The sequence below is a fragment of the Curtobacterium sp. Leaf183 genome (assembly GCF_001424385.1).
Lineage (GTDB): Bacteria > Actinomycetota > Actinomycetes > Actinomycetales > Microbacteriaceae > Curtobacterium.
The window spans coordinates 240,885-297,757 of record NZ_LMPO01000009.1 but is presented as its reverse complement, the minus strand read 5'-3'; the positions used below and the strand labels follow the sequence as shown (position 1 = coordinate 297,757).

Annotated in this window: 55 protein-coding genes (1 of these 55 only partly in view); 33 read left to right on the top strand and 22 right to left on the bottom strand. The window is 71.5% G+C overall.

Features of this window, described 5'->3' with window-relative positions; translation table 11 throughout:
- From ASG04_RS12230 to phoA, 4 genes are all read left to right on the top strand, one after another.
- On the top strand, window positions 1–160 hold part of the coding region annotated (locus tag ASG04_RS12230) for a CocE/NonD family hydrolase (RefSeq protein ID WP_235515531.1) (this coding region is incomplete at its 5' end). The annotated region extends 1,722 nt beyond the left edge of the window; 160 of 1,882 annotated nt are visible.
- Window positions 161–231: 71 nt separating this feature from the next.
- Window positions 232–822 (top strand): TetR/AcrR family transcriptional regulator, encoded by a 591-nt coding sequence (locus tag ASG04_RS12225; protein ID WP_056125762.1) that lies wholly within the window; start codon window positions 232–234, stop codon window positions 820–822.
- 10 nt (window positions 823–832) lie between these two features.
- Entirely contained in the window at window positions 833–1,255 is a 423-nt protein-coding gene (locus ASG04_RS12220; RefSeq protein ID WP_056124677.1) for an SIP domain-containing protein, read from the top strand.
- A 102-nt stretch (window positions 1,256–1,357) separates the two neighbouring features.
- Entirely contained in the window at window positions 1,358–3,046 is a 1,689-nt protein-coding gene (gene phoA / locus ASG04_RS12215) for an alkaline phosphatase (protein WP_082518095.1), read from the top strand.
- Between the two features lie 93 nt (window positions 3,047–3,139).
- Here phoA and rfaE2 read toward each other — a convergent pair whose 3' ends face one another.
- Together rfaE2 and ASG04_RS12205 are read right to left on the bottom strand one after the other, a co-directional pair.
- Window positions 3,140–4,621, bottom strand: a complete 1,482-nt coding sequence (rfaE2, locus tag ASG04_RS12210) for a D-glycero-beta-D-manno-heptose 1-phosphate adenylyltransferase (protein WP_056124674.1) — start codon at window positions 4,619–4,621, stop codon at window positions 3,140–3,142.
- Window positions 4,618–6,108 carry an aldehyde dehydrogenase family protein gene (locus tag ASG04_RS12205; RefSeq protein ID WP_056124672.1) on the bottom strand — a complete coding sequence of 497 codons (1,491 nt, stop codon included), beginning with the start codon at window positions 6,106–6,108 and terminating at the stop codon, window positions 4,618–4,620. The genes rfaE2 and ASG04_RS12205 overlap by 4 nt, the downstream gene beginning before the upstream one ends.
- 181 nt (window positions 6,109–6,289) lie before the next feature.
- On the opposite strand from ASG04_RS12205, the gene ASG04_RS12200 reads away from it, so the two are divergent.
- Complete coding sequence (locus ASG04_RS12200; protein ID WP_056124669.1) at window positions 6,290–7,390, top strand: glycosyltransferase family 9 protein; 1,101 nt, start codon at window positions 6,290–6,292, stop codon at window positions 7,388–7,390.
- Window positions 7,391–7,612: 222 nt separating this feature from the next.
- Here ASG04_RS12200 and ASG04_RS12195 read toward each other — a convergent pair whose 3' ends face one another.
- The 7 genes from ASG04_RS12195 to ASG04_RS12165 all read right to left on the bottom strand — a co-directional run bounded on the left by ASG04_RS12195 (window position 7,613) and on the right by ASG04_RS12165 (window position 14,428).
- Window positions 7,613–8,317, bottom strand: coding sequence for an SDR family oxidoreductase (locus ASG04_RS12195; protein WP_056124666.1), 705 nt, complete (start codon window positions 8,315–8,317; stop codon window positions 7,613–7,615).
- A 58-nt stretch (window positions 8,318–8,375) separates the two neighbouring features.
- A complete protein-coding gene (locus ASG04_RS12190) occupies window positions 8,376–9,749 on the bottom strand; it encodes a PfkB family carbohydrate kinase (RefSeq protein WP_056125760.1) in 1,374 nt (457 codons plus the stop codon).
- A gap of 17 nt (window positions 9,750–9,766) precedes the next feature.
- Window positions 9,767–10,390 carry an SIS domain-containing protein gene (locus ASG04_RS12185; protein ID WP_056124663.1) on the bottom strand — a complete coding sequence of 208 codons (624 nt, stop codon included), beginning with the start codon at window positions 10,388–10,390 and terminating at the stop codon, window positions 9,767–9,769.
- A complete protein-coding gene (locus tag ASG04_RS12180) occupies window positions 10,387–11,697 on the bottom strand; it encodes a glycosyltransferase (protein WP_056124660.1) in 1,311 nt (436 codons plus the stop codon). The genes ASG04_RS12185 and ASG04_RS12180 overlap by 4 nt, the downstream gene beginning before the upstream one ends.
- Window positions 11,694–12,692, bottom strand: a complete 999-nt coding sequence (locus ASG04_RS12175; RefSeq protein WP_056124657.1) for a glycosyltransferase — start codon at window positions 12,690–12,692, stop codon at window positions 11,694–11,696. Before ASG04_RS12175 ends, ASG04_RS12180 begins: the two co-directional genes overlap by 4 nt.
- Window positions 12,693–12,776: 84 nt before the next feature.
- Window positions 12,777–13,880, bottom strand: a complete 1,104-nt coding sequence (locus ASG04_RS12170) for a glycosyltransferase family 9 protein (protein ID WP_056124655.1) — start codon at window positions 13,878–13,880, stop codon at window positions 12,777–12,779.
- The gene (locus tag ASG04_RS12165) at window positions 13,877–14,428 is read right to left on the bottom strand and encodes an HAD-IIIA family hydrolase (protein ID WP_056124650.1); all 552 of its coding nucleotides are present in this window, start codon (window positions 14,426–14,428) and stop codon (window positions 13,877–13,879) included. Before ASG04_RS12165 ends, ASG04_RS12170 begins: the two co-directional genes overlap by 4 nt.
- A 98-nt stretch (window positions 14,429–14,526) precedes the next feature.
- On the opposite strand from ASG04_RS12165, the gene ASG04_RS12160 reads away from it, so the two are divergent.
- Genes ASG04_RS12160 through ASG04_RS12150 form a run of 3 tightly spaced genes read left to right on the top strand, consistent with a single transcriptional unit; the run spans window position 14,527 to window position 17,050 of the window.
- Complete coding sequence (locus ASG04_RS12160; RefSeq protein ID WP_056124647.1) at window positions 14,527–15,534, top strand: glycosyltransferase family 9 protein; 1,008 nt, start codon at window positions 14,527–14,529, stop codon at window positions 15,532–15,534.
- Between the two features lie 46 nt (window positions 15,535–15,580).
- On the top strand, window positions 15,581–15,937 hold the full coding sequence (locus tag ASG04_RS12155; RefSeq protein ID WP_056124644.1) for a PRC-barrel domain-containing protein: 357 nt from the start codon (window positions 15,581–15,583) through the stop codon (window positions 15,935–15,937).
- Window positions 15,938–15,994: 57 nt separating this feature from the next.
- Window positions 15,995–17,050, top strand: a complete 1,056-nt coding sequence (locus tag ASG04_RS12150; protein ID WP_056124642.1) for an SGNH/GDSL hydrolase family protein — start codon at window positions 15,995–15,997, stop codon at window positions 17,048–17,050.
- A gap of 72 nt (window positions 17,051–17,122) precedes the next feature.
- On the opposite strand, the gene ASG04_RS12145 is transcribed toward ASG04_RS12150, so the two are convergent.
- The gene (locus ASG04_RS12145; protein ID WP_056124639.1) at window positions 17,123–18,091 is read right to left on the bottom strand and encodes a universal stress protein; all 969 of its coding nucleotides are present in this window, start codon (window positions 18,089–18,091) and stop codon (window positions 17,123–17,125) included.
- Window positions 18,092–18,228: 137 nt separating this feature from the next.
- Here ASG04_RS12145 and ASG04_RS12140 point away from each other — a divergent pair, with 137 nt between their 5' ends.
- A complete protein-coding gene (locus tag ASG04_RS12140; RefSeq protein WP_056124637.1) occupies window positions 18,229–18,699 on the top strand; it encodes an NUDIX domain-containing protein in 471 nt (156 codons plus the stop codon).
- Between the two features lie 101 nt (window positions 18,700–18,800).
- Window positions 18,801–21,074: a collagen binding domain-containing protein gene (locus ASG04_RS12135; protein WP_056124635.1), complete on the top strand. Its 2,274-nt coding sequence runs from the start codon at window positions 18,801–18,803 to the stop codon at window positions 21,072–21,074.
- A 142-nt stretch (window positions 21,075–21,216) separates the two neighbouring features.
- Here ASG04_RS12135 and ASG04_RS12130 read toward each other — a convergent pair whose 3' ends face one another.
- Together ASG04_RS12130 and ASG04_RS12125 are read right to left on the bottom strand one after the other, a co-directional pair.
- On the bottom strand, window positions 21,217–22,590 hold the full coding sequence (locus ASG04_RS12130) for an MFS transporter (RefSeq protein ID WP_056124632.1): 1,374 nt from the start codon (window positions 22,588–22,590) through the stop codon (window positions 21,217–21,219).
- A gap of 190 nt (window positions 22,591–22,780) precedes the next feature.
- Window positions 22,781–23,734, bottom strand: coding sequence for a hypothetical protein (locus ASG04_RS12125; RefSeq protein ID WP_056124631.1), 954 nt, complete (start codon window positions 23,732–23,734; stop codon window positions 22,781–22,783).
- 114 nt (window positions 23,735–23,848) lie between these two features.
- Between ASG04_RS12125 and ASG04_RS12120 the strand changes: the two genes are divergently transcribed.
- Window positions 23,849–24,043 (top strand): hypothetical protein, encoded by a 195-nt coding sequence (locus ASG04_RS12120; RefSeq protein ID WP_056124628.1) that lies wholly within the window; start codon window positions 23,849–23,851, stop codon window positions 24,041–24,043.
- A gap of 5 nt (window positions 24,044–24,048) precedes the next feature.
- Here the strand turns inward: ASG04_RS12120 and yidC are convergent, their stop codons facing one another.
- Both yidC and ASG04_RS12110 read right to left on the bottom strand, forming a co-directional pair.
- Window positions 24,049–24,798, bottom strand: a complete 750-nt coding sequence (gene yidC / locus ASG04_RS12115; RefSeq protein WP_056124626.1) for a membrane protein insertase YidC — start codon at window positions 24,796–24,798, stop codon at window positions 24,049–24,051.
- 59 nt (window positions 24,799–24,857) lie between these two features.
- Window positions 24,858–25,142 (bottom strand): DUF6412 domain-containing protein, encoded by a 285-nt coding sequence (locus ASG04_RS12110; RefSeq protein ID WP_056124624.1) that lies wholly within the window; start codon window positions 25,140–25,142, stop codon window positions 24,858–24,860.
- A 66-nt stretch (window positions 25,143–25,208) separates the two neighbouring features.
- On the opposite strand from ASG04_RS12110, the gene ybaK reads away from it, so the two are divergent.
- The 17 genes from ybaK (at window position 25,209) to ASG04_RS12025 (ending at window position 43,536) form a co-directional block, all read left to right on the top strand.
- Window positions 25,209–25,694 (top strand): Cys-tRNA(Pro) deacylase, encoded by a 486-nt coding sequence (ybaK, locus tag ASG04_RS12105; protein ID WP_056124621.1) that lies wholly within the window; start codon window positions 25,209–25,211, stop codon window positions 25,692–25,694.
- A gap of 95 nt (window positions 25,695–25,789) precedes the next feature.
- Window positions 25,790–28,381 (top strand): ATP-dependent Clp protease ATP-binding subunit, encoded by a 2,592-nt coding sequence (locus ASG04_RS12100; protein WP_056124619.1) that lies wholly within the window; start codon window positions 25,790–25,792, stop codon window positions 28,379–28,381.
- Between the two features lie 678 nt (window positions 28,382–29,059).
- A complete protein-coding gene (locus tag ASG04_RS12095) occupies window positions 29,060–29,287 on the top strand; it encodes a hypothetical protein (protein WP_156463649.1) in 228 nt (75 codons plus the stop codon).
- A 185-nt stretch (window positions 29,288–29,472) separates the two neighbouring features.
- Complete coding sequence (locus ASG04_RS12090) at window positions 29,473–30,015, top strand: adenine phosphoribosyltransferase (RefSeq protein ID WP_056124612.1); 543 nt, start codon at window positions 29,473–29,475, stop codon at window positions 30,013–30,015.
- A gap of 110 nt (window positions 30,016–30,125) precedes the next feature.
- Entirely contained in the window at window positions 30,126–32,093 is a 1,968-nt protein-coding gene (gene thrS / locus ASG04_RS12085; RefSeq protein WP_056125758.1) for a threonine--tRNA ligase, read from the top strand.
- Entirely contained in the window at window positions 32,093–32,740 is a 648-nt protein-coding gene (locus ASG04_RS12080) for an HIT family protein (RefSeq protein WP_082518093.1), read from the top strand. The genes thrS and ASG04_RS12080 overlap by 1 nt, the downstream gene beginning before the upstream one ends.
- A 44-nt stretch (window positions 32,741–32,784) precedes the next feature.
- Window positions 32,785–33,711 carry a pyridoxal 5'-phosphate synthase lyase subunit PdxS gene (gene pdxS / locus ASG04_RS12075; protein ID WP_056125755.1) on the top strand — a complete coding sequence of 309 codons (927 nt, stop codon included), beginning with the start codon at window positions 32,785–32,787 and terminating at the stop codon, window positions 33,709–33,711.
- Entirely contained in the window at window positions 33,701–34,312 is a 612-nt protein-coding gene (pdxT, locus tag ASG04_RS12070; RefSeq protein ID WP_056124609.1) for a pyridoxal 5'-phosphate synthase glutaminase subunit PdxT, read from the top strand. Before pdxS ends, pdxT begins: the two co-directional genes overlap by 11 nt.
- A 97-nt stretch (window positions 34,313–34,409) precedes the next feature.
- The gene (locus ASG04_RS12065; RefSeq protein WP_056124606.1) at window positions 34,410–35,174 is read left to right on the top strand and encodes a YebC/PmpR family DNA-binding transcriptional regulator; all 765 of its coding nucleotides are present in this window, start codon (window positions 34,410–34,412) and stop codon (window positions 35,172–35,174) included.
- 6 nt (window positions 35,175–35,180) lie between these two features.
- Window positions 35,181–35,840: a crossover junction endodeoxyribonuclease RuvC gene (gene ruvC / locus ASG04_RS12060; protein ID WP_056124604.1), complete on the top strand. Its 660-nt coding sequence runs from the start codon at window positions 35,181–35,183 to the stop codon at window positions 35,838–35,840.
- Window positions 35,837–36,457, top strand: a complete 621-nt coding sequence (gene ruvA, locus ASG04_RS12055) for a Holliday junction branch migration protein RuvA (protein ID WP_056124600.1) — start codon at window positions 35,837–35,839, stop codon at window positions 36,455–36,457. Before ruvC ends, ruvA begins: the two co-directional genes overlap by 4 nt.
- Window positions 36,454–37,497 (top strand): Holliday junction branch migration DNA helicase RuvB, encoded by a 1,044-nt coding sequence (ruvB, locus tag ASG04_RS12050; RefSeq protein ID WP_056124597.1) that lies wholly within the window; start codon window positions 36,454–36,456, stop codon window positions 37,495–37,497. The genes ruvA and ruvB overlap by 4 nt, the downstream gene beginning before the upstream one ends.
- Window positions 37,498–37,569: 72 nt before the next feature.
- A complete protein-coding gene (locus ASG04_RS12045) occupies window positions 37,570–37,974 on the top strand; it encodes a preprotein translocase subunit YajC (protein ID WP_056124595.1) in 405 nt (134 codons plus the stop codon).
- A 95-nt stretch (window positions 37,975–38,069) separates the two neighbouring features.
- Window positions 38,070–39,806 carry a protein translocase subunit SecD gene (secD, locus tag ASG04_RS12040; protein WP_056124591.1) on the top strand — a complete coding sequence of 579 codons (1,737 nt, stop codon included), beginning with the start codon at window positions 38,070–38,072 and terminating at the stop codon, window positions 39,804–39,806.
- Window positions 39,806–40,804, top strand: a complete 999-nt coding sequence (gene secF / locus ASG04_RS12035) for a protein translocase subunit SecF (RefSeq protein ID WP_056124589.1) — start codon at window positions 39,806–39,808, stop codon at window positions 40,802–40,804. Before secD ends, secF begins: the two co-directional genes overlap by 1 nt.
- A gap of 5 nt (window positions 40,805–40,809) precedes the next feature.
- The gene (locus ASG04_RS12030) at window positions 40,810–41,157 is read left to right on the top strand and encodes a rhodanese-like domain-containing protein (protein WP_235515530.1); all 348 of its coding nucleotides are present in this window, start codon (window positions 40,810–40,812) and stop codon (window positions 41,155–41,157) included.
- Between the two features lie 45 nt (window positions 41,158–41,202).
- A complete protein-coding gene (locus ASG04_RS12025) occupies window positions 41,203–43,536 on the top strand; it encodes a RelA/SpoT family protein (RefSeq protein ID WP_235515529.1) in 2,334 nt (777 codons plus the stop codon).
- Between the two features lie 14 nt (window positions 43,537–43,550).
- Here ASG04_RS12025 and ASG04_RS12020 read toward each other — a convergent pair whose 3' ends face one another.
- The 3 genes from ASG04_RS12020 to deoC form a co-directional block, all read right to left on the bottom strand.
- The gene (locus ASG04_RS12020; protein ID WP_056124586.1) at window positions 43,551–44,096 is read right to left on the bottom strand and encodes a type IV toxin-antitoxin system AbiEi family antitoxin; all 546 of its coding nucleotides are present in this window, start codon (window positions 44,094–44,096) and stop codon (window positions 43,551–43,553) included.
- 65 nt (window positions 44,097–44,161) lie between these two features.
- Window positions 44,162–45,115 (bottom strand): ROK family protein, encoded by a 954-nt coding sequence (locus tag ASG04_RS12015; protein ID WP_056124583.1) that lies wholly within the window; start codon window positions 45,113–45,115, stop codon window positions 44,162–44,164.
- Between the two features lie 121 nt (window positions 45,116–45,236).
- The gene (deoC, locus tag ASG04_RS12010) at window positions 45,237–45,968 is read right to left on the bottom strand and encodes a deoxyribose-phosphate aldolase (protein ID WP_082518091.1); all 732 of its coding nucleotides are present in this window, start codon (window positions 45,966–45,968) and stop codon (window positions 45,237–45,239) included.
- Window positions 45,969–46,011: 43 nt separating this feature from the next.
- On the opposite strand from deoC, the gene ASG04_RS12005 reads away from it, so the two are divergent.
- From ASG04_RS12005 to ASG04_RS11990, 4 genes are read left to right on the top strand one after another with little or no spacing between them, the layout of a single operon-like run.
- The gene (locus ASG04_RS12005; protein WP_056124581.1) at window positions 46,012–47,544 is read left to right on the top strand and encodes an SDR family oxidoreductase; all 1,533 of its coding nucleotides are present in this window, start codon (window positions 46,012–46,014) and stop codon (window positions 47,542–47,544) included.
- Window positions 47,541–48,128, top strand: coding sequence for a GDSL-type esterase/lipase family protein (locus ASG04_RS12000; RefSeq protein WP_056124580.1), 588 nt, complete (start codon window positions 47,541–47,543; stop codon window positions 48,126–48,128). The genes ASG04_RS12005 and ASG04_RS12000 overlap by 4 nt, the downstream gene beginning before the upstream one ends.
- The gene (locus tag ASG04_RS17720) at window positions 48,128–48,634 is read left to right on the top strand and encodes a DUF6804 family protein (protein ID WP_200938498.1); all 507 of its coding nucleotides are present in this window, start codon (window positions 48,128–48,130) and stop codon (window positions 48,632–48,634) included. The genes ASG04_RS12000 and ASG04_RS17720 overlap by 1 nt, the downstream gene beginning before the upstream one ends.
- A 49-nt stretch (window positions 48,635–48,683) precedes the next feature.
- Entirely contained in the window at window positions 48,684–50,237 is a 1,554-nt protein-coding gene (locus tag ASG04_RS11990; protein WP_056124575.1) for a stealth conserved region 3 domain-containing protein, read from the top strand.
- A gap of 65 nt (window positions 50,238–50,302) precedes the next feature.
- On the opposite strand, the gene ASG04_RS11985 is transcribed toward ASG04_RS11990, so the two are convergent.
- The 5 genes from ASG04_RS11985 to ASG04_RS11965 all read right to left on the bottom strand — a co-directional run bounded on the left by ASG04_RS11985 (window position 50,303) and on the right by ASG04_RS11965 (window position 55,722).
- Window positions 50,303–51,262 carry a phosphodiesterase gene (locus tag ASG04_RS11985; RefSeq protein ID WP_056124572.1) on the bottom strand — a complete coding sequence of 320 codons (960 nt, stop codon included), beginning with the start codon at window positions 51,260–51,262 and terminating at the stop codon, window positions 50,303–50,305.
- 207 nt (window positions 51,263–51,469) lie between these two features.
- Window positions 51,470–53,158, bottom strand: coding sequence for a cytochrome b (locus ASG04_RS11980; protein WP_056124568.1), 1,689 nt, complete (start codon window positions 53,156–53,158; stop codon window positions 51,470–51,472).
- Entirely contained in the window at window positions 53,158–54,222 is a 1,065-nt protein-coding gene (locus ASG04_RS11975; protein ID WP_056124565.1) for a ubiquinol-cytochrome c reductase iron-sulfur subunit, read from the bottom strand. The genes ASG04_RS11980 and ASG04_RS11975 overlap by 1 nt, the downstream gene beginning before the upstream one ends.
- A gap of 33 nt (window positions 54,223–54,255) precedes the next feature.
- Window positions 54,256–55,062, bottom strand: a complete 807-nt coding sequence (locus tag ASG04_RS11970; protein WP_056124562.1) for a cytochrome c — start codon at window positions 55,060–55,062, stop codon at window positions 54,256–54,258.
- A 21-nt stretch (window positions 55,063–55,083) separates the two neighbouring features.
- Window positions 55,084–55,722: a heme-copper oxidase subunit III gene (locus ASG04_RS11965; RefSeq protein WP_056124560.1), complete on the bottom strand. Its 639-nt coding sequence runs from the start codon at window positions 55,720–55,722 to the stop codon at window positions 55,084–55,086.
- Between the two features lie 71 nt (window positions 55,723–55,793).
- Here ASG04_RS11965 and trpD point away from each other — a divergent pair, with 71 nt between their 5' ends.
- Window positions 55,794–56,864 carry an anthranilate phosphoribosyltransferase gene (gene trpD, locus ASG04_RS11960; RefSeq protein WP_056124554.1) on the top strand — a complete coding sequence of 357 codons (1,071 nt, stop codon included), beginning with the start codon at window positions 55,794–55,796 and terminating at the stop codon, window positions 56,862–56,864.
- Window positions 56,865–56,873 lie beyond the last annotated feature (9 nt).

The window sequence follows — 56,873 nt, the reverse complement described above, 5'->3', positions numbered from 1 at the left end:
GGCAGCTCGGCTCGAGACGTCGTCGTCGGTCACGGCGAGCGTCGACGCCTTCCACCTCGTGAACACCGTGCGCGCCTGGGCCCGCGACGGCGCCGACGCCCCGGAGGAACTGGTGGCGGAGCACACCTTCCACGACGATGTGCCGCGGACCTCGGCGTGAGCGGGGCAGGGGCGCCCGACGAGCGTCCGGTACCCCCTCGGGCTCGGCAGCGGCCGGCGGTGCGGCGTGCGATGATCGTCCGCGCAGCGCGTTCGGTGATCGTGCGCAACGGCCTCGGGGCGACCGGTCTGCGCGACATCGCAGCCGAGGCCGGGGTGTCCGTCGGCACGGTCACGTACCACTTCGCGAGCGTCGCCGAGATCCTCAACGAGGTCGTCGTGCTCGAGACCGAGCGGTTCTACGGAGTTATCGTCGCGGCCGTCGACGCCGAGCCCGACCCGGTGCAGGCCCTGCGGATGCTCGTCGCGCCGCTGTTCGACGACAGCGAGCAGGTCCGGCAGCACTGGCGGATCTGGTCCGACTACTGGACCGCCGTCGCACGTCGTCCCGAGGTCGCCGAGGAGTACGCCGAGCGCATCCGGGTCTGGGAGGCCTGTCTGGTCCGGGTCGTCCGCCGCGGGGTCGACGACGGCACGTTCGACCGCGGTCCGGACGGCATCGACCCGGCCACGGTGGCGCTGAAGACCGCGGCGTACAGCGACGGCGTCGCGACCCAGATCGCCCAGAACGCAGCGGGGCTGTCGAACGCGGTCGCGCTGACGTGGATGTGGGAGTTCCTGGCCCTCCAACTCGGGCTTGTCCCGGGGACCCTGCGGTCCTAGCGTTGGACGCATGCCGATGACGGACGGACAGCCGAGCGAGCGGGTGATGATCGCCGGCGCCGTCGAGGACCTGGCGGAGATCCACCGCCGGCTGGTCGTCCTGTCCGAAGGCGCCTACGGGCAGGTGTTCGTCGAGGTCGCCCTCGCCGAACAGGTCCGCATCCTGCCGGCCCCACCACGGGTCACCGTCACCTGGCTGGTCCGCACCGAGCGGCCGTCGGTCGTCCCGCCGCTCTGCTTCGCCGACCACGGTGAGGCCCTCGCCACCGCGGTCGTGGCCTGGGCGTCCGAGTGGTGCCGACCCGACAGTGAGCCCCGCACGAGCGTGTGGATCGGCTGCTCGGACAGCGTCTGGATCGAGCAGGCCCGCGCCGCGGTGCAGCTCGAGCTCTCCGACGCCGGCCAGCAGGTCCAGGTCGAGTTCGGCGAGTAGCCGCCCGTTCACGAACACGACGTCGTCGGTTCTCCTGGCTGTACCGCGGCACAGACATCCTCGGATGGCACCCGAACGGGGCGCACGACGAGGGGAACCGACATGGAACAGCACCACTCGAAGCGGCGTCGCACCGCGCTGACGCTGGGCGCCGTGCTCATCGCCGGCGCGATCGCGCTGCCCGGCACCGCCGAGGCCGTCGGCCAGCTGGCACTCAACCAGCACGGCGGAGCCCAGCGCGCCGCCGGCGACCAGACCCAGGCCGTGCGACAGGCCGTCAAGAACGCGAACGCGAAGAACGTCATCCTGCTCATCGGCGACGGGATGGGCGACTCCGAGATCACGGTCGCGCGCAACTACCAGTACGGTGCCGCAGGCCGGCTGCCCGGGCTCGACGCACTGCCGCTCACCGGTTCCTACACGACGTACTCGCTCGTCAAGGACGGCGCCGACAAGGGCAAGCCCGACTACGTCACCGACTCGGCGGCCTCGGGCAGTGCCTGGGCGACCGGGACGAAGACCTACGACGGTGCGATCTCGGTCGACATCGACGGCACCCCGCAGGACACCCTCGTCGAGCTCGCGAAGGCCAACGGGCTGCGCACCGGCAACGTCTCGACCGCCGAGATCCAGGACGCGACCCCGGCCGTGCAGGTCGCCCACGTCGGTGCCCGCAGCTGCTACGGCCCCGACAGCACGTCGTGCGGGACCGACGCGCTGGAGAACGGCGGCCTCGGTTCGATCAGCGAGCAGCTGCTCAACGCACGACCCGACCTGACCCTCGGCGGAGGCTCCACCAGCTTCACGCAGACCGCCAAGGCCGGGCAGTACCAGGGCGAGACCCTGTTCGACCAGGCCTCCGAGCGCGGCTACCAGGTCGTCGGCGACGCAGCCGGCCTGGCTGGCGTCCGCCGCGCCGACCAGCAGCGCCCGGTGCTCGGGCTCTTCACGCCGGGGAACTTCCCGACGCGCTACGCACCGACGACCGCCACCGTCGGCGGCGCGGACCAGCCCGCCGTTCGGTGCACCCCGAACCCGGCGCGGCTCGACACCGGGCTCTCGCTCGCATCGCTGACGAACGAGTCGATCGGCCTGCTCAACCGCCCGCAGGCCAACGGCAAGGGCTTCTTCCTGCAGGTCGAGGGCGCGAGCATCGACAAGCAGGACCACGCCGCCGACGCGTGCGGTCAGATCGGCGAGACGATCGACTTCGACGAGGCAGTGCAGGCAGCGCTGGCCTTCGCGCAGAAGGACGGCAACACCCTGGTGATCGCCACCGCCGACCACGCCCACTCGAGCCAGATCGTCGACAACACGCCGCCGACCTCGCTCTCGACGGCGCTCGTCACGGCTGACGGCACCACGATGAAGGTCTCGTACGGCACCGCCGGAGCGGGGTCGTCGCAGCAGCACACCGGCACGCAGGTGCGCATCGCCGCCTTCGGTCCCGGTGCCGCGAACGTGGTGGGACTGACCGACCAGACCGACACCTTCTTCACGATGTCGGACGCGCTGCGGCTGAACGGCGACCTGGCGGCACTGAGCCGTGGTGCCCGCATCGACCTGTCGGTCGGCGCGCCCCGTCCGGGACAGCGGGTCACGCTGACCGGCAGCCGGTTCGACGGCGACCGGCAGGTGCGGGTGCAGGTCGGTTCGACGGACCTCGGCACGGTCGACGTCATCGACGGCACCGCAGCGGTCCGGTGGAAGGCCGTTGCCGGCAAGGCCACGGTCACGTTCACCGGTGTGCAGTCCGGCAAGCAGGCGTCGACGCAGGTGCGCGTCCGGTAGCCGACACCAGGACGGACGGGAGGCCCGGTGCCAGCTGGCACCGGGCCTCCCGTCCGTCGTCCGCCCGCGACCGCGGGCCGCTGGTCGCGACGGTCAGGCGGGGTCGCCGCCGGACGTCTCGCGGATCCGTCGCACGACCGCGCTGGTGGAGTGCTCCGGGACGTAGTCGACCATGACGACCTCGCCGCCGTAGGCACGGACGACGGGGGTCTCGCGCAGCATCTCGGGGGAGTAGTCGCCGCCCTTGACGTAGACGTCGGGGCGGACGCGTTCGAGCAGCGGGATGGGGGTGTCGGTGGCGAACACGGTCACCAGGTCGACGCAGGCGAGTGCCGCGAGGACCCCCGCGCGGTCCTCAGCCGTGTTGATCGGACGCTCCGGTCCCTTGAGCCGCCGGACCGAGTCGTCGTCGTTGAGCGCGACGACGAGCAGGTCACCGAGCTCCTTCGCCTGACGGAGGTACGAGGTGTGGCCGCGGTGCACGACGTCGAAGCAGCCGTTCGTGAAGACCACCCGACGACCGTCGCGGTGGGCGGCCTCGACCGCGGCGGCCAGGTCGTCGTGGTCGACGACGGTCTCGGCGGGGGCCTCGACCGACCGCAGCAGCGAAGCGGTGTCACAGGTCGAGGTACCGGCCTCGCGCACGACCACGTCGGCCGCGGCCTGGGCGAACTGCACGGCCTCGCGCGCGCTCGACCCGACGGCCAGGGCGACGGACGCCGCGGCGCAGAACGTGTCACCGGCACCGGATGCCTGCTGCTCGGACGCCGGGGTGGCGCGCGTGCGGAACCCGCGCTCGTCGCCCGGTTCGAGCAGGACCGTGCCGTTGCGGTCGAGTGTGACGACCGCCGCACGGGCGCCCGTGGCCGCGAACACCGCCTCACGATGGGCCAGGACGGCGTCGGCACGCTCGGCGCCCAGGCCGAGGTCGGTGCCGAGCAGTGCGGTGGCCTCGCCCGCGTTCGGTGTCACCAGGTCGGGTCGCAGGTCGTGCCAGCCCCGGAGGTCGTGGGCGTCGACGACGACGACGTCGGGGCGGTCGCGGTCGATGACGGGCAGCACGGATTCCGGCGTGACGCCGAGCCCGTAGTCGCAGACCACGGCCGCGTCCGCGCCACGGAGCGCACGGGCGACCGCCGCTGCGAGCTGGTCGGTGTGTCCCGCGGTGGGGACGCCGGCCAGGTCGTCGACGCGCACGACGACGCGGTCGCCGCCGACGATGCGGGACTTCGTGGTCGTGGTGGCGCCGGGGACGGCGACCAGGAAGTCGGTCTCGACGCCGGCGGCGGCGAGACGGTCGCGGAGGACCGTGCCGGCCTCGTCGTCACCGATCAGTCCGACCATGCGGACGCGGGCACCGAGTGCTCGTGCGTTCACGGCCGTGTTGGCGGCGCCGCCGGGGACCGCGATGGTCTCGGTCACGCGGACCACCGGGGCAGGGGCCTCGCGCGATACGCGTTCGGCCTCGCCGATGGTCCAGCGGTCGAGGATCGGGTCGCCGATGACGACGACGAGCGGCTCGCGGTCGTCGATGCGGGCGACGACGTCGCGCACGAGACGGACGTCGGCGGTCATCGGTCGTACCCCTCGGCGGCGGCGGTGTCGGGCGCCGAGGGGATGTCGGCTGCGGCGGCGGTCCCGGGTGCGGTCGGGGCGGCGGCGCGCGCCGTCGCAGGCGCGGTCGCCGCCTCGAGGTGCACGACCGTGGTCGTCGTCATCTCATCGAGCAGGTGCGGGCCGTAGCCGAAGCCGGCCCCTGACGCGCCGCGCGGTTCGGCGCTGCCGCCGGGCGCACCGCCGAACACGGCGTTGACCTTGACGGTGCCGACCGGCAGTGTCGCCGCCGCACGCAGCGCAGCGCCGGTGTCGTTCGTCAGCACGGTGGCGGCCAACCCGTAGCGGTCGCCTGCGGCCAGGCGGAGTCCCTCGTCGAACGAGTCGACGACGCGGATGGGGGCGATCGGCCCGAAGGTCTCCTCGGTCAGGGCGAGGGCGTCGTCCGGCACGTCGGTCAGGACCGTCGCCGGGTAGAACGTGCCGGTGCCCTCGGGCACGCTGCCGCCGGTGCGGACCGACGCCCCGCGCGCCACGGCGTCGTCGACGTGCTGCTGGACGAGACCGCGCAGCCGCTCGTCGACGAGGGGGCCGTACTCGGCGGCCGGCAGCGCGGTGCGGCGCTCGGCCTCGGCGACGAGCGCCGCGACGAAGTCGTCGGCGATCACGCGGTGCACGTACACGCGTTCGACGCTCGTGCAGATCTGACCGGTGTTCGCGAACGCCCCGAGCGCCGCCTGGCCCGCCGCCCACGTCGGGTCGACGTCGGCGTCGATGACGATCGGGTCGTTGCCGCCGTTCTCGCGGATCACGTGTGCACGGGTGCCGGTCGCCACCTGTGCGAGTCGGTCACCGGTCGCCGTCGACCCCACGTGCGCGTACACCGCGATGCCGTCCTCGGCGAGGAGCGCTTCGCCCGTGGAGGCGTCGCCGTCGACCCCGACGAGCACGCCGTCGGGCAGGACCTCGGCCAGCAGCGCGTTGAGGCGGGCGATGGTCGCGGGGCACCGTTCGCTGCCCTTGTGCACGACGGTGTTGCCCGTGACCACAGCCGCGCCGAGGATGCCGAGCGCGACGGCGACCGGGTCGTTCCACGGCGTCAGGGCGAGCACGACGCCGCGGGGGTGCGGGATCGTCCAGTCGGCAGCACCGTGCTGGCCGCGCAGGGCCTCACCGCGGTGCAGGGGGCCGAGCTCGGCGTACTGCAGCAGCGTGCCGATGCCCGCCTCGACGCCGCCGATCGCGTCACCCGGGACCTTGCCGGTCTCGCGGGTGTTCAGCTCGGCGAGCTCGTCGGCGTGGGCGCGCAGGTGCTCGGCCGCCGTCCGCAGCAGGGCGCCGCGGTCGGCGGGTGCCGTCCTCGACCAGGTGTCGAAGGCCGCACGGGCACGGGACACCGCGTCGCGGACCTGCTCGGGCGTCGCCAAGGCCGTCGTCGACGCGACCGATCCCGTGACCGGGTCCAGGACGACGATCTCGGTGGTCGTGGTGGGGGCTTCGAGCGTCATGCGGGTCCTTCCAGGACGTCGGCGGAGGTCCGACGGTGCTCCTCCTTCCCTGGGGAGGGTCACGGGTCCGCGCTCCGCGGCTGACGGGCACGCTCCCGGGTGGTCGCCGGTAGACAGGACGACGTGCCGGGGACGCCGGCACGACACCCGGCGGGTCCGCCGGACGAGGGAGACGACGAGCGTGGAACGCATCGGGCAGGGCGGCGACCGGTTCGAGGGGGTCCGCGAGATCGCGGTGCTCCGGGGCGGCGGCCTCGGTGACCTGATGTTCGCGATGCCGGCGATCGAGGCCATCGCCGCCGCGTACCCGGACGCGCGGGTGACCCTGCTCGGGACGCCATCGGCCGAGGCGCTGCTTGACGGCAGGACCACGGCGGTCCACGCGTTCGAGGAGCTCCCCGTGCACCCGGGCGTGCGCGACTCCGGCGAGGGCGCCCCGGACCTCGAGGACTTCGAACGACGACTGCGAGGCCGCTTCGACCTCGCGGTGCAGCTGCACGGCGGCGGCCGGAACTCGAACCCGTTCCTGCTCCGCCTCGGTGCGCCCCATACCGTGGGCACCGCCACCGAGGACGCCGAGGTCCTCGAACGATGGGTGCGCTACGTCTACTACCAGCACGAGGTGCTGCGCGGACTCGAGGTCGCGGCGCTGGCGGGTGCCGAGCCGGTCACGCTCGACCCGCGTGTCACGGTCACGGATGCCGAGAGACGCGACGTCCGTGCCCGGTTCGGCGTCGAGCGGACCCTCGTCGCGATGCACCCGGGAGCGACCGACCCGCGCCGACGCTGGAGCCCGGACCGCTTCGCCGCGGTCGCCGTGGCACGCCTCGCGGCGGGGGACGACGTGGTGCTGGTCGGCGACGACTCCGACCGCCCGGCAGCGGACGCGATCGTCGACGCCGTCCGCGACACGGTGGACGCCGACGCTGCCGCGCGTCTGCACGACGTGGTCGGGACGTTGCCGCTGTCCGAGCTGCCGGCGGTCCTCGGCGCCGCCGACGTGATGGTCGGGGACGACTCCGGCCCGCGCCACCTCGCGGTCGCGGTCGGCACCCGCACCGTCGGGGTGTTCTGGTTCGGCAACGTCATCAACGCCGGCCCGCTCGACCGCGGCCGGCACCGGGTCCACATGTCGTTCGTCACGCGGTGCCCGGTCTGCGGCATCGACGTCACGCAGGTCGGCTGGACTGCCGAACGCTGCGAGCACGACCCGTCCTACGTCGACCAGGTGACGCCGGACCTGGTGCTGGCGGATGTCGAGGACCTGCTCCGCACGCGCTGAGCCCCGGTCCCGCGCGCCGATGGTTGCGCGCGTCCGCGGTCGCGCGCGTCGGCCGAAGTTCCACGACTCGCCGGCCGCACTTCGTCGCGGTCGCACGACGGGACCGTCCGCGGGCGCGAGATGCGCAAATTGTGGAACCGGGGGTGGGCGGTCGGTACCGCCGACCGACGGGAGGCCCGGTGGCAGCTGGCACCGGGCCTCCCGTCGGTCAGCGGGTCGCGATCACGGCCAGCTGGGCTCCGTGGCGGGCATGATCGACATCTCGCGGATCTCGCAACCGGCCGGCTGCGAGAGCGCGAACAGGATCGCGTTGGCGACGTAGGACGGCTCGATCAGGAGCGCGTCCGGGCCGGGCTTGTACTGCTCGGTGCGGTCCGCGAAGAAGTTCGTGCGCATGCCGGCCGGGATGACGTTCGTGACCCCGACCTTGCCGGCCGTCTCGGCCGCCAGCGCCTGCGAGAACCCACGAACGCCGAACTTCGACGCCGAGTACGCGGTGCCGTCGCCGACCCCGCGCAGCGCGAGCGACGAGGCGATCGTCACGACGCGGCCGCGGTTTTCCTCGAGCGTGGGGAGTGCCGCGCGCACGACGGCTGCCGTGCCGAGCAGGTTCACGCCGACGATCTGCTCCCAGTCGGTGGCGGACAGCGCGCCGATGGGTGCCGGCTTGTCGATCCCGGCGGCGGTGACGACCGCGTCCAGGCCCCCGTGGCGCTCGGCGGCGTCCCGGACGGCCTGCTCGGTCGCCGCGGTGTCCGTCACGTCGACCGCGACTGCGTCGACCCCGTCGGCGACGCCCTCGACGCGCAGGTCGAGGACGATCGGGGTGCCACCGGCCTCGAGGACGGCGTCGACGACGGCCGCTCCGAGTCCGCTGGCGCCGCCGGTGACGAGGACGCGGCCGATGGGGGTGGTGGGGACGGGCATGTGGTTCCTTCCGGGTGGATCAGGTTCGTGTGGTCGGTCGGGTTCGTGGTGGGCGCGCTCAGCCGACGGCCGCGAGCGCGGACGCCAGGCGTGTGGTGGAGCGTCCCGGGTGGAACGGCACGGTGACGACGCGCCCGCCCCACTCGGCCAGGGTGACGGCCTCGGGCAGCTCATCCGCGGTGTAGTCGCCGCCCTTCGCCCAGACGTCGGGACGGAAGCGACGCAGTGCCTCGTCCGGTGTTGTCTCGTCGAACACGACGACGGCGTCGACGCAGTCCAGCGCCAGCAGCAGCTCGGCGCGGTCGTCCTGGGTCATGATCGGGCGCTCGGGTCCCTTGAGCGTGCGGACGGAGTCGTCAGAGTTCAGGCAGACGACCAGGCAGTCCCCGAGTGCCCGGGCCGCGGACAGCGTCCGTGCGTGGCCGGCGTGGAGCAGGTCGAAGCACCCGCCGGTCGCGACGACCGTCCCGCCGCCGGCGCGCACCTCGTGCACGACCCGCAGGGCGTCCCGGTCGGCTCCTGGCACCGCGACCACGGCGGGGGCGTCGGCGAACAGTGCGGCGACCCCGCCGGCGGCGAGGTACGCCGACGCGTCGGCCACACCGGCGGCGACGGCGTCCGGGACGTCGGCGCCACCGGCGAGGGCGACAGCGACCCCGGCGGCCAGTCGGTCGCCGGCTCCGCACGGGTCGGCGGCGGTGACGGAGGGCGCCGGCACGAAGCGGGAGTCCATGCCACGCGCGGTCCGACGTCCGACCAGCGCGCCCCGGTCGCCCATGGTGACGGCGACGGCACCGACGTCCCACGCGTCGACCAGGGCCGCTGCCGCGTCGGTGGCGAAGGGCACGCCCTGGCCGGGCAGGTCGGTGAACCGTCGGGCTTCGGCGGCGTTCGGCGTCGCGACGGTGATCCCGGCCACGGGGGTCGCGCCCCTGGGGTGCGGGTCCCAGACGACGGGGGTGGTGGCGGCGGCAGCGGCGATCGCGTCGCGCAGTGCCGGAGCCGCGGCGACCCCACGACCGTAGTCGGCCACGACGACCGCGTCGACCTGGGTCAGCACCGCGGTCATCTCGGCCGTGACCGACGGCACCGGCGGGGTGTCGCAGCCCTCGTCGATCCGGACCAGGGCGTGCTCGCCGACGCGCACGCGGGTCTTCACGGGCGTCGCGACACCCGACGGACCCGCGACGACGCGGACGTCCGGGAGCAGGGCGCGGAGCTCGTCAGCCCGGTCGTCGTCGCTCAGGACGGTGACCAGCGTGACGTCGTGGCCGTCCTTCGCCAGCATCGTCGCGACGAGCCCGGCGCCGCCGGCACGTCGGTCGTCGGTGCGGACGTCGACGACGGGCACCGGAGCGTCCGGGCTCAGGCGTTCGCTGGTCCCGCTGACGTCGACGTCGAGCAGCGTGTCGCCCACGACGGCGATGCGCAGGCGGATCCCGCGGGCGCTCATCGACGGCCCCCGCGTCGGAGCGCCGGTTCCATGGCCTTGCAGAGGGCGTGCACGAGGACGAGTTGCGCCTCCTGCACGTTCGCGGACGGGCCCTCGATGCAGATCGCGTCGTCGACGGTGTCGGCGAGCGGGTTGGGTCGGGCCCCCGTCAGGGCGAGTGCCCGGGCACCCACCGCGCGAGCGGCCTCGGCCGCGCGCAGCAGGTTCGGGCTCCGGCCGCTGGTGCTCAGCAGGACGACGACGTCCCCGGCGCGGGCGTGGGCACGCACCTGGCGCGCGAAGACCTCCTCGAACCCGTAGTCGTTGCCGATCGCGGTGACCGCGGAGGACTCGGCGTGCAGGGAGATGGCGGAGTAGGCGGGCCGGTCCCCGTCGAACCGGCCGGTCAGCTCCGAGGTGAGGTGCTGTGCCTCGGCGGCGGACCCGCCGTTGCCCGCGGCCAGCAGGCGTCGACCGGCGACGAGCCGGGCGGCGATGTCGTCGGCCCACGCGGCGATCTGGTCGCGGTGGTCGACGAGCGAGGCCACGACCGGCACCGAGGCGGCGACGTGGTCGAGCACGGCGCGGGCGCTGTCGCTCAGCTGTTCGGTCGTGCCGATCCCGCTCTGTTCGATGGTCATCGTGCTGTCCTCTCGGTGGCGCGGTCGGGGAACGTGCCCCGACCCGTCGAAGTGGTCCTCGCGGGGAACGGGATGTCGCCAGCGACCCCAGCGACCAGACGCTCGTAGACCCGCTCCGTGTCTGCGGCGACGCGGCTCCAGGCGTAGCGGGACTCGACCCGCGCACGACCGGCGGCGCCGTAGCCCTCGGCACGGACGGGGTCGTCCAGCAACCCCGCGACGGCGGCAGCGACGGCGTCCTCGTCGCGCGGCGGGACGTGCAGCCCGGTGGCGTCCTCGACGACCGTGTCGATGAGTCCGCCGACCCGTGACGCGACCACTGGACGTGCGCACGCCATGGCCTCGAGCGGCACGATGCCGAACGGCTCGTACCAGGGGGCGCACACGACGACGTCGGCGCTGCGGTAGACGGCCGGCATGTCGTCCTGGCCGAGCTGCCCGCGGAAGGACACGTGGTCGCGGACACCGAGTGAGCGGGCCAGGGCGTCGAGGCGCTGGTACTCCGGGTCGTCCGGCAGGTCGGCACCGGCCGTGCCGGCACCGCCCACGACGACGAGTTCGACGTCGCGCCCGGCCTCGACCAGGCGGGCGAGCGCGGCGATCGTCGTGCCGACGCCCTTGCGGCGGACCAGGCGTGAGGCCGTCAGGACGCGGTGCGTCCGTCCGCGCACCTCGACGGGGCCGGTCGGCTGGAAGCGGTCGACGTCGACGCCGCACGGAACGACCGAGATCGCGTGCAGGGGGACCCCGAGCGCCTTGAGCTCGAAGGCCTCGTCGGAGCAGGTCGCGACCACCTGGTGGACCCCGCGGCCGACGGCCGGTTCGACCCACTCGCGCTCCTCGGGACTGGTGTCCGCGGAGCCCTGGTGTCGCCGCTTGACGATGCCGAGCGCGTGGAAGGTCTGCACGACCGGGATCCGGGTCCCACCGGTGCGGACCTGCACCTGCGACACGGCCTCGAGCGCCGCGTGCCCGGACATCCAGAAGTGGCCGTGGACGACGTCCGGTCGGTCGACGAACCACTCGGCGGCGAGGACCTGGGCGAACGTCGCCATGTAGGGGAAGAGCTCGTCCTTCGACACGGCACGGGCGGGTCCGGCGTCGACGTGCACGACCTCGACGCCCGGGCGGAGCATGACGCGGGCGGGCAGCTCGGCGTCTTCCCGGCGCGTGTACACGGTCACCTCGTGGCCGCGGTCGGCGAGTGCGCCGGACAGCGCGGCGACGTGCACGTTCTGCCCGCCGGCGTCGACCCCGCCCAGCACGGCCAGCGGACTGGCGTGTTCGGAGACCATCGCGATCCTCATCGGGTGCTCCCTTCCAGAGCGGGGCTCGGGCTGCGTCCCGCGCGCCTGTGGCGCGTCACGACGTCGTCGAGCAACCCGTCCCAGTCCCCGAGGAACCGGGCGAGCGAGTGTCGTGCGAGCGCGGCTTCCCGGGCGACGGCGCCACGTCGGCGCGCCTCGTCCGGGTCGTCGACCAACAGCCGGGAGGCCCGGGTCAGCTCCGCCACGTCCGTCGCGATCGCGCCGGCCTCGGCGGGCACGGTGCGCGCCGCGTCGGTCGTCGCGAGGACCAGGACCGGCATGGCCATGTGCATCGCCTCGATGAGCGACAGCCCCAGCGAGGTCCAGCGGTTCGGGTGCAGGTACGCCCGACGCTCGGCCAGGGCGGCGTGCATCGGGTCCGGCTTGACGTCGCCGAGCCCGACCAGGCGGTCACCGAGTCCGAGGTCGGCGAGGCGCTCCGTCCCCATCCCGAAGACGTCGACGGGGGCGACCGCGGCGAAGCGGGGGAGCAGGTCCGTGCCCACCACCCGGTTGCGCCGCACCGGCTCGTTGATCACCGCACCGAAGCGCTCCAGTCGTCCCGAGTACAGCGGCCCCGGGTCGACCACGCCGTGCTCTACGACCGTGGTCCGCGCGGAGCCGCAGTCCCACATCAGCGCGTTCCAGTGCGTCACGTGCGCGATCGTCATGTCGGCGTGGTCCCGGAAGGGGTGCAGGCTGTTGGGCACGTCGACACGGGGCGCGTTGTGCTCGACGAACACCGTCGGCACCGAGCGGCCGCGCAGCAGGGTCGCGGCGACCTCGGCCTCCTCGGTGCGCTGCAGCACGACCAGGTCGACACCGGCGTCCGCGACGTCCTCGGGCGCGATCTCCACGACGTTCGGCCAGTCGCGTCCCCCGGTGCCGAGTCCCCAGCCGTCGCGGGCGGCGGTGGTCGGGACGAGGTACTCGTGCGACCCGCGGACGAACGCGTCCATCCAGCCGCCGTGGACGTGCCAGACGAGGATCCGCATGCAGTCCCTTTCGGTCGCGCTCCGTGCGGATCGGGCGGGTTGCCGGACCGTCAACAGCAGGAGCAGGAGGAGCAGTGCCGCACGCTACGCACGCGCTTCTGGTGTCCTTCGCAGACTGCTCGGCTTCATCCGCAGAGCGCGCCCGACCAGGCGACCGTGTGCCGCGAGGACGTCCTCGGGGGTCACCGACGACAGGCACGGGTGTCCGGGGACGGGGCACTCGCGTGCGCGACTGAGCCGGCACGCGGCGCCCTGGTCACCGAGCAGTTCGACGTGCTCGGCGTACGGGGCCCACTTCATGGCGGGCACCACGGGGGAGAACAGGCTGACGATCCTCGCGCCGACCGCCGCGGCCAGGTGGGCCGGGCCGGTGTTGCCGACCACGACGACCTCGGCGCCGGCCAGCACCGCCGCGAGCTCCGCCGGGCTGGTCCGCCCGCCGAGGTCGAGCACGGTGGCGTCCTCCGGCGCACCCGCGGCGACGGACGCCGTCAGCGCCCGTTCCCCGGGCGAGCCGGTCACGACGACCGGGATGCCGAGGTCGCCGTAGGCGGCGACGAGCGCCCGGTGGTGCTCGGGCGGCCAGGACCGCGCGGGGACGCTCGCGCCCGGGTGGACCACGACGTAGCGGTCCAGCGCAGCCACCTCGGGTGGCGCCGCGGCGTCGTGCCGCACCACGAGCCTCCCGTCGTCGTCGGCCGGCAGGCCGAAGCCGGCCGCCTCGGCGATCCGCAGCGCGCGCCCCGGTTCGGGGAGGTCCTCGGGCAGGTCCTCGCCGGGCCGCAGGCGTACGTCGAGCAACGAACCGGGGTGGTCGACGGACGCACCGGACACCCGTGCGACGCCCGCCAGCCGCAGCAGCACGGCCAGCGGCAGCGGCGACTGGTGGAAGGACGTCAGCACGACGGCCTCGTCGATCCGCTCCTCGTCGACGAGCGCCCGGAACTCGTCGAGCAGGGCGTCGTCGAGCGGCCGCGCGGTCTCCGTGACCCACGGCGCGGCCCACACCCGCACCCGGTCGATCCCGGGCAGCAGCTCGGCGGCGGGGGCCCCCTGCGGGCCGCAGAGCATCGTGACGTGCGACGCACCGGCCGCCACCGCGCGCACGGCCGGACCAGTGACCAGCACGTCGCCGAACGAGTCGAGGCGGGCGACCAGGACCCGCGGGCCCCGTCGGTCGTCCGTCACGCTGACGCCGCCCGCACGTGCGCCAGCACGAGGGCGACGGCGTCCTCGATGGTCGCGGCGACGGTCGGGGCGGCAGCGACCTCCTCCGGACGCGTCCGCGGTGTCGGGACGAGGACCGACTGCGCGCCCGCGGCTGCGGCGGCGCCGACGTCCGCGCCGATGTCGCCGATGACGACGAGTTCCTCGACCGGCACGCCGAGTCGCTCCGCAGCCTGGAACACCAGACCCGGGCGGGGCTTGCGGCAGGCGCAGTCGTCCTCCGCACCGTGCGGGCAGACGCACCACACGTCGAAGGGACCGACCAGTTCGTCGACCCGCGCGTTCGTCGCGTCCACCTGCTCGCGGGTGGCACCACCGCGGGCGATCACCGACTGGTTCGTCACGACGCCGACCGGCAGCCCGGCGGCGCGGGCGCGCTCGACGGCACGACGTGCACCCGGGACGGGGACCACGCGGTGCGGGTCGGCGTTGTAGGGGACGTCGATGACGAGCGTGTCGTCACGGTCGAAGAGGAGACCGCCGACTGCGCGGTCCACGGAGAGAGCCATGCGTCCGACATACCGGAGACCGCCCGGACACGCCGCCAGGAAGGCCGCCGGACGCGACCGTCGTCCGCGCCCGGGGCCGCACCGCTAGCGTCGAGCGGGTGACCGCCCTCGATGCCCTCCCTCCGTCCGACGGCCGCCCCGAGCTCGTGGTGCTGCGTGCCATCAAGCTCGGCGACCTGCTCGTGGCGGTGCCCGCACTGCGCGCGCTGCGTCGGGCGTTCCCCGACCACCGCATCAGCCTGGCGACGACCGCGTGGCTCGCCCCGGTCGTCGAGCTCGTGCCCGCCGTCGACGTGCACCTGGCGCAGCAGGGCTTCGACCACCCGATCGGGGTGCCGGCCGGCGTCACCGACGTCGCGGTGAACCTGCACGGAGCCGGCCCCGAGTCCGAGGGGCTGGTCGCCGCACTGGGGGCGCGGCGGGTCATCGGGCACGGCGGCAGCGACGGCCCGCCCTGGAACGACGGGCCGGTCAACGAACGCGAACGCTGGGTCCGTCTGCTCGAGGCCCACGGCATCCCCGGCGACCCCGACGACGTCGGCATCGACCGGCCCACCGCGCCCGCGGTCGTCGCGGACGCCGCCGTCGTGCACGTCGGTGCGTTCCACGGCGCGCGGCACTGGCCGGTCGACCGGTTCGCCGAGGTGGTGCGCGGTCTGCGCGAGCGCGGACACCACGTGGTCCTGACGGGAGGCTCGGCGGACGTCGAGCGCGCCGCAGCCGTCGCCGAGTCCGCCGGGCTGCCGCCGGAGGCGGTCCTGGCCGGTGTGCTCGACCTGCAGCCGTTCGCGGCCGTGGTCGCGGAGGCCCGCGTGGTCGTCACGGTCGACACCGGCGCGGCGCACCTGGCCTCCGCCTACGGGATCCCGTCGGTCGTGCTCTTCGGACCGGCGCCGCCGGAGTCCTGGGGTCCGCCGGCGTCCGGCCCGCACGTGGTGCTCACGGATGCGTCCGTGCGGCGTGGCGACGTGTTCTCCGAGGAGCCCGACCCGGCGATCCTGGCCGTGCACCCCGCCGACGTGCTCGGCGCGGTCGACGGGCTCGGGGTCTCCGCGCCGGCTGCGGCAGCGGACGGCGTGCGGGCGGGGTCGGGGACCGACCGGTAGCGTCGGTTGGACGGACCCGGAACGCCCGGGCCGTGGAGGGAGCACCGTGTTCGAAGCGGCCAACATCCGGGACTGGATCGGCATGCCGGTCGTCGACGAGAGCGACGACAAGGTCGGGAACCTCGAGAGCATCTACTACGACACCGCGACGTCCGAGCCCGCGTTCGGATCGGTCGCGACCGGGATGGTCGGCTTCCAGAAGCTCGTGTTCGTCCCGCTCGTCGGTGCGACCGTCGCGCCGAAGCACCTGCGCGTGACCTTCCCGAAGAAGCTCATCAAGGACGCGCCCTCCATCGCGACCGACGGCGAGCTCGAAGCCGACACCGAGCCGGTGCTGTTCCAGCACTACGGGCTCGAGTACCGCACCGGCAGCGGCGGAGAGCGTCGACTCGGCCGACGCTGAGCGCCGAGACGGTAGCCTGACCGCTTCCGTCCGACGTCCCGTCCACCCGAAGGTCACGTGCTGTTCAGGTCCGCCCGCTCCCTGCTGCTCCTCGCAGTGGCGGCGTCGGTCGTGCTCGCGGCCGGGGTCCTGCCGACGTCCGGTGCCACGGCAGCGCCGCTCTGGCCGGTCCCGCAGCCCTACCGGGTGACCGCCGACCCGGTGGAGTCGCTCGCGGGACTGCCGCCGGGCAGCGAGTACGTCGCGCTCGGGGACTCGTACTCCGCCGGGTACGGCCTCGGTGACCCGACCGGGCTCCCCGTCTCCGCGTGCGGGCAGTCCGCCCAGGACTACCCCCACCGGGTCGCGGCCCGGTTCGGACTCGCGTTGCACGACGTCACCTGCGGTGGCGCGACGACCGCGGACATCCTCGGCGGGCACCAGTTCCGGGGCGTCCCGCCACAGATCGAGGCACTGTCCGCCGACACGCGGCTGGTCACCGTCACGATCGGCGGCAACGACGCGGACCTGTTCGGCACGGCCGCGGCGTGTCTGGCGCTGTCACCGGCGGGTCCGGTGTTCTCCGGCCGGGATGCCCCGTCGTGCCGCAGCACGCTGGTGCAGGACGGCGTCGACCAGCTCGGGGTGAAGATCCGGTCGCGGGTGGCGCTCGGCATCGCAACGGCGTTGGCCGCCATCCGGAACGCCGCCCCGAACGCCCAGGTCGTCTTCCTCGGCTACCCGGCCATCTTCCCGGACGCCGAGCACACCCCGGCCAAGGGGTGTTTCCGGTCCGCGCTCGACCTCGGCACGCTCACGGGCTCGTTCCCGGCGAACTCCTACCCGTTCACGAACACCGACGTGCGGTACCTGCACGGTGTCCAGCAGGACCTCGACGACGTGGCGCGGTCGGCTGCGGCCGCGGCCGGCGTCCGCTACCTCGACGTGTTCACGTCGACGCTGTCCCGGTCCGCCTGCGCCCGGCAGGGGGCGCTCGTGTCCGGGGTGACGCTCGACTCGACCAACGGGCTGCGACGGATCGACCTCGAGCCGGGGGCGCTGCACCCGAACCGGTCCGGGGTGGCGTACCTGGCGCGTCGGGTCGAGGCTGCGGTCCGCAGCGCCGCCGGCTGAGCGCACCGCGTCGAGGCGTGCGGCCGGGCGCACCGCGTCGAGGCGTGCGGCCGGGCGCACCGCGTCGAGGCGTCAGGCCGTGCCGACCGGGTCGGCCTCGGGTTCCGGTGACCGGGTCGACCGCGATCGACCCCGCGACCGCGTGGGTGTCTCGTGCGCGGTGGCCGGGACGACGCACACGGGTGCGACGGAACGGCGGAGGACGTCGCGCAGCACCGAACCGGACAGCACGTGCACGTGTCCCTGCCCGAGCACGACCAGCGATGCCGTGCGGGTGTGGGCGACGATCGCCGGACCCGGGTGACCCTCGACCAGCAACGACCGGACGCGGACCCCCGGGGCACGTGCGACCAGCCGGTCCGTCGCCCGCTGCAGCAGCGCCTGGCTCTCCCGGCGCCACCGGAGGGGGTCCTCGGCGAAGTCGGTCAGTCCGGTCCGGGTGACCAGCGGCATCTCCCACGCCCGCAGCAGTGTCAGTCGTCGGTGCCGCCGGGACGCCTCGGCGACCGCGATCGCGACGGCCCGCTCGTCTTCGGGTTCGTCGACGGCCAGGACGACGTCGCCGTCGATCGGGTCCGGGCCGTCGGGCAACACGACGGTCGGGACCGCGGCGCGCTCGGCGACCCGGGCCGGCGCGGAGCCGAGGGTCGAGCCACGCCGGCTCCGGAACGTGCCGACGACGAGCAGGTCGCCGCCGCCGGACTCGGCCACGAGCGCAGCGGCGAGCGGACCAGCGTGCCGGACGACGTCGACCTCGACGTCGGGCAGCGCCGCACGGGCCGCCTCCGCGACCTGCTCGGCCACCCGGCGACTGCCTGGGCCGACGCGTCCTTCCGGTGGCGGGTCGTCGCGTCCTTCCGGTGGCGGACCGCCGCGTCCGTCCGGTGGCGGACCGTCGCGTCCTTCCGGTGTCGGGTCGACGTCGACGACCCGGAGCCGCTCGAGGTCCGTCGCGGCGTGCGCGACGACCCAGCGCAGCGCTTCGTCGTGCGGCCGTGCGGCGTCCGCTGCCAGCGTGACGGTGGTCCAGTGCTCGTCCATCCCGATCGACCTCCCGTGGTGAGATCCGACGGGGCGTCTCGCGGCGCTCCTGCGGGCGAAGTTACTCCGCGCGGACCGACAGCACCACGCGGTGCGCTGGGGGTCGTCTGCGAGGACCGCGAGCGTACGTTCACGGCATGGTGCAGAGCGCGGGGGTGATGCTGTGGCGGACCGCTCCGTCCGGCGGCATCGAGGTGTTCATCGCCCACATGGGCGGGCCGTTCTGGCGGCGGCGTGAGCGGGCCTGGTCGATCCCGAAGGGCGAGCACGACGCCGTGGAGGACCCGCTCGACGCCGCCGTCCGCGAGTTCGGCGAGGAGATCGGGGTCGCGGTGCCCGACGTCCCGCTCGTGCTGCTCGGGACCTTCCGACAGGCCTCCGGCAAGCGCGTCACGGTCTTCGTCGGGCAGGCGCCGGACTTCGCGGTGGCCGCGGTGTGCAGCAACACCGTCCGACTCGAGCTGCCCCGGGGCTCGGGCCGGTCCGTCGAGGTGCCGGAGGTCGACGACGCGCAGTGGGTGCCGATCGAGCGGGCGCGCGGCCTCCTGGTGGCCGGGCAGGTCCCCGCGCTCGATGCGCTGGACGTGCTGGTGTCCTCGGCGGGGTGACGGCTTCGTCACGGAACGGTCGCGAACCGGACAGCCGTGCCGCGTGCTGGATAACCTGAGCGAGCGTCGAGGCAGGCCGTCGCGCGAACAGGGGAGAACACATGCGCCGGTGGCGGATGATCACAGCCGGGTTGATCGGGATCGTGCTCAGCGCAGGGCTGGCGCTCGGAGGCGCGACGAGTGCGTCGGCAGCCACCGCCGGGCACTGGGGTGCTTTCGAGGTCAGTGGGACCGCCCGTGCCTACACCGGCTCGGTCGCGCTGCCCGGGTTCCCGGAGACGACCTTCACGTCGAGCTCGCGACAGGCCCAGGTGATCAGCGGCGCCACGACGGGACAGGGACCGGCAACGCCGCCCGGCGCGGTCTACGGCAACAGCCGGTACAACACCTACCTGAACCAGCGGCCGGCATTCGATCGCCCTGACGCGCCGGCCGAGACGACCTACACCTTCGCTGGCGGCACACCGGGTGCCGGCGGGTGGTCCTTCGTGCTCGGCGACATCGACGCCGACCAGGCGACGATCTCGGCGACCCTGGCGAACGGGCAACCGGCGCCCATCGCCGATCTCGGCTACCAGGGTTCGTACAACTCGTGCTCGACGGTGTCGCCCGGTGGGTGGAGCTGCCCGCCGGACCCGGGCGGGGTCGCGCCCGGTCAGGACACGCCGACCTGGGACCCCACCACCGGCGTGCTCATCGGCAACACGGCGGCGAACGACACGGCAGGGGCATCGGCGTGGTTCACGCCGACTGTTTCGCTGGGGACCCTCACCATCACCTACCAGCAGCGCAGCGGCCTGCCGGTCTACCAGACCTGGTTCGCCAACAAGACCTCCTCGCTGTCGGGCGCCGCGCGGCTCGACGGCGCGCCGCTGCCGAACACCGTCGTGACCGTGACCGCGCCGAACGGCTCCGAGTACACCACCACGACTGACGACCAGGGCGCGTACTCCTTCGACGCGCTGACGCAGGCCGATGGCTACCAGGTCGCGATCGCGACCCCGGACAACGCCACCGTGCAGGCCGCACCCGGCATGGTCTCGCTGCGCGGTGACGTGACGAACGCCGACTTCGACTTCCTCACCCCGCCGGGAACCGTCGCCCTGACCGGCACGGTGGTCGACACCGCTGGCACGCCGGTCGCCGACGTGCCCGTGACGATCACGGACCCCGCAACGGGAGCAGTCCTCGCCGAGACGGTGACCGACGGCGACGGCTCCTACACCGCGTCCGGGCTGCCCGCGGACACCGCCGTCGTGGCCAGCACGACCGGGGCCACCGCGGTGCCGGTGACGACCGGCGCGGACGGAAAAGCCACCGTGGTCGCCCAGCCGCTCGTCATCCAGGCCGCACTGTCGACGATCAGCGGGCGGGTGACCCTCGACGGGACTGCCCCGAGCGACGCCGCGGTCGTGGAGCTGGTGCAGGGCGACCAGGTCGTCGCGACGACCGAAGCCGACGCCGACGGCACCTACGAGTTCCGGGTGCTCCCCGGTGACTACACCGTGCGGACCGCGGCTCCCGTGCCCGGTGCCGACGGTCCCACGGAGACCTCGGTGACCACGACCGCCGGGGGCACCTCGACGGCGGACTTCCCGTTCGTCACGCCCGTGCCCGTCACGGTCTCGCAGGCGGGATCGGTGACGTACACCGACGGCACTCCCGTCGGGGGCACCACCGTGACCGCGCGCCCGGTCGACGCGGGTTCCGGTGCGGTCATCGTCGTCACCACGAACGCCGACGGGTCCTACGACCTGACGGGTCTGACCCCCGGTACCGACTACCGGATCACCGTGGACGGGACCGACCCGCAGCTCGTCACGACCGTCGCCACCGGCGCCGCTCCGACGCCGGCGGACTTCGTCCTCCCGCTCCCGACCGTCGACCAGCCCGGCACCGTGAACGACGCCGACGGCGCCCCCGCGGCGGACGTCGAGGTCGTCGCCACCCCGACCGGCTCTGGCGAACCGGTGACCGCCACGACCGACGCCGACGGTGCGTTCGACCTCGTCGGCCTGCAGCCTGCGACGGAGTACTCGGTCGTCGCCGGCAGCGGTGCACAGGCGACCGACCCGCAGGTGGTAACGACGGTGGCCGCGGGCGCGACGCCCACTCCGCTCGCGTTCGTCCTGCCCGCGGCTGTGGTCACGCCCACGCCGACCCCGACGCCCACGCCGACCCCGGCTCCGGCTCCGACCGTCCCGCCGGCGGGGGCGGGCTCCGGCGGATCGGGCGTGAGCGGTCCGCTCGCCTTCACGGGTGCCGAGATCGCGCCGGCGGCGATCGCTGCCGGCATCCTCGTGCTGCTCGGCGGCGGGCTGCTGACCTTCCGCGCCGCCCGCAACCGCCGTCGGACGGAGCACCTGCAGGACTGAACCCGCGCGACCGGGCTGCGCCGGGCCTCCCGGCCGACCCGGACCTGGTCGCCGCACCGCGGAACGGACACAGCACCACGGATCGACGTGGTGCTGTGTCCGTTCTGTGGTTCTGTGCCGCTCGGCGGTCACAGCGCGCGCGTCAGCGCGTGCGGTGCGTCCGCGTCGTGCCGGTGATCGTCGCGACCGAGCCGGTGACCGTCTGGATCGCCCGGCTGATCGTCGGGATCGACGTCGTGACGACGGCCAGGGAGGACGTGATCGCCTCGATGGACGAGGTCGACAGGTGCTCCTGGTGCGTCGAGTGCATCGGGAAGCCCCGGCGCGCCGCGACCACCACGCCGAGCGATCCGAGCAGCACCACGGCCCCGGCGACCGGCAGCATCTGCAAGCCCGTCAGCCCGAGCACCTGCCCGCCGATGGCCGCACCGCCCGCGATCCCGATGTTCGACGCGCCGTTGACCAGCGCTCCGGCGATGTCGGGGGAGACCCCGCCCGTGCGGATCGCCGCGGCCATGAACAGCGTGCCGGTCGTGCCGTTCGCCGCCATCCAGACGCCGGCGACGACCATCGTGCCGAGGAGCGACCCGTGCACGAACGGCAGCGCGACGAACGCCGCGGCCATCGCGGCCACGGCTGCGATGAGCGTCTGCCGTGGGGCACGGTCGACGAACATGCCGGCGAGCCAGAGTCCGATCACCCCGGTGCCGCCCAGCACGAGCAGCGCACCGCTCACGAGACCGGCGTCCAGCCCGGCGTCGATCACGTACGGACCGATGTACGTGTAGACGACGTAGTGCCCCGCGAAGAGCAGCAGGTCCGCCGTGACCACCGCGAGCAGACCGGTGCGAGCCCAGGCCTTCGGTGACCCGATGTGCGGCGACGCGGTGCCGGCGACCGCCGGCAGGAACGCCGCGGCGACGACGGCCAGGACGGCGGCGCACACGGCGACGGCCCCGACGGCCGGCCGCCAGCCGATCGACTGCCCGACACCGGTGGCGAGCGGGACTCCGACGACGAACCCGAGCGAGCTGCCTGAGTACACGAAGGCGATCGCCCGTCCGGCCAGGCGGGGCGGCACGATCCGGGTCGCGTAGGCCGAGGCGACCGAGAAGAACAGCGCGTGGGCGACACCGCCGACGACGCGGCCAGCGCAGACCACGGCGAACGAGGGCGCGAGCGCGACCATCAGGTTCGACACGGTGTACCCGACGAGCGTCGCGACCAGGACGCCCTTGCGGGGGAGTCGAGCGGTCAGCGACGTGAGCGGCAGCGCGAGCAGGGCGACGGCTGCGGCGTAGACGGTGATCACGATGCCCATGGTCGACTCGGACACGCCGAGGTCCGAGCTCATCGTGCCGAGCAGCCCGACGGGCATGAGCTCGGTCGTGATCGCGAAGAAGGTGGCGAGACCGAGGACGGCGATCCCGACGATCGCCTTCGAGGTCAGGACAGACGGGGTGTGGAGCGACGTGGTGCTGGGCGTGGTGCGGGTCGACGCGGTGTTCGTCGTCATGGGCTGACCTCCTCGGGGCGTGGCGGAGCGCGCGACGGGACGTCTCGTCGACGACACCACGACCAGGAGGGTCGGGCTGCGCGCTCGGTGTGCGGATGTGTGGTTGGTCACTCCACGGCGAGTGCGATCAGACCAGTCTGACACGAGGTCGTCGGATTGTCACGGGAGCGCTCCAACGCCGCCAGGAGGCTCAGAACGACTGCGCGACCCGACCCTGGACGCCGCCGCCGGACAGCTCGAGCGTCAGGGTCCCGCTCAGCGACTGCGCGGTCATCGACACCGCCCCGTGCAGGGCGTCCTCGCGGGGGAAGCACGCCGTCGACGCCTCCATCCGGTTCGCCGTGGCGACCAGGCAGACCGTCCCCCGGTCAGTGCCGACGCCCGCCCACACGTTCCACGGCGTCGCCGCGTCGTCACCGCTGAGGGAGCGGTTCGTGTAGATCAGCCGGGTGGAGTGCAGGCGCACCGGGGCCTCGAGCGACCCCGGGATCTGGTCGGCGTAGGTCTGCGGCGCGTCGAGCAGCTGTTCCAGCGTCACCGTGCCGGCCGTCGGGGTCACGGACGGTGACGACGGGACCGCTGGGTGCACGGTCCCGATGACGAGTCCGGTCCCGAACGCGACCACGATCGCCGCGGCCAGACCGCCGGCGACCCATGGCCGCGTCCGCGCGCTCCGGAGGACGCGGACGGCGCGGTCACGGGCCCGGATCCAACCGCTCGGCACGTCGGCACCGTGGCCGGGTCCGCCGGACGGGAGGCCCGGGTCGCCCTGGTCGGGAGCCGTCGCCTCCGCCCCGTGGTCGGTGAGCGGCGGGACGGCAGCGGTCCCGGGCATGTCGCCCGGCAGGTCGTCGTCACGTTCGGCGTCGACGGGCGGGCCGTCGACCATCGACGCCGGCGCCTCGGCGCCTTCCGGGGACTCGGCGTGCTCCGAGGACCCGGCGCGTCCCGGGGTTGCGGGCGCGACGCTCGGCGTCACCGACGCGGCGGACCCGGGCCGGACGGTGCGCGGCACGGGGCGGCGTCCGAGGTCGGTCAGCGCGATCCGGGCCCGTGCCGCCTCGGTGGGCGTCGACCCCGAACCCCAGGCGATCTCCTGCAGGCGCGCGCGTTCGCGGTCGGTGTCGCGGTCGTCGGCGGCCATGCGCACTCCCGGTGTCCGGTCGATGCTGTCTCGAGATCATCGTGGCACTCGTGCGAACACCGCGTGCACCGAGTTCGGAGACCTGTCCGGATCCGGTGGGTGTAGGTCTTGTGCATGACAGACGCACGCGAACCCGACCCCGAGGTCATCGAGCCGGTCAGCCACGACGCGACCTCCGGCGAGGCCGACTACGTCGCGACGAACCCCGGCGGCAGCGGTGCCGAGCGGCACAACCCGCTGCCGGACGAGGAACAGGGCCGCGACACCGAGTACGACCCGGTCGACCAGGGCCCCGAGCACGAGGGCTGAGGCGCTCAGCGGAGCACGCGGCGCAGGAGTGCCCGCTCGCCGGCGGTCCACGCGGCGCTCGTGACGACGTACAGTGCGGCCGCGGACGGCGCGACCGCGGCGAAGACGACGGTCACGAACGGCACCCAGCGCGTGACCGCCGACGTCGCGGCCGCTCCGGGCACGGCGGCGTCGACGGGCTCCGGTGGGTTCCACCGCAGGTTCGACCGCCGGGTCAGTTCGACGACGACCGCCAGCACCGCCAGCAGCAGGACGAGCACCCAGGCGTGCGCCCACAGCGGCGAGGCGACCACCGCGACGAACGAGTGTCCGAGCGGGATCCCGACGAGCGTGGCCTCGAGCAGCGTGTTCGTCGCGCCGGCGATGGTCGCGTGCGTGAACAGGGCGTACACGACCGACACGACGGGTGCCTGCGCGAGCACGGGCAGGCACCCGGCCAGGGGTGAGACGTGCTCGGACGTGTACAGCTCCTGGACGGCACGCCGCAGCCGTTCGGCGTCCCCGCGGTGACGACGCCGCAGTGCCGCGAGCTGCGGGGCGAGACGACGTCGGTCGCGCTCGGCACGCACCTGCAGGACGGACAGCGGGACGAGGAGCGCGCGGACGGCCAGGGTCGCCAGCACGACGGCGAGTGCGGCGGCCAACGGCCCGGCGACGGGGTCGAGCGCGACGGTCAGGGCGGCGAGCAGCTCCGCACCGAGGTGCAGCGCGCCGCCGATGAGCGGCCCGACGAGGGGCAGGGTGGACAGGTCCATGACGATTCCGATCGAGTGTGGTGGCAGGGGTCGACGAGCGACCCGCACACCGATCGGTGTCAGGTCGCGGGGACGGCTCCCGGTGCCCGGGGCCGAGCGTGCCCGGCAGCGTCCGGGTGGCTCCACGCGATCCGCGTGACGAGGTCGAGCGGGACGGCCCCGACACAGCCGTCGGCGGCGGCGGGGGACCCGAGGACGAGGCCCAGCACCTGTGCCACGAGGACCGCTGCGGCGACCACCGCGACACCGAACCCGGCCAGGGCGAGCAGCGGCATCGCGCCGGAGGCAGGGTCGACGAGGAGCAGTGCGGCGACTGCGCGCAGGAACACCTCGACGACGGCCATGGTCTGATCAGCGTATCGCCCGCGTGCCGCCCCGCACCGGTGCCCTGACCAGGGGATGATCGCCGCATGACCGCCGCTGCCCCGAGCACCCCCGCGACCCTCGCGTTGGAGCGCGCCGGGGTGCCCTTCACGCCCCACGTGTACGAGCACCACGAGACCGCGACCAACTTCGGCGAAGAGGCGGCCGCCGCGCTGGGCCTCCGCGAGGAACAGGTCTTCAAGACGCTCGTCGTCTCGGTCGACGGCGCGCTGGCGGTCGCGATCGTCCCGGTGGCGAACCGGCTCGACCTCAAGGCCATCGCCGCTGCCGTCGGCGGCAAGAAGGCCACGCTCGCCGACCCGACCCTGGCCGAGAAGCGGACCGGCTACGTCGTGGGCGGCATCAGCCCCGTCGGCCAGCGATCGCAGCTCCGCACCGTGCTCGACGAGTCGGCGACCACCTACCCGACGATCTTCGTCTCCGGTGGTCGTCGCGGGTTCGACATCGAGATCGCCCCCGCTGACCTGCTGGCGGTCACGGAAGCGACCACGGCGGCCATCGCCCGGACCTGAGTCGACTCCACGCAACTTCTTCCACCACCCGGGAATGACCCGGTCCCTCCTGCGTTGCATTGAGTCGAAGGCACTCAAGTTCCCAGGAGGTCCCTTTGCCAGCAACGTCCGGCCCGACCAACGGCAACGACGCGTTCGACGCGTTCCTCGCTCGTCTGCTCGCGGCACAGAACGCCGGCGCCCAGCGATCCACACCGCTGGGACGTCCGGTCGACATCACCCGGCTGCTCAGCCGCCGCACCCACGACCTGCTCCAGCGCACCGCCGAGTACGCGGTCGCCCAGGGGCAGCGGGAGCTCGACGCACTGCACCTGCTGCACGTGCTCGTCGAGACCGAGCCCTTCGACGCCGTCGTCCGCTCCGCGGGCATCGACCCGGCGCACCTGGCCGACGAGGTCGAGCAGCGCCTGCCCGCCCCGACCGCCGAGCCCGTCGAGGGTCGGCCGGCACTCACGCCCTCGGCGCAGCGCGTCCTCGTCGAGGCCACCCAGGCGGCCCGCGGCTTCGGCAGCACCTACACCGACCCCGAGCACGTCTTCTTCGCGCTCGTCATGGACCAGGAGACCGTCACCGGTCAGCTCCTGGCGAGCGCCGGCATCACCCCGCAGGTGATGCAGTCGTACGCACAGCAGGCCGCCGATGCGGCTCGAGAGGGGCGCCCGATGCCAGGGACCACCGAAGCCGACCAGCAGCAGTCGGAGACCCCGACGCTCGACCAGTTCGGCACGGACCTCACCGAGCGCGCCCGCCAGGGCGGCATCGACCCGGTGATCGGCCGCGCGGACGAGATCGAACAGACCGTCGAGATCCTGCTGCGCCGGTCGAAGAACAACCCCGTGCTGATCGGCGAGCCCGGTGTCGGCAAGACCGCGATCGTCGAGGGCCTCGCGCAGCGCATCGCGGACGGCGACGTCCCGAGCCTGCTGCAGGGCAAGCGCGTCGTCGCCCTCGACCTGCCCGGCATGCTCTCCGGCACCCGCTACCGCGGCGACTTCGAGGAACGCCTGACGAAGGCCATGGACGAGATCGCGGCGCACGCCGACGAGCTCATCGTGTTCGTGGACGAGCTGCACACGGTCGTCGGCGCCGGTGGTGGCGGCGAGGGTGGGTCGATGGACGCGGGCAACATCCTGAAGCCCCGTCTGGCCCGCGGTGACCTGCACATGGTCGGCGCGACCACGCTGAAGGAGTACCGCCGGATCGAGAAGGACGCCGCACTCGAGCGCCGCTTCCAACCCGTCACGGTGGGGGAGCCGAGCGTCGAGGACGCCGTGGCGATCCTGACCGGGCTGGCACCGCGGTACGCCAAGCACCACGGCGTGACCTACACCGACGACGCCCTGCGCGCCGCGGTCGAGCTCTCGCACCGCTACGTCGCCGACCGGCACCTGCCCGACAAGGCCATCGACCTCATCGACCAGGCTGGGGCTCGCCGCCGGCTCGCCCGTTCGGGCGACGTCGACGTCGAGGCACTGCGCGACCAGGTCGCCGAGCTGATGGCTGAGAAGGACCGTGCCGTCAGCGCGGAGGACTACGAAGCGGCATCGCGCCTGCGCGACCAGACGGCCGAACTGGAGGCCCGGATCGCCGCCGCCGCACAGGCGGACGCAGGTCGGTCCTCCAGTCCGGAGTCCGCGAGCACGGAGATCACCGAAGCCGACATCGCGGCCGTGGTGGCGCGAGCCACCGGGATCCCCGCGTCCCGGCTGACCCAGGGCGACCGGACGCGGCTCGCCGCGCTCGAGGACGAACTGCACGAGCGGGTCGTCGGACAGGACGACGCCGTGCGGGCCATCGCCACGGCGGTGCGTCGCAACCGGACTGGCATGGGCGACCCGGACCGTCCCGTCGGCAGCTTCCTGTTCCTCGGGCCGACCGGGGTCGGCAAGACCGAGCTGGCGAAGTCCCTCGCGGCATCGCTGTTCGGGGACGAGACGGCGATGCTCCGCTTCGACATGAGCGAGTTCGGCGAGCGGCACACCGTGTCGCGGCTGGTCGGCGCCCCTCCCGGGTACGTCGGCTACGACGAGGCCGGTCAGCTGACCGAGCGTGTCCGTCGCAACCCGTACTCGGTCATCCTGCTCGACGAGGTCGAGAAGGCGCACCCCGACGTCTTCAACCTGCTGCTGCAGGTGCTCGACGACGGACGGCTCACGGACGGACAGGGCCGCACGGTCGACTTCCGGAACACGGTCGTGATCATGACGTCGAACATCGGGTCCGAGTTCCTGGCGTCGCGCACGGGAGCCCTCGGGTTCTCGGCGTCGGCGGACGGTGGGTTCTCGGAGGAGGACCTGCGGCAGCGCGTGATGGGCAAGCTCCGCGAGGCGATGCGGCCGGAGTTCATCAACCGCATCGACGACATCGTGCTGTTCCGCAAGCTCGACCCGTCGCAGCTGCAGTCGATCGTGTCGCTGCTGCTCGCCGAGACCTCGATGCGGCTCATCGCGCAGGACATGGTCCTGTCGGTGTCCGAGGACGCCGTCGCCTGGCTCGCCGAGCACGGGTACGAGCCGGAGTACGGTGCCCGCCCGCTCCGACGGCTGATCCAGCGCGAGGTCGACGACCGCATCGCGACGCTCGTCGTGGACGGGGTGGCCGGTGCTGGTGACACGGTGCAGGTCACCGTGGACGGCGACGCCCTCGTCGCCCGCGTCGCAGGCGTCACGGCGACGCTCGTCGGCTGAACTCGATCCACACGGAGAACGCCCCGGGACCTGTTCGGTCCCGGGGCGTTCTTCGTGCATGCCGAATGCATTTCGAGGAATCCCGGAGGAACGCTTGCGGTGACGTCGAGAATGCCGCTAAGGTTCAGACACCTCGTACAACTCGTGCAGAAAGGGGGCCGACCATGATCACCATCATCATCACCACGCAGACGCCGTTCCGTGCAGTCCGTGGCAGCTTCGGCGCCCCGTTCCGCGGTAGCTGCTGACGCGGGACGTCCTCGTCCCCATCTCGGCCTCGCGCCGCGGTCGTCGCTGAACTGAGCGCCCGCGCTGCAGCCGCCAGACCCGGTCATCCGGGCCCGGCATCTCTTCGCTGATCGTGACCCTGGCGGGCTCCGCTCGTCCGGTCGGTCTTGATCGGGTACCGCCACCCCGGTTCGTCGGGCTCCTTCGGTTGGGCGGGCTTGTCCGGCTGGTCCGGCGCGGCTGCCTGCGGTTCCCGATCGACGTCGCGCGGAATGCGCGCGAGGAATGTCGTGCACGACTGGGACGATTCCCGCGTCAGGTCATTCGTCGTTCTCGGCTGCCACCATCCGCGCATTTCCGTGCGAATGCATCGAGCAGTCCCCACCCGGCCGCGGGTCGCTCCGTCGCGCCGCTCTCCACAACTCCTCCTCAACACGAACGGTGACCACCATGTCCACCAAGTCCGTCCTCCGACCGCCCGACGCGCCCGTCGCCCCCGGCAGGGTCTCGTTGCCCGACCGGGTCGCGCTGCGCGTCGGGATGTCCCTCATCATCTGGAGCCGTCGCACGCGGCGGCCGCAGATCGACCCCGAGCTGCGTGCGCGGCTTGCTCGCGAACGCGAGCAGCGCGAAGCCGAGTGGGTCATGCTCGGCGCCGGCCTGCGCATGTGGCGCTGAGGCGCGGCGCCACCGCTCGGGCCGCTCGGGCCGCTCGCGGGTGTGGTGCCGGGTTGATCGCTCCGTGCGGGGATGGTTCCTCGCACGGAGCGATCGTCCCCGCACGAGCCGCCAACCTCGCACGGTGCGCAGCCGCCAACCTCGCACGGTGCGAGACGCACGCCGACCGCCCGTACGGTTGTCCCATGACCGAAACCGCGTCCGATCTCGTCCAGCGCCTCACCACGATCGTCCCCGACTTCCCGAAGCCCGGGATCCTGTTCCGTGACGTGACGCCGGTGTTCGCGGACGCAGTCGCGTTCGGGCGCGTGTGCGAGGCACTCGCGGCGCCGTTCGCCGTCGGGGGCGGGTTCGCCGCGGTCGCGGGCATCGAGGCACGAGGCTTCGCACTCGCCGGCGGCATCGCTGCACAGCACCAGGTCGGCGTGCTGACCGTGCGCAAGGCGGGCAAGCTCCCGGGCGAGGTGCTCAGCGAGCAGTACGCGCTCGAGTACGGCGAGGCCGAGCTCGAACTCCGCCCGGCACAGCTCCCCGCCGGCACACGGGTGCTCGTCGTCGACGACGTCCTCGCGACGGGCGGCACCGGGGCCGCGACCATCACGCTGCTCGAGCGTGCCGGCTACCAGGCCATCGGGTTCGCCGCCCTGCTCGAACTCGACGGGCTGCAGGGACGCGAGCGCCTCGAACCGCGCTTGCCCGTCACCACGCTCGGCGCCGTCCCGGCCTGAGCGGCCCCGCCCGCCGACTAGCATTGCCGCACCACCAGAACGAGGAGTCCCACCACGTGACCGAGTCAGTCGCCCCCGCACCCGACGAAGCGCCCGCCGCGCCCGAGCCCGTGACCGCGACCACCACGACGACGGGCACGGAGCTCTTCGACGGGGTGCGCGGCGTCGTCGCCATCCGGGTCGCCGGCGTCCTCAAGGACCTGTCCGCCGACGTGCAGGCGGGGGAGACCGCCGAGCCCGTCACGCTCGACGAGCAGGACGGCCTCGACATCCTGCGGCACTCGGCAGCGCACGTCCTCGCCCAGGCGGTGCAGCAGATCAACCCCGACGCCAAGCTCGGCATCGGGCCGCCCGTCACCGACGGCTTCTACTACGACTTCGACGTCGCCGAGCCGTTCACCCCCGACGACCTCAAGGCGATCGAGAAGGGCATGGACCGCATCGTCAAGCAGGCCCAGCGGTTCCGTCGCGTCGTCGTGACCGACGAACAGGCCCGCGAACTGATGGCGGGGGAGCCCTACAAGCAGGAGCTCATCGGCCTCAAGGGCGCCGCGTCCGAGGGTGACTCGGGCGAGAGCGTCGAGGTCGGCGCCGGCGAGCTGACCGTGTACGAGAACGTCGACCCGAAGTCGGGCGAGGTCGTCTGGCAGGACCTCTGCCGCGGGCCGCACGTGCCGCACACCCGGTGGATCGGCAACGCCGCCAAGCTCATGCGCGTCGCTGCTGCCTACTGGCGCGGGTCGGAGAAGAACCCGCAGCTGCAGCGCATCTACGGCACCGCGTGGCCGGACAAGGACCAGCTCAAGGCGTACCTGGTCCGCCTCGAAGAAGCAGCCAAGCGCGACCACCGCAAGCTGGGTGCCGAGCTCGACCTGTTCTCGTTCCCGGACGAGATCGGTTCCGGCCTGGCGATCTTCCACCCCAAGGGCGGCATCATCCGTCGCGAGATGGAGGACTACTCCCGGCGACGCCACGAGGAGAACGGCTACTCGTTCGTCTACACGCCGCACATCACCAAGGGCGACCTGTTCGAGCAGTCCGGCCACCTCGGTTGGTACAAGGACGGCATGTTCCCGGCCATGCACATGGACGAGGCACGCGACGAGGACGGCAACGTCACCCGCCAGGGCGCCGACTACTACCTCAAGCCCATGAACTGCCCGATGCACATCCTGGCGTACCGCTCGCAGGCCCGGTCGTACCGCGACCTGCCGTTGCGGATGTTCGAGTTCGGGACGGTCTACCGCAACGAGAAGTCCGGCGTGATCCACGGGCTCACCCGTGTGCGCGGCATGACCCAGGACGACGCCCACATCTTCACCACCAAGGAGAAGATGAAGGAAGAGCTCACCACGACGCTCGAGTTCGTGCTCTCCCTGCTGCGCGACTACGGCCTCGACGACTTCTACCTCGAGCTGTCGACCAAGGACCCGGAGAAGTACGTCGGCGACGACGACGTCTGGGACGAGGCCACGAACACGCTGCGCGAGGTCGCCGAGGAATCCGGTCTCGAGCTCGTGCCGGACCCCGCCGGCGCCGCCTTCTACGGTCCGAAGATCTCCGTCCAGGCCCGTGACGCCATCGGGCGGACCTGGCAGATGTCGACCGTGCAGCTCGACTTCAACCTGCCCGAGCGCTTCGGGCTGGAATACGCGGCCGCCGATGGCACCCGCCAGCAGCCCGTCATGATCCACCGTGCGCTGTTCGGTTCCATCGAGCGCTTCTTCGGCGTGCTCACCGAGCACTACGCGGGTGCCTTCCCGGCCTGGCTCGCTCCGGTGCAGGTCGTGGGCATCCCGGTCGCCGAGGAGTACGGCGACTACCTCGACCAGGTCATCGCGACGCTCCGCACGCACGGGGTCCGCGCCGAGGTCGACCACTCGGACGACCGCATGCAGAAGAAGATCCGCACGCACACCAAGCAGAAGGTGCCGTTCCAGCTCATCGCCGGTGGCGACGACCGCGACGCCGGCGCGGTCAGCTTCCGCTTCCGTGACGGCCGCCAGGACAACGGCGTGCCCGTGGACGAGGCGGTCGAGCGCATCCTGACCGCGATCCGCGAGCGCGCGCAGGTCTGATGGAACTGCCTGGAGGACCCGAGCAGGTCCTTGGGACCGGTCACGTCGACGACGTGGTCGGTCCCGGGACCGCCGGCACCGGTTCCAGCGACGACCCGCTGGTCATCCGTGACGCCGCGACCGGCGCCGCGGTCCCGGATGCCTTCCAGCGCCTGTGGAACCCGCACCGGATGGCGTACATCGACGCCGGCCGCGAGGGCGAGGGTCGCGGCCACAAGGACGACTGCCCGTTCTGCGACGCACCGGCCAAGTCCGACGAGGACGCCCTGATCGTCGCCCGCGGCGAGCACGCCTACGTTCTGCTCAACCTGTACCCGTACAACAACGGGCACCTGCTGGTCTGCCCGTACCGCCACATCCCGCTGTACGACGACGCCTCGCCCGACGAGCTCCGTGAGGTCGGCGAGCTCACCCAGACGGCGATGCGGGTGCTGCGGCAGGTCTCGCACTGCGACGGCTTCAACATCGGCATGAACCAGGGCGAGGTCGCGGGTGCCGGGGTGGCCGGGCACCTCCATCAGCACATCGTCCCGCGGTGGCAGTCGGACTCGAACTTCTTCCCGATCATCGCCCGCACCAAGTCGATGTCCCAGCTGCTCGGCGACACACGGCGGCTCGTCGCCGAGGGTTGGCCGACGAGCGACTGACCGCGGAGCGCGGTGCCGGGTCGCGCACTAGGATGGACGGCATCATGAGCGACAGCAGCAGCACCCCCGACACCAGCACCAACGGCACCTCGATCACCGGCTCGTCCCGGGTCAAGCGCGGCCTGGCGGAGATGCTCAAGGGCGGCGTGATCATGGACGTCGTCGACGCCGAGCAGGCCCGCATCGCGGAAGAAGCCGGCGCGACCGCGGTCATGGCCCTCGAGCGTGTCCCCGCCGACATCCGCGCCCAGGGCGGCGTCGCCCGCATGTCCGACCCGTCGATGATCGAGGAGATCATCGCAGCCGTGTCGATCCCGGTCATGGCCAAGGCCCGCATCGGGCACTTCGTCGAGGCCCAGGTGCTGCAGGAGCTCGGCGTCGACTACATCGACGAGTCCGAGGTGCTCTCGCCCGCCGACTACGTCAACCACATCGACAAGTGGAACTTCACCACGCCCTTCGTCTGCGGTGCGACGAACCTCGGCGAAGCGCTCCGTCGCATCACCGAGGGCGCGGCCATGATCCGCTCCAAGGGTGAAGCGGGCACCGGTGACGTGTCCGAGGCGACCAAGCACATCCGCACCATCACGAAGGAGATCGCGGCGCTCCGCAACCTCCGTCCCGACGAGCTCTACGTCGCGGCGAAGGAACTGCAGGCCCCGATCGACGTCGTGCAGGAAGTCGCCCAGTCCGGCAAGCTCCCCGTCGTGCTCTTCACCGCCGGTGGTGTGGCCACCCCGGCCGACGCCGCGATGATGATGCAGCTCGGTGCCGACGGCGTGTTCGTCGGTTCCGGCATCTTCAAGTCCGGTGACCCTGCCGCCCGCGCCGCCGCGATCGTCAAGGCCGTGACCTTCCACGACGACCCCAAGGTCATTGCCGAGGTGTCCCGTGGGCTGGGCGAGGCGATGGTCGGCATCAACGTCGCCGACGTCCCCGCACCGCACCGCCTCGCCGAGCGTGGCTGGTAACCACACCGGCGGCACCGCCCCGCGGATCGGGGTCCTCGCGCTGCAGGGGGACTTCCGCGAGCACATCGCGTCGCTGACCGCACTCGGTGCCGACGTCGTCCCGTTGCGCCGCCCGGACGAGATCGCCACGCTGCACGGCGTCGTGATCCCCGGTGGCGAGTCGGGCGTGATGGACAAGCTGTCGCGGGCGTTCGGCGTCGCCGAGCCCCTGTCCGAGGCCATCCGGGCGGGACTGCCGACCTACGGCACGTGTGCGGGCATGATCATGCTGAGCGACCGGATCACGAACGCCATCGGCGGGCAGCAGACCCTCGGTGTCCTCGACACCACGGTCCGGCGCAACGCGTTCGGCAGTCAGAACGACTCGTTCGAGACGGACATCCCGATGCCCGACCTGGGCGACGCCCCGGTCCACGCGGTCTTCATCCGCGCGCCCGTGGTCGAGCAGCACGGCGCGGGCGTCCACGTGCTCGGGGCCCTGGCCGACGGGCAGGTCGTCGCGGTGCAGCAGGACAACGTCATCGCCAGCGCCTTCCACCCCGAGGTGGCGGGCGAGGACCGGTTCCACCGCCGGTTCCTCGGCCTCGTCCACAGCGCCTGAGGCGCAACCACCTGTCCACAGCCCCTGCGCGCCGGGCGCGTACCGGGCCTCCTGTCAGTACACTGACCGGGACGTTCCGCAAGACGCAAGGAGAACCGTGTCCGGGCATTCCAAGTGGGCAACGACGAAGCACAAGAAGGCCGTCATCGACGGTCGTCGTGCCAAGTCGTTCGCCAAGCTCATCAAGAACATCGAGGTCGCGGCCAAGATGGGTGGCGCCGACATGTCGGGCAACCCGACCCTGGTCGACGCCGTCCAGAAGGCCAAGAAGACCTCGGTGCCGAACGACAACATCGACCGTGCGATCAAGCGCGGAGCCGGTCTGACCGGTGAGTCGATCGAGTACACGACCATCATGTACGAGGGCTACGCGGCCAACGGCGTCGCGATGCTGATCGAGTGCCTCACCGACAACAAGAACCGTGCCGCGGCCGAAGTCCGCACGGCGATGTCGCGCAACGGCGGCACCATGGCGGACCCGGGCAGCGTCGCGTACAACTTCGCGCGCAAGGGCGTCATCTCGGTGACCAAGGTCGACGGCCTGTCCGAGGACGACGTCATGACAGCGGTGCTCGACGCCGGTGTCGAAGACGTCATCGACCAGGGCGGCGGCTTCGAGGTCATCACCGACGCGTCCGACCTGGTGTCGGCGCGCACGGCGCTGCAGGACGCCGGCATCGACTACGACTCCGCCGACGCCGAGTTCGTGCCCGGGCTCAAGGTCCCGGTCGACGCCGAGACCGCCCGCAAGGTCTTCCGCCTGATCGACGCGCTCGAGGACAGCGACGACGTGCAGAACGTGTACGCCAACTTCGACATCCCCGCCGACGTCCAGGCCGAGCTCGACGAGGACGAGGACTAGGCCCACATGCTCCGCGTGCTCGGGGTCGATCCCGGGCTCACCCGGTGCGGTGTCGGTGTGGTCGAGGTCACACCGGACCGCCGCGCCCGGTTGGTGCACGTCACCGTCGTGCGCACGCCGTCGGACATGGCCCTCGAGCAGCGTCTCGTGCTCATCGCCAGCGGCATCGCCGAGCAGATCGAAGAGCACCGCCCCGACGCCGTCGCCGTCGAGCGGGTGTTCGCGCAGGCCAACGTCCGCACGGTGATGGGGACGGCCCAGGCCTCTGGTCTCGCGCTGCACGCCGCGGCATCGCGGGGCATCCCGGTCGGCCTGCACACCCCGTCCGAGGTCAAGGCGGCGGTGACCGGGTACGGCAACGCCGACAAGAAACAGGTCCAGTCCATGATCGCCCGGATCCTCGGTCTCACCGAGGCACCGAAGCCGGCCGACGCCGCCGACGCACTCGCGTTGGCCGTGTGCCACGCCTGGAGGCTCGGTGCACCCGACGCCGTCGGCGTCAGTTCGGCGGTCCTGACGCCGGCCCAGCGAGCGTGGCGTGACGCCCAGGCCGGCACGGGCGGGCGGACGGCTTCCTCACCGCTCGCCCGGGCCGCCGCGGGAGCAGCCGCCGCGCAGCGCGGCGCGTCCGGCTCGTCGGCCGGTGCCCGTAGGCTCGGAGGATGATCGCGAGTCTCCGGGGCACCTGCATCGACGTCGCCGGATCGGCGGTCGTGATCGAGGTCGGTGGCGTCGGCTACCTGGTCACCGTCACCCCGGCGCACGCCCTCACGATGCGCCTCGGCTCGGAGGTCTTCGTGCGCACGGCCATGATCGTGCGCGAGGACGAGCACCTGCTCTTCGGCTTCGAGTCGACCGACGCGCTGCGTGTCTTCGACCTGCTCCGCAGCGTGTCCGGCGTCGGTCCCAAGTCGGCGCTCGGCGTCCTCGGCGCGATGGACCCCGCCCAGATCGCGAACGCCGTCGCGAACGACGACGACGCGGCGTTCCGCAAGGTGTCCGGCATCGGTCCGAAGACCGCCAAGCTCATCAACGTCGCCCTCTCCGGCAAGCTCGCCGCGTTCGAGACCCCGACGGCCGCCCCCGGAGCCCGCAGCGTGACCGCGCACCCGGCGTCCGAGGACGTCGTCATCGCGCTCATCGGGTTGGGATGGCGCGAGGACGCGGCGCGCAGCGCCGTCGAGGACACCATCGCGAGCGAGCCCGGTGTCGCCGCGATGGGCACCCAGGCGCTCCTCCGCGCCGCGCTCGGCGCCCTCCGTCCCACCGGTGCCGGCCGGTGAGCGGCATCACGGCGGCCGACGCCCAGTCTCCCGAGGAACTCGCCTTCGAGGGTGCCCTCCGCCCGAAGTCACTGGCCGAGTTCGTCGGCCAGCGCAAGGTCCGCGGACAGCTCGACCTGCTGCTCAAGGCCGCCGCGATGCAGGACCGTACCCCGGACCACATCCTGATGGCGGGTCCTCCCGGACTCGGCAAGACCACGCTGGCGATGATCGTGGCGCACGAGTCCGGCCGTCCCCTCCGCATGTCGAGCGGACCGGCGATCCAGCACGCGGGGGACCTGGCGGCCGTGCTGTCCTCGCTCATGCCCGGCGAAGTGCTGTTCATCGACGAGATCCACCGCATGGCCCGGTCGGCAGAAGAGATGCTGTACCTGGCGATGGAGGATTTCCGGATCGACGTCATGGTCGGCAAGGGCGCCGGAGCGACCAGCATCCCGCTCGACCTCGCACCGTTCACGCTCGTCGGTGCCACCACCCGGGCCGGCCTGCTGCCGAACCCCCTGCGGGACCGGTTCGGGTTCACCGCCCACCTCGAGTTCTACGAACGGGACGAACTCGAGCAGGTCCTCATCCGCGCGGCCCACCTGCTCGAGCTCGACTTCGACCGCTTCGCCCTGCGCGAGATCGCCGGGCGTTCCCGGGGGACCCCCCGCATCGCGAACCGGCTCCTGCGCCGCGTGCGCGACTTCGCCCTCGTGCACGGCACCCGCGACGGCATGGCGGCGGTCCAGGGCGCTCTCGATCTGTACGACGTCGACGAGTACGGCCTCGACCGGCTCGACCGCGCCGTGCTCGAGACCATGCTGACCCGCTTCGACGGCGGACCGGTCGGGCTCAACACGCTCGCTGTCTCGGTCGGCGAAGAAGCCGAGACGATCGAGTCGGTCGTCGAGCCGTTCCTGGTGCGCATCGGCTTGGTGACACGGACCCCGCGGGGCCGGATCGCCACGCCGGCTGCCTGGCGTCACCTGGGTCTCGCGCCGGGCGCCGCGGGTGTCGGACCGCAACCGGGCCTCTTCGACGACGACCAACCCGACTGAGCCGTCGGCCACAGCCACGTGCCCTAGACTGCTACGGCCCGAAACCGAAATACCAGAGAAGGCATCGCAATCATGGGTCAAGAAGTCATCCTCATCGTCATCGTCGTGGCGTTCGCGGCCTTCATGTTCTACAACAGCCGCAAGCGCAAGAAGCAGCAGGGCGAGCTCGCCACCAAGATGGTGCCGGGTGCTCGCGTGATGCTGTCCTTCGGTCTCTACGGCACGCTCCTGTCGGTCGACGACGAGAAGGTCACCGCCGACGTCGAGATCGCCCCCGGCACCATCGTGACCGTGCACCGTCAGACGCTCTCGCGGGTCGTCGACGACAGCGCGTCCGACATCGAGACCACCGCGACGCCGGAGGACGAGGCCAAGCCCGTCGCCGAGCCTCGTGCCGTCACCGAACTCAACGGTGAGCCCGTCTACGGCGAGCGTGCCGACGAGGCCGAGCAGACGAAGCGCAAGACCGAGGACTGAACCACCGGGCCGCCGGGACACGACCGTGACCTGGCGGTGACACCGCTTCGACCGGCGTGCGCGCGGGTCGAACTGACAGAAAGACGAGACGACCGGTGGCACGACCGACCCCCGTCAAGAAAGCGCTGCGCTCGCTCACCTGGTTGGTGATCATCATGGCGGTCCTGGCCGGCCTCAACACGGCGGCCTCGATCCTCGCCAGCACCACCAAGGACACCACGGGCAAGTGGTTCGCCGGGGCCAGCTGGGTCCCCGAACTCGCACTCGACCTGCAGGGCGGCACGCAGCTGACCCTGGCGGCGCAGAGCACCGACGGCGACTCGGTCACCTCGGAGCAGCTCAAGCAGGCGGTGGACATCATCCGGCAGCGCATCGACGCGACCGGTGTGTCCGAGTCCGAGATCAACACGCAGGGTGCGAACAACATCGTCGTGTCCATCCCGGGCAAGCCCGACCGGCAGACGATCTCCCGCATCGAAGCCGCCGCGAAGCTCACGTTCCGCCCCGTGCTCTACACCGAGGCAGCGACGGACACCGCCGTCGGCGGCAAGGCCGGCTCCACGGCGTCCCCGACGCCGTACTCGCCGCCCGCGTCCCTGCCGGCGTCGCCGACCGCGAAGCCGACGAACGCGAGTGACCTCAACTGGGCCTCGCCGCGGCTGCAGGACCTCTACACGAACTACAACTGCAAGGCGCCGGACGACGTCACCGCCGCTCCGGACGACCAGCCCCTGGTCACGTGCGACCAGGACGGCACCTCGAAGTTCATCCTCGGGCCGGTCGAGGTCTCCGGTGCGGACATCAGCAACGCCACATCGGGCCTCGCGACCTCGTCGCAGGGCACCACGACCGGCGAGTGGGCCGTCAACCTGACGTTCAACGGCGCCGGCACCAAGGACTTCAGCACGGTCACCAACCGTCTGGTCAAGCTCCAGCAGCCGCAGAACCAGTTCGCGATCGTGCTCGACGGCAACGTCATCACCGCGCCGACCACGAACAGCGCGATCACCAACGGCAAGGCCCAGATCAGCGGGTCGTTCACGGCCGAGTCGGCGAAGACCCTCGCCGACCAGCTGAAGTACGGTGCCCTGCCGATCAACTTCAAGGTGCAGTCGAACGAGAACATCTCCGCGACGCTCGGCACCGCTCAGCTGATCGGCGGCCTCGTCGCCGGCCTGATCGGCCTGATCCTGGTGATCATCTACTCGATCATCCAGTACCGCGCGCTGGCCTTCGTCACGGTCCTGTCGCTCGGCGTCGCCGCGGCGCTGACCTACCTGGTGATCGCGATCATGTCGTGGCGGGTCGACTACCGCCTGTCGTTGGCGGGCGTGGCGGGGTTGATCGTTGCGATCGGCATCACGGCGGACTCGTTCATCGTCTACTTCGAGCGCATCCGCGACGAGCTCCGCGAGGGCCGTGCCCTCGAAGGAGCCGTCGAGTCGGGGTGGCGCCGTGCGTTCCGGACGATCATCGCCTCCGACTCGATCAACTTCCTCGCGGCGATCGTGCTGTACATCCTGGCCGTCAGCGACGTGAAGGGCTTCGCGTTCACGCTGCTGCTCACGACGCTCATCGACATCGTGGTCGTGATCCTCTTCACCCACCCGATGCTCCAGCTCATCTCGCGCCGTCGCTTCTTCAACGAGGGACACCGCTTCTCCGGGCTCGATCCGTCGGCCCTCGGCGCGGTCTACCGCGGTCGTGCGCAGTTCCGAGCACCCATCGTCGACGGCAAGCGCCAGCGCAGTGCCGGTGAGGCACAGCGTCGACAGACCATCGCCGAGCGCAAGGCCGGCACCGGCGAGACGCCGGACGGGAAGGACAGCTGATGGCGAGCTTCAGCCAGTTCGGGAACGACCTCTACACCGGCAAGCGGTCGTACGACATCGTCGGACGCCGTCGCCTGTGGTACCTGATCGCCCTCGCGGCCATCGTCATCTCGCTCGCGGTCCCGTGGCTCCGTGGCGGGTACCAGCTCGGCATCGAGTTCACCGGTGGTTCCGAGTTCACGATCTCCGACGTCAAGACCGTCGACCAGAACCTGGCGACGAACACCGTCGAGCGGATCGTCCCCGACGAGATCCCGCGTGTCTCGCAGCTCGGCACGCACGGCATCCGCGTGCAGACCGGGCAGCTCACCGACGCCGAGACGACGCGCGTGCAGAGCGCCCTCGCCGACGCGTACAACGTCGACGACTCCGAGGTCGCCTCGACCTTCATCGGCGCGACCTGGGGCGCCGACGTGCTGTCCCAGGCCATCCGCGGTCTGGTGATCTTCCTGGTGCTCGCGGCTGTCTTCATGGCCCTGTACTTCCGCACCTGGAAGATGTCGCTGTCGGCCATGGCCGCGCTGCTCCACGACCTGCTCATCACCGCAGGCGTGTACGGCATCGTCGGCCTCGAGGTCACCCCTGCGGCGGTGATCGGCTTCCTGACGATCCTCGGCTACTCGCTCTACGACACCGTGGTGGTGTTCGACAAGGTCCGCGAGAACACGTCGCAGGAGTCGCACCGCACCTTCGTCCAGTCTGTGAACCTGGCCGTCAACCAGACGCTCGTGCGCTCGATCAACACCTCGGTCGTGGCGCTGCTGCCCGTCGCCGCGATCCTGTTCATCGGGTCGTACGTGCTCGGTGCCGGGACGCTGCGCGACATCTCGCTCGCGCTCTTCATCGGCATCATCGTCGGCACCTACTCGACGATCTTCATCGCGTCGCCGATGTACGCGCACCTGCGTGAGGGCGAGCCGAAGGTCAAGCAGGCCGACGACAAGAAGCGGGCCGCTGCGGCAAAGCGTGCCGCAGTGGAGACCCCGGCGGAGGTCTGAGCACCGTGCAGGAGATCTCGACCGACGAAGCCATGGCGCGCATCGCCTCGGGTGCACGCCTGTACGACGTGCGCGAACAGGGCGAGTGGGACGAGGTGCACGCCCCGCAGGCCACGCTCGTCCCGCTGTCCGAGTTCGCCGAACGCTGGACCGAGATCGAGTCTTCCGACGAGCCCGCGATCGTCGTGTGCCACTCCGGCATGCGCTCCGCCCGCGTCGTCCAGGCGCTCGAGCAGCAGGGTGTCCCCGCGGTCAACCTGGCGGGCGGGATGGTGGCGTGGGAGGCCCAGGGCGGTCCCGTCGTCCACCCGGGCACCGGCGACGCCGAAGGCGAACGCGGTCACGGGCACTGACCCGACGCGCGTAGTGTTGTCGGATCAGGTCCCTGGAGGCGCAGCATGACGGACACCCGTGAGTCGGCGAAGCAGGACGACTCGGTCCCGAGCCGCCCCGGGTCGCCCTCGCAGCCCACGAGTCCGCTGGGCCCGAACACCACGGGCAACCTCGGGTCGCTCCGGTCCCTGCTCCCGCGCCTGTTCTCCCGTGCGCAGCCCGCCGGTGCGGTCGACACCCTGATCCGCACGGTCCGGTCGCACCACCCGAAGGCCGACGTCACCCTCATCGAGCGTGCGTACTCGGTCGCAGAGCGCGCGCACGACGGCCAGAAGCGCAAGTCCGGCGAACCGTACATCACGCACCCGGTCGCGGTCGCGCAGATCCTCGCCGACCTGGGCATCGGCACGATCACGATCGCCGCTGCGCTGCTCCACGACACGGTCGAGGACACCGACTACCAGCTCGACCAGCTCCGCCAGGACTTCGGCGACGAGATCGCGATGCTCGTCGACGGCGTGACCAAGCTCGACAAGGTCAAGTACGGCGACAGCGCCCAGGCCGAGACCGTCCGCAAGATGGTGATCGCGATGTCGAAGGACATCCGGGTGCTCGTCATCAAGTTGGCCGACCGCCTGCACAACGCCCGCACCTGGGGGTTCGTCGAGTCGACGTCCGCCACGCGCAAGGCGAAGGAGACGCTCGAGATCTACGCGCCGCTCGCGCACCGGCTCGGCATCCAGATGATCAAGCTCGAGCTCGAGGACCTGTCCTTCGCGGTCCTGCACCCGAAGCTCTACGTCGAGATCGACAGCCTGGTCAAGGAACGGCAGCCGAAGCGCGAGCAGTTCGTCCAGAACGTCATCGGCACGCTCAAGAAGGACCTCAAGGCGGCCAAGGTGCGTGGCGACGTCATGGGCCGGCCGAAGCAGTACTACTCGATCTACCAGAAGATGATCGTGCGCGGGCGCGAGTTCGACGAGATCTACGACCTGGTCGGCATCCGCGTGCTGGTGCCGACCGTGCGCGACTGCTACGCCATGCTCGGCTCGGTGCACGCGCGGTGGACACCGCTGCCCGGGCGCTTCAAGGACTACATCGCCACACCGAAGTTCAACCTCTACCAGTCGCTGCACACGTCGGTCCTCGGGCCGCAGGGGCGTCCGGTCGAGATCCAGATCCGCACGCACGAGATGCACCAGCGCGCGGAGTTCGGCGTCGCTGCCCACTGGAAGTACAAGCAGCGCGCCGCCGGTCGTGACGTCGACAGCTCGAGCCAGACCGACCAGGACATGGCGTGGCTGGCGCACATCACCGACTGGCAGGCCGAGACCAGCGATCCGGGGGAGTTCCTCGATTCGCTGCGCTACGAGATCGGCGCGAAGGAGACCTACGTCTTCACGCCGCAGGGCAAGGTCATCGGGCTGCCGGCCGGGGCGACACCGGTCGACTTCGCCTACGCCGTGCACACCGAGATCGGGCACCGCACCATGGGCGCCAAGGTCAACGGTCGCCTGGTGCCGCTCGAGAGCTCGCTGTCCAGCGGGGACGTGGTCGAGATCTTCACGTCGAAGAACCCCGACTCCGGGCCCAGCCAGGACTGGCTGACGTTCGTGCGCAGCCCCCGTGCCCGCAACAAGATCAAGCAGTGGTTCACCAAGGAGCGTCGCGAAGAGGCGATCGAGCAGGGCCGTGACGCGATCGCCCGCGCCATGCGCAAGCAGAACCTGCCGCTCCAGCGCATCATGAGCCAGGACTCCATCTCCGAGGTCGCCTCGGCGATGCGGTACGACGACGTCTCCGCGCTCTACGCCGCGATCGGCGAGGGCCACGTCTCGACGCAGTCGGTCATCGAGAAGGTGCTGGCGGGCGTCCAGACCGAGACGGAGACCGACGAGCCCGAGCTCTCCTTCCCGCGCCAGGTGACGAGCCGCCAGCTCCGCAACAGCGACAGCGGTGTGCTCGTCCGCGGGGCGCCGGACATCCTGGTCAAGCTCGCCAAGTGCTGCACCCCGGTGCCGGGGGACCAGATCGTGGGCTTCATCACCCGCGGACAGGGCGTCTCCGTGCACCAGGCGTCGTGCACCAACGTCAAGTCGCTCATGAACGAGCCCGACCGGATGATCGAGGTCGAGTGGGCGCCGTCGTCCAAGTCGGTGTTCCTCGTGCAGATCCAGATCGAGGCCCTCGACCGGTCCGGGCTCCTCAGCGACGTCACGCGCGTGCTCACCGACCACCACGTGAACATCCTGTCGGCGACGGTGTCGACCTCGTCCGACCGCCTGGCGCTCTCGCGGTTCGTGTTCGAGATGGGCGACACGACGCACCTCGACCGTGTCCTGAACGCGGTACGGCGCATCGACGCCGTCTACGACGTGTACCGCGTCAGCGCCGGCTGACCGGGAGCCCCGCGTCATCGCCGGCTGACCTCGGCGAGTCGCCGCTCGGCCTGACGCACCATCGGCACGGTCCCGAGCGCCCGCAGCGCGTCGGACACGTCCGCTGCGGACACCGTGCCGGCCACGAGCAGCCCGTGCACGACGGCGGCGCGACCAGCCCACGCCGCCGGACCCGCGACCCGCAACAGGTCGAGCGCGGTCCGCACCGGCGTCGTGACGGACGCGCCCCCGATCCGGACGACGTCGGCCGGTACGATCGCGACCTCGCGGATGCGCACGTCGCCGTCCTGTCGGATGCGCTGTCCCGCCGGTACGCAGGCCTCGTGGGGGAGCGGCGGACGTGAACAGGCACCCCAGACCCAGGCGGCGGAACGCCCGGCCGCGATGACCCGTGGGTCGGCGGCGCTCCACGCGAAGGACGCCGCACGGAGCGCCGGGTCCTGCGGCTCGGCGACCGAGGCCCAGCACGCACCGACGGCCACGAGCTCACCGGCCAGGACAGCGGCTCGGAGCTCTGCCTCGGGCCAGTCGTCCGTCGTCAACAGCCGGGAGGAACGCACCCGCACATCCTGCCGCACGTGGCCCCGGCGACCGGTGCGCTGTGGACAGCGGGCGCTGCCCGACGTCAGCGCAGGACGTGCGCCCGGTGCACCAGCGCGGCGGCGCCGATGAGCGGCCCGTCCTGGGACAGACCGGTCGGCACGATCCGCACCTTGGTGACGAAGCCGAACTCGACGCGCTCGGCGACCGCCTGCCTGGCGTACTCGAACAGGTCCGGCGTGACGTGGGAGAAGCCCCCGCCGATCGCGACGACCTCGAGGTCGACCAGCGACGTCGCCGCGGCGATCGCCTGGCCGAGCGCCCGCCCGCTGCGTCGCACGGCGGCGACGGCGATCTCGTCGCCGGCAGCGTACGCGGCGGCCAGGTCCTCACCGGTCTCCCCGGTGAATCCCTGCCGCTTCGCCCAGGCGACGGTCTTCGGACCGCTGGCCACGGCCTCCAGGCATCCGGTCCCGCCACAGGCGCACGGGTCGTCGTACCCACCGCACTCGACGTGACCGATGTGTCCTGCGTTGCCGGTCGGGCCGCTGACGGTCCGGCCGTGCAGGATGAGCCCGCCACCGACGCCCGTCGAGACGATCATGCCCATCACGTGGTCGGAGCCCTGCGCCGCGCCGAGCCAGTGCTCGGCCAGGGTGATCGCGAGCCCGTCCATGCGGAGCGTCACCGGCGTGCCGTCGGGGACGTGCGCGGCGACGCGGTCGCGGAGCGGGTACCCCCGCCACACGGGCATGTTGAGGGGTGAGACGAGGCCGTGTTCCTCGTCGACCGGCCCAGCCGAGCCGATGCCCACGCCCGCGAGGGCGGCGTCGGCCGGCATGGCGCCGAGGGCGTTCGTCACGGCCTCGTCGACCGCGGCCTGCAGCTCGTCGGACGTGCGCTGCGGTCCGGTCGGGCTCCGGAACCGCGTGCCGGGCAGGACGATGCCCTCGTCGGTGACCAGGGCGGCCTCGACCTTCGTGCCGCCGAGGTCGACGGCCAGGGCGAGGGACGAGGGGATGGATCCGGTGTTCGACATGCGCGCTCCGATGCGGCGGTCTGGAGGCTCGGGGCGCGTGCCGACGCTGCGTCGCGTCGAGCGCGTCCCGGCTCGGTTGGTGGTCGGCAGGCGCCGACCGGTCAGGTCAGGTCAGGTCAGGTCAGTACGAGGACGTGTCGTCGCCGACGCCCGACGTGGTGCCGGTCGCCGAGCGGTGCGCGACCTCGTCGAGGATGCGGGCCGAGGCACTGGTGCCGATGCGGTCGGCGCCGGCGTGCACCATCTCGAGCAGGGTGTCGAGCCCGCGCACGCCACCGGACGCCTTGACGCCCGTGTCGGGACCGACGGTCCGGCGCATGAGTGCGATGTGCTCGGCCGTGGCGCCCCCGCCGGCGAACCCGGTCGACGTCTTGACGAACGCCGCCCCGGCCGACGTCGCCGCGCGGCTGGCCGCGACGACCTCGTCGTCGGTCAGGAACGCGGTCTCGAGGATGACCTTGACGACGGTGTCGCCGGCGGCGTCGACGACCGCGCGGACGTCACGCTCGACGCGCTCCCAGTCACCAGACCTGGCCGCGCCGATGTTCTGCACCATGTCCAGCTCGAACGCGCCGTCCGCCAGGGCCTGGAGCGACTCGGCGACCTTGGCCTCGGTGGAGGTCGTGCCGTGGGGGAACCCGATGACGGTGCCGACACCGACGCCCGTGCCCTGCAGGCGCTCGACCGCGTGGGCGACGTCGCTCGGGCGGACGCAGACGCTGAAGACGCGGTGCGCTGCTGCCTCGTCGAGCTGTGCGTCCACGTCGGAGCGGGTCAGCTCCGGCTTGAGGATCGCGTGGTCGATGAGCCGACGGACGGCGTCGGCGGTGACGGGGAATGCTGCGTTGTCCACCCGGCGAGCCTACCGTCAAGGCGCACGGCGTACCGTGCCATGCATGCGCGTCCTCGTCACCGGGGCCACCGGCTACATCGGCGGTCGCCTCGTCCCACTCCTGATCGAAGCCGGGCACAGCGTCCGGGTCCTCGTCCGCACCCCCACCAAGCTCGACGACGTGCCGTGGCGTGACCGCGTCGACGTCGTGCAGGGGGACCTGCAGGACGCCGAGGCCGTCAGCCGGGCGGTGGACGGCATCGAGGCCGTGTACTACCTGGCGCACGCCATGGGTGCCGACGGCGACTTCGAGGAGGCCGAGCGGAACGCCGCGCAGACGATGGCCGACGTCGCGCACCGTGCGGGTGTCCGTCGTTTCGTGTACCTCGGCGGGCTGCACCCGGACGGCGAGCTGTCGAAGCACCTCCGCAGCCGGAAAGAGGTCGGCGACGTCCTGCTCGGCTCCGGCGTCCCCACGATCGCCTACCAGGCCGGTGTCGTCATCGGTTCGGGCAGCACCTCGTTCGAGATGATCCGGCACGTCACCGACGTGCTGCCGTGGATGCCGACACCACGATGGGTGCGCAACCACATCCAGCCGATCGCCGTGCGCGACGTCCTGTACTACCTGGTGGCGGCGCTCGACATCCCCGCCGACGTCAACCGGACCTTCGACATCGGCGGGCCCGACGTGCTGCGGTACGGGCAGATGCTCAATGGCTACGCGGTCGAGGCCAAGCTGCCGCAGCGCCCGATCTCGCCGCTCCCGGTCATGACCCCCGGCCTGGCCGCCCACTGGTTCAACGCCGTCACCCCGATCCCGCGCAAGCTCGCGACGCCGATCATCGAGTCGCTGCAGTTCGAGTGCGTGCAGCGCGAGCACGACATCGACGACGTGGTCCCGCGGCCCGAGGGCGGACTCACCGGGTACCGCCGTGCGGTCCGACTGGCCCTGACCAAGATGCGGAAGGGCGAGGTCACGACGAGCTGGCGGAGCGCCACGCTGGCGAGCACCCCGGCCGACCCCCTGCCGAGCGACCCGGACTGGGCCGGGCACACCGTCTACGTCGACGACCGGCTCCGGCACACCTCGGCCCCACCCGAGGCGGTGTGGAGTGTCGTCGAGTCGATCGGCGGCGAGAACGGTTGGTACTCGTTCCCGCTCGCGTGGGTTGCTCGTGGCTGGATGGACAAGATCGCGGGTGGCGTCGGCCTGAACCGCGGGCGGCGCGACCCGAAGCGCCTGGAACAGGGCGACGCGCTCGACTGGTGGCGCGTGGAACGACTCGACCGCGGGCGCTACCTGCGGCTCCGTGCCGAGTTCAAGTCGCCGGGTCGTGCCTGGCTCGAGATGACCGTGACCCCGTCCGACGACGGGGGCTGCGACTACCACCAGCGCGCGATCTACTTCCCACAGGGGCTCGCCGGGCGCCTGTACTGGTACGGCATCCTGCCCTTCCACGGGGTGATCTTCCCCGGCATGGTCGAGCGCATCACCGCCCGTGCGGAGCGCGAGGCGCACCGGACCGACTCGACGCAGGCCAACAGCACGCAGCAGAATGGGTCCCGCGCGCCAGCGCACGAGGAGGCAGCATGAGTGACGACGAACGCGGACTGGTCCTGTTCCTGGGGGACAGCATCACCGCAGGCGGATCGTGGGACGAGCGGCTCCCCGAGGAGCGGACCGTCAACCACGGCATCAACGGCGACACCACGGACGGCGTCCTCGAGCGGCTCGACGCCGTGGTCCAGGCGGCTCCCGACGCGATCGTGCTGCTCATCGGCACGAACGACTTCGGCAACCACCGCAAGAGCGCCGAGCACGTGGTGCGCAACATCGAGACCATCCTCGTCACGCTGCGCCGCGAGCTGCCGGGCGTCCGGCTGCTGCTCGTGTCGATCCTGCCGCGCCAGGCGGAGTACGCGCCGCGCATCGAAGAGGCCAACCGGCACCTGCGGCAGTTCGTCGCCACGTGCCACGCGCAGTACCTCGACGCGTGGCCCGCGCTGGCCGACGGGGACCACCTCGCGGACCACTTCACGGACGACGGCCTGCACCTGACCGACGACGGCTACCGTGCGTACACCGGCGAGCTCGTGCCGGCGCTCGAGCGACTCCGCGGGCTCCCGCCGATGTCCCGCCCCATCACCGCGATCGAGCTGGACGAGGCCTCGGCCTGATGGCGGGCCGGAAGGGGCGGCCCCAGGTCGGGTCGTCCCTGCGGTCGTCCGGTGAGCGGCGTCCCGACGCGTCCCGGTCCGGCGGCACGTCGCGAGCCGGGTCCACGTCGTCCTTCGGTCGCGCTGCCTCCGGTTCCGCTGCCTCCGGTGCCTCCGGTTCGGCGGGGACGACGCCGGACTTCACGCGGCCGGCCCTCGCTCCGTCGCTCCTGGCGGCGATCGTGCTGCTGGCGTGTGTGGCGCTCCTTGACGCACCCGCGTTCGTCGCCGTCCGATGGGGCGTGACGGTCCTCGCGCTCATCGTGCTGGTGTTCGCCCTCCGGGGTCGCACCTGGTGGGCGATGGTGCTGATGGCCGCCGTCGCCGTGTGCTGGAACCCGCTCGTGACCGTCCCGATCCCCGGCCAGGTCTGGGCGGCCCTGCAGATCCTCGTCGCAGCGCTCTTCATCGTCGTCGGGATCGCCGTCCGAGTGCCCCGATCGGCAGAGGACCGCGCCGCCCGGTAGGATCGCAGGGTCGGACGCACGGTCCGACCGCACGATCAGATGGGCATGGATGAGCAACGAGACCGAGCCGGAGACCGAGAGTCCTCTGCTGAACCCTCGACCGTCCTCCGGCGGTCTCGACCGGTCCGACGTCGTGCTCCGCAAAGGGCGCTTCACGCTGCTGAACGGCCACCTCACGCCGCAGCAGTCGATGATCGAGGACCTGCTGTTCCTCGACGACGCCCTCACCGCCGGTGACGTCGACCACCTGCTCATCCGCGGCAACGACCAGCGCCCCGTCATCGCGCTCGACGAGCGGGACCGGCAGCGGGCCGAGGCCGCGATCATGGACGCCGCGGTCGGTGAACCCTTCTACGCGAAGCCACCCGGCAAGCCGGCCGTCCTCGTCGGGGACGACGGCCTCGGCTCGGCCGACGAACCCGTCCTGCGGGTGTTCCGTCCCCGTCTCGAACCCCTCGGGCGTCTGCGCTACGGCGCCGAGACGAGCGTGCAGCTCGAGTTCTGGCGCGTCACCGAGACCGAGGTGCTCGCACCGGTCGAGAACGCCCTGATGCGACGCAGCCTGCCCATCGAGGAGTTCGACCTCGTCGACATCGAGCGCTACGGACGCACCTGGCAGACCGTCGAGCACATGTTCGACGACCACGTGTCCGACATCCGGTTCCCGATCGACATCGTCTTCTCGTGGGTGGACGGCAACGCGGTCGAGTACCAGCGCGCCCGACAGGCCGCGCAGTCGTCGGCCGTCCTGGGCGAGGGCGACGACGCCCCCGCACGGTTCCGGCAGATCAACGAGCTCAAGTACGCCCTGCGCTCGGTGCACATGTACGCACCGTGGATCCGGACGATCTACATCGCGACCGACTCTCCGGCTCCCGCCTGGCTCGCCGAGCACCCGCGTGTCCGCATCGTGCGGAGCGAGGAGTTCTTCGCCGACCCGTCCGTGCTGCCCACGCACAACTCGCAGGCCGTCGAGTCACAGCTGCACCACATCCCGGGCATCAGCGAGCACTTCATCTACTCGAACGACGACATGTTCTTCGGGCGTCAAGTCGACCCCTCGGTGTTCTTCAGCCCGGGGTCCGTCACGAAGTTCATCCTCGCGACGACCCGGATCGGGCTCGGCTCGAACAATGCGCGCCGCAGCGGCTTCGAGAACTCCGCCCGCGTGAACCGACGGCTGCTGCAGCAGCGGTTCGGCGCGGTCACGACCCGTCATCTCGAGCACGCGCCGACGCCCCTGCGGTCGAGCATCATGACCGAGATGGAACACGAGTTCGCGGACGAGTTCCGAGCGACGGCGGCCTCGCGCTTCCGCGCCGCCGAGAACATCTCGGTCACGAACTCGCTGTACCACTACTACGCGCTGCTCACCGGGCGGGCCATCGTGCAGGAGAACTCCCTGGTGCGCTACATCGACACGACGATGCTCGCCGGGCTCCGCGAGCTCGAGGACCTGCTCAAGAAGCGGAACGCCGACTTCTTCTGCCTCAACGACGGCAGCTTCCCCGAGGTCAGTGACGACGAGCGCACGACGAAGGTCACGGACTTCCTGGAGCGGTACTTCCCGTTCCCGGCGCCGTGGGAGCGACCCGGCGCCTAGGCCCCACCACGACGAACGACAGGCCCGGCGCCCCATCTGGCGCCGGGCCTGTCGTCTGTGCCGCGTCAGCGGTGGACGGGGGAGACGGGCACCGAGTCCAGCGTGAAGACGGGGATGCTCGAGGTGACCGGTGCGGGCTCGACCGCCGCGGGGATGACCACGCCGGCCGCTGCCAGACGTGCGTCGGTCTCCGCCGACGAGACCGGCTCGCCGACGGTCGAGTACTGCCCGATCGGGACGACCGAGTGCACCACGTTGTGGCCGTACACGTGCACCAGGTTGAAGGACTGCGCCCCGTCGCGCCCCCGCGTGCCCCGCTGGAACTCGTTGAGGTCCTGCGTGTAGCACGTGGCGCTGGCGACGGACACCGGGATGCCGGCGAACACGGCGCTCGTCGAGTAGTGCAGGTGCCCGGCGATGATACTCAGGACGTCGGAGCCCTCGACCACCTCGGCCAGCGCCTGCTGCTCACGGAGCTCGACCAGCACGGTGAGGTCCTGGACGCTCGGCACCGGTGGGTGGTGCATGGCGAGGATCGTGCCGTGCGGGGCTGCCTCGGAGAGGACCTCGGCCAGCCAGTCGAGCTGCTCCGGGGTCACCACGCCGTGGTGCTTGCCCGGCACGCTGGTGTCGAGCGTGATGACCCGCAGCCCGTTGACGTCGTAGACGAAGTCCACCGGGCGGTCGGTCGGCTGCAGGCCGAACAGCTCCTGGCGGAACGCACCGCGCTCGTCGTGGTTGCCCATGGCCCAGATGACCTGCGCACCGATGCGGTTCGCCGCCGGTTCGATGATCTGCCGGACGCGAGCGTACGCACCCGGCTCGCCCTTGTCGGCGACGTCACCCGTCACGACGATGGCTTCGGGGCGAGCGCCGGAGGCCTCGATGTCGGCGATGATCTGCGTCAGCCGCGCTGCCGAGTCGACGGCCCCGTAGAGGTCACCGTCCCCGGCGATGAGGTGTGTGTCGCTGAGGTGGAGCAGGAAGTGGTTCGGCCTGGGATGTTCAGCCGTCCGGGCGTCCATCGGGTTCTCATTCCGTTGGTGGTTCCTCGGCAGAGGATCTCCCGCTGGGGGAGTGCACGGTGCAACACGATGCCACATCGTCCTGGAGCAGTCCAACACGTGTTCATGAATCGAAGGTGAACCGGAAGCGGCATTTCTGAAAATGAGGCGAACGAAAGCGCCCCCGTCCACGAGTGGACGAGGGCGCTTCGTTCTTGCCGAGAGGTGTTACCTTCCGCCAGCTCCGACCTGCGGGGCCTGGTGCGTGCCCTCGAGGTCGGGACCGTGGTGCGCGGCGTGTGCTGCCTCGAGCTCCGACTTCGAGACCGGCGCGATGCGGTCCTCGAAGAAGAAGCGCGACATGCCCGCACGGACCTTCTGCACCGAGGTGATCTGCCCCTTGGCGTTCGGGCGGACCATGAGTGGCTTGTACTCCTCGAACTCCAGGAGCTTCCAGCGCTCGTACTCGTCGAGCTGCTCGTGGACCTCGATGTACTCGCCGTGCGGCAGTCGGACGATGCGGCCCGACTCGTACCCGTGGAGCACGATCTCGCGGTCCTTCTTCTGGAGCGCGAGGCAGACGCGCTTCGCGATCCAGAAGGCGACGAACGGGCCGAGGATCGTCGTGGCCTGGATGACGTGGATCACGTGGTCGATCGACACCATGAAGTGCGTCGCGATGATGTCCGAACTCGCCGCTGCCCAGAGGCTGGCGTAGAGCGTGACACCGGCGGCACCGAACGCCGTGCGGGTCGGGGCGTTGCGGGGACGGTCCGCGATGTGGTGCTCGCGCTTGTCACCCGTGACCCACGCCTCGACGAACGGGTAGACGAACATCGCCAGGATGAGGCCCATGAGGACCGCGATCGGCACGAGGATGTTGAACGACACCGTGTAGCCGAACCACACGACCTCCCAGTGCGGCGGCACCAGACGAAGCGCACCGTCTGCGAAGCCGATGTACCAGTCGGGCTGGGTTCCGGCGGAGACCGGGGAGGGGTCGTACGGGCCGTAATTCCAGATCGGGTTGATCGTGAACAGCGACGCGATGAGCGCCAGGATGCCGGCGACGATGAAGAAGAAGCCACCGGCCTTCGCGGCGAACGCCGGGAGGATCGGGACACCGACGACGTTGTCGTTGGTCTTGCCCGGTCCGGCGTACTGCGTGTGCTTGTTGATCACGACGAGCACCAGGTGGACACCGAGAACGGCGACCAGGATGGCCGGCAGCAGCAGGATGTGCAGCGTGTACAGGCGGCCCACGATGGCGGTCCCGGGGAACTCACCGCCGAACAGGATGTACCCGATCCAGACGCCGATCACCGGGACGCCCTCGATCATGCCGACGATGATCCGCAGGCCGTTGCCGGACAGCAGGTCGTCGGGGAGCGAGTAGCCCGTGAAGCCCTCGGCCATGGCGAGCACCCAGAGGACGAAGCCGAAGACCCAGTTGAGCTCGCGCGGCTTGCGGAACGCACCCGTGAAGAACACGCGGGCCATGTGCAGCATCACCGAGGCCACGAACAGCAGCGCTGCCCAGTGGTGGATCTGCCGGACGAAGAGACCGCCGCGGATGTCGAACGAGATGTTCAGGGTCGACTGCAGCGCCGTGGACATCTCGACGCCCTTGAGCGGGACGTACGAGCCGTTGTAGACGACCTCGGTCATCGAGGCGCCGAAGAAGAACGTCAGGAAGGTGCCCGAGAGCAGGATCACGACGAACGAGTAGAGCGCGACCTCACCGAGCATGAAGCTCCAGTGGTCCGGGAAGATCTTGCGCCCGACCTCTTTCACCAACCCGGAGATGCTGGTGCGCTCATCGATGTAGTTGGCGACCCCGCCGATGATGCGGGATCCACGCTCCGGTGCCGGCTTGGTGCTGGTCGTCGGTGCGTTCGTGGTGGTGGTGCTGGTCATCAGCGTTCACGCTCCCAGAATGACGGTCCGACTGGCTCGTGGAAGTCGCTCTGCGCAACCAGGTAGCCGTCGTCGTCGATCGCGATCGGAAGTTGGGGGAGGGGGCGTGCCGCCGGGCCGAAGATGACGTCGCAGTTGTTCGAGACGTCGAAGGTGGACTGGTGGCAGGGGCACAGCAGGTGGTGCGTCTGCTGCTCGTAGAGCGCGACCGGGCATCCGACGTGGGTGCAGATCTTGGAGTACGCGACGATGCCGTCGTAGCTCCACCCTTCCTTGCCTTCGGAGGGGTGGAGGTCTTCTGGCTGGAGGCGCATGAGGAGGACCGCGGCCTTCGCCTTCTCCTCGAGCATGTGCTCCTTGTCGAGGAGGCCGTCGGGGATGACGTGGAACACGGAGCCGATCGTGACGTCGGACGCCTTGATCGGCAGGCCGGTGGGGTCCTTCGTGAGCCGGGTCCCCTTGGCCCACATCGTGTGGCGGAGGAGCTCGTTCGGGTCGGCGGCAGGGGCGAGGTCGCGCACCAGGACGATGCCCGGCAGCGGGAACGCCACGAGCGCACCGATCATCGAGTTGCGGATCAGCTTGCGACGGCTGAAGCCCGACTCCTTGTCTGCGAGCTGGAAGGCCTCGACGGCCTTCGCGCGGGTCGCGTCGGTGCCACGGGTCGTGTGACGCATCTCGGTGATCTCTCGGTCACTGACGAGGGTCTTGGACCAGTAGACCGCGCCGAGACCCAGCGCCAGCAGCGCGAGCGAGATGGCGAGACCGAGCCACAGGTTGGCGGTGCGCACGGTGCCGAAGTCGTCGGACCGGATGGGGAACGCGACGTAGGCCGCGATCGACAGCACACTGCCGACGATCGACAGGTAGAAGAACGTGGCGACCTGACGCTCGGCCAGGCGCTGCTTCTTGGGGTCGACGTCGGTGCGACGTGCGCGGTGCGGCGGCTCGCCCGGGTTCTCGAACGGTTCTGCAGGCACGACCGCGGTGCCGACCGGCGCCGTCGAGTCGTGCTTCTCGACAGCCGAGGACGAGGTCACTGCCTCGTCGTCGTGCTCTGCCATGGTGTTCCCTTCAGTGTCGTGCGACACGGACGATCAGTTGGACTTCGCGGTGAGCCAGACGGTCATCGCGACGACCGCGCCCAGTCCGAAGATCCAGATGAACAGACCCTCGGCCACCGGACCGATGGCACCGAGGCCGAAGCCACCGGGCGAGGAGTTGTCCTGCACGTACTTGAGGTACGTGATGATGTCGGCCTTCTGCTCCGGCGTGATGTTCAGGTCGTTGAACACCGGCATGTTCTGCGGGCCGGTGAGCATCGCCTCGTAGATGTGCTTGCCGGAGACGTCCGTGAGCTTCGGCGCGTACTTGCCCTCGGTCAGTGCGCCACCGGCGCCTGCGACGTTGTGGCACATGGCGCAGTTGATGCGGAAGAGCTCGGCGCCCTCGGCTGCGTCACCGCCGCCCTTGGTCAGCGTCGTGGACGGGACGGCGGGGCCGGGGCCCAGCGACGCGACGTAGGCCGCGAGCTGGTCGACCTGCTCGTCGGTGAACTGTGACGGCTTCTCTTCTGCCTGGGGGCCCGAGGCGGCCATCGGCATGCGGCCGGTGCCCACCTGGAAGTCGACCGACGCGGCGCCGACACCGATGAGCGAGGGGCCTTCGCCGGTGCCCTGGGCGGACAGGCCGTGGCACGTCGCGCAGTTCGAGGCGAAGAGCTTCTCGCCCTGGTTCACCTGCGACTGGCTCGAGGCCGCCACGGTGCTGACGCTGTCGTCGGCGTTGGCCGACGAGCTGAACAGCGCGTAGGCCCCGCCGGTGGTCATGAGACCCACGACGATGAGGGAGACGGTCGCCATCGGCGAGCGACGGCCCTTCTTGGTCTTGGTTCTGTTGAACATGCTGTGGGTGCTGTCCGATTCCTACTTGAGAAGGTAAATGACGGCGAAGAGGCCGATCCAGACCACGTCGACGAAGTGCCAGTAGTACGACACGACGATGGCGGTGGTGGCTTCCTTGTGCCCGAAGTTCTTGGCGGCGAAGCCGCGGCCGAGGGTCAGGAGGAAGGCGATCAGGCCGCCGGTCACGTGCAGGCCGTGGAAGCCGGTGGTGAAGTAGAACGCGGAGCCGTACGCACTCGAGGAGAGCGTGATGCCCTCGTGCCAGAGGTTGGCGTACTCGAAGATCTGGCCGCAGACGAACAGGGCGCCCATGCAGTAGGTGACGAAGAACCACTCCGTCATGCCCCAGTCGCGCGGGTTCCAGCTGGTGCGGTGCACCTGGAAGCGCTCGGCAGCGAAGACGGCGAACTGGCAGGCGAAGCTGGACAGCACCAGGATGATCGTGTTCACCGAGGCGAAGGGCACTTCGAGGTTGGCGGTCTCCTTCGCCCAGAGCTCGGGGGAGGTGCTCCGCAGCGTGAAGTAGATCGCGAAGAGGCCGGCGAAGAACATCACTTCGCTGCCCAGCCACACGATCGTCCCCACGGCAACGGGGTTCGGCCTGTTGAGGACCGTACCGCTGGCTGGTCTGGAGAGAGGGGTGCTTGTCACAGTCTCCATTATGGCCGAAACCACCGACAGTGTTTTGCCAGTCAACTGGCGGGTCGTTCGAACTCACTACGATCGTGGTCATGTCCGACCTCCTGACCTGGCCCGCCGTCATCAGCGCCCTCATGGCGCGCGAGGACCTGACGATCAGGCAGTCCACATGGGCCATGGAGGAGATCGTCCGTGGGCACGCCACCGACGCGCAGATCGCGGGCTTCGCGGTGGCACTCCGGGCGAAGGGGGAGACCGTCGACGAGGTCGTCGGCTTCCGTGACGCGATCCTCGATGCCGCCGTTCCGCTGGACGTGGACCCGATGGCGCTCGACATCGTGGGCACCGGCGGGGACGTCGTCGGCACCGTCAACGTCTCGACGATGGCGGCCATCGTGATCGCGGCCGCGGGGGTCCCCGTCGTCAAGCACGGCAACCGCGCGAGCTCGTCGAAGTCCGGCTCGAGCGACGTGCTCGCCGCGCTCGGCCTCGACCTGACGATGGACGCGACGCGCGTAGCGGACACCTTCCGACGCGTCGGGCTGACCTTCGCCTTCGCGAGCGCGTTCCACCCCGGGTTCGCACACGCCGCACCGGTCCGCCGCGAGATCGGCGTGCCCACGGTGTTCAACTTCCTCGGGCCGCTCGTCAACCCGGCCCGGTGCGAAGCCAACGCCGTCGGTGTGGCGCAGCTCGAGCTCGTGCCGATCATCACGGGCGTGTTCCAGACGCGCGGGGCGACGGCACTCGTGTTCCGCGGTGACGACGGGCTCGACGAGCTCACCACCACCGGGCACAGCCACATCTGGGAGGTCACCGGCGGTCGCATCACGGAGCACGACCTCGATCCCCGCGACCTCGGGATCGCCCGCGCCCGCACCGAGGACCTGCTCGGGGGCGAACCGGCCGAGAACGCCGCGATCGTCCGACGCGTCCTGGCGGGGGAGACCGGACCGGTGCGCGACATCGTCCTGCTCAACGCCGCTGCCGGACTGGTGTCCTTCCGGTTGGCGCAGGACCCGTCCCAGTGGGACCGTCCGGTCCTGCAGCGCTTCCGCGAACAGCTCCTCGTCGCGGCCGAGGCGATCGACTCCGGTGCCGCCGAGCGCAAGCTCGCCGACTGGGTCGGCGCAGCACCGGCGCAGGAACAGCAGCCGCACTGACGCAGCACC

Coding starts and splice junctions, on each gene's coding strand:
- ASG04_RS11985 (WP_056124572.1), bottom strand. CDS start 51,262: ATGGACGCCCGGACGGCTGAACATCCCAGGCCGAACCACTTCCTGCTC.
- ASG04_RS12110 (WP_056124624.1), bottom strand. CDS start 25,142: ATGGCCGTCGTCGAGGTGTTCCTGCGCGCAGTCGCCGCACTGCTCCTC.
- ASG04_RS11965 (WP_056124560.1), bottom strand. CDS start 55,722: ATGGAGACTGTGACAAGCACCCCTCTCTCCAGACCAGCCAGCGGTACG.
- phoA (WP_082518095.1), top strand. CDS start 1,358: ATGGAACAGCACCACTCGAAGCGGCGTCGCACCGCGCTGACGCTGGGC.
- rfaE2 (WP_056124674.1), bottom strand. CDS start 4,621: ATGACCGCCGACGTCCGTCTCGTGCGCGACGTCGTCGCCCGCATCGAC.
- ASG04_RS12180 (WP_056124660.1), bottom strand. CDS start 11,697: ATGAGGATCGCGATGGTCTCCGAACACGCCAGTCCGCTGGCCGTGCTG.
- ASG04_RS12145 (WP_056124639.1), bottom strand. CDS start 18,091: ATGGACGAGCACTGGACCACCGTCACGCTGGCAGCGGACGCCGCACGG.
- ASG04_RS11980 (WP_056124568.1), bottom strand. CDS start 53,158: ATGACCAGCACCACCACCACGAACGCACCGACGACCAGCACCAAGCCG.
- ASG04_RS12045 (WP_056124595.1), top strand. CDS start 37,570: ATGGGTCAAGAAGTCATCCTCATCGTCATCGTCGTGGCGTTCGCGGCC.
- ASG04_RS12175 (WP_056124657.1), bottom strand. CDS start 12,692: ATGCGGATCCTCGTCTGGCACGTCCACGGCGGCTGGATGGACGCGTTC.
- ruvA (WP_056124600.1), top strand. CDS start 35,837: ATGATCGCGAGTCTCCGGGGCACCTGCATCGACGTCGCCGGATCGGCG.
- ASG04_RS12165 (WP_056124650.1), bottom strand. CDS start 14,428: ATGGCTCTCTCCGTGGACCGCGCAGTCGGCGGTCTCCTCTTCGACCGT.
- ASG04_RS11970 (WP_056124562.1), bottom strand. CDS start 55,062: ATGTTCAACAGAACCAAGACCAAGAAGGGCCGTCGCTCGCCGATGGCG.
- ASG04_RS11975 (WP_056124565.1), bottom strand. CDS start 54,222: ATGGCAGAGCACGACGACGAGGCAGTGACCTCGTCCTCGGCTGTCGAG.
- ybaK (WP_056124621.1), top strand. CDS start 25,209: ATGACCGCCGCTGCCCCGAGCACCCCCGCGACCCTCGCGTTGGAGCGC.
- ASG04_RS12080 (WP_082518093.1), top strand. CDS start 32,093: ATGGAACTGCCTGGAGGACCCGAGCAGGTCCTTGGGACCGGTCACGTC.
- ASG04_RS12185 (WP_056124663.1), bottom strand. CDS start 10,390: ATGACCATCGAACAGAGCGGGATCGGCACGACCGAACAGCTGAGCGAC.
- ruvC (WP_056124604.1), top strand. CDS start 35,181: ATGCTCCGCGTGCTCGGGGTCGATCCCGGGCTCACCCGGTGCGGTGTC.
- ASG04_RS12000 (WP_056124580.1), top strand. CDS start 47,541: ATGAGTGACGACGAACGCGGACTGGTCCTGTTCCTGGGGGACAGCATC.
- ASG04_RS17720 (WP_200938498.1), top strand. CDS start 48,128: ATGGCGGGCCGGAAGGGGCGGCCCCAGGTCGGGTCGTCCCTGCGGTCG.
- ASG04_RS11990 (WP_056124575.1), top strand. CDS start 48,684: ATGAGCAACGAGACCGAGCCGGAGACCGAGAGTCCTCTGCTGAACCCT.
- ASG04_RS12220 (WP_056124677.1), top strand. CDS start 833: ATGCCGATGACGGACGGACAGCCGAGCGAGCGGGTGATGATCGCCGGC.
- ASG04_RS12120 (WP_056124628.1), top strand. CDS start 23,849: ATGACAGACGCACGCGAACCCGACCCCGAGGTCATCGAGCCGGTCAGC.
- ASG04_RS12005 (WP_056124581.1), top strand. CDS start 46,012: ATGCGCGTCCTCGTCACCGGGGCCACCGGCTACATCGGCGGTCGCCTC.
- ASG04_RS12095 (WP_156463649.1), top strand. CDS start 29,060: ATGTCCACCAAGTCCGTCCTCCGACCGCCCGACGCGCCCGTCGCCCCC.
- ASG04_RS12090 (WP_056124612.1), top strand. CDS start 29,473: ATGACCGAAACCGCGTCCGATCTCGTCCAGCGCCTCACCACGATCGTC.
- ASG04_RS12015 (WP_056124583.1), bottom strand. CDS start 45,115: ATGTCGAACACCGGATCCATCCCCTCGTCCCTCGCCCTGGCCGTCGAC.
- ASG04_RS12135 (WP_056124635.1), top strand. CDS start 18,801: ATGCGCCGGTGGCGGATGATCACAGCCGGGTTGATCGGGATCGTGCTC.
- ASG04_RS12125 (WP_056124631.1), bottom strand. CDS start 23,734: ATGGCCGCCGACGACCGCGACACCGACCGCGAACGCGCGCGCCTGCAG.
- ASG04_RS12025 (WP_235515529.1), top strand. CDS start 41,203: ATGACGGACACCCGTGAGTCGGCGAAGCAGGACGACTCGGTCCCGAGC.
- pdxS (WP_056125755.1), top strand. CDS start 32,785: ATGAGCGACAGCAGCAGCACCCCCGACACCAGCACCAACGGCACCTCG.
- secF (WP_056124589.1), top strand. CDS start 39,806: ATGGCGAGCTTCAGCCAGTTCGGGAACGACCTCTACACCGGCAAGCGG.
- trpD (WP_056124554.1), top strand. CDS start 55,794: ATGTCCGACCTCCTGACCTGGCCCGCCGTCATCAGCGCCCTCATGGCG.
- ASG04_RS12205 (WP_056124672.1), bottom strand. CDS start 6,108: ATGACGCTCGAAGCCCCCACCACGACCACCGAGATCGTCGTCCTGGAC.
- ASG04_RS12195 (WP_056124666.1), bottom strand. CDS start 8,317: ATGCCCGTCCCCACCACCCCCATCGGCCGCGTCCTCGTCACCGGCGGC.
- ASG04_RS12225 (WP_056125762.1), top strand. CDS start 232: ATGATCGTCCGCGCAGCGCGTTCGGTGATCGTGCGCAACGGCCTCGGG.
- yidC (WP_056124626.1), bottom strand. CDS start 24,798: ATGGACCTGTCCACCCTGCCCCTCGTCGGGCCGCTCATCGGCGGCGCG.
- ASG04_RS12140 (WP_056124637.1), top strand. CDS start 18,229: ATGGTGCAGAGCGCGGGGGTGATGCTGTGGCGGACCGCTCCGTCCGGC.
- ASG04_RS12130 (WP_056124632.1), bottom strand. CDS start 22,590: ATGACGACGAACACCGCGTCGACCCGCACCACGCCCAGCACCACGTCG.